The organism is Azohydromonas aeria (genome assembly GCF_009760915.1).
In the GTDB taxonomy this organism is placed as follows: Bacteria; Pseudomonadota; Gammaproteobacteria; order Burkholderiales; family Burkholderiaceae_C; genus Azohydromonas; species Azohydromonas aeria.
Map to the genome: position 1 here is coordinate 1 of NZ_VIDQ01000055.1, position 51,926 is coordinate 51,926.

Genomic DNA, 51,926 nt, shown 5'->3' on the forward strand with positions numbered 1-51,926 from the left:
CGAAGCGGCCGTGCTGCCGCCACCGCGGCGCCCGTCCGCGCCGCCGGCGCGTGCCGCCTCCGCTGCCGTGGAGGAGCCCCCGGCCTGGCACGACGAGGCGCCGCCGTGGGAGGACGACGCCGGCTGGCAGGGCAGTGCCGCGGCGCCCGAAGCGCCGGCGGAGCCGGCTGAACCGTTGAGCGCGCAGCCACCGGCGCGGGCGCGGCCCCAGCCGCAGCTGCAGCAGCAGCCGCCGGCGGAGGCTGTGGCCGAGCTCGCGCCCACCGCGCTGGGCGAGCGCTGGGTCGGGGTGGTGCAGCAGCTCAAGCTGCTCGCGCTGGTGCGCGAGCTGGCAATGCAGTCCGAGCTGGTTGCCGCCGAGGAGGCCGATGCCCCGCTGTGGCGTCTGCGCGTGGAGCGCGAGTCGCTGCGCAACCCAGCACTGTGCGAGAAGCTGCAGGCCGCGCTGCGCGAGGCCGTGCACCCGGCGCTGCGCCTGGAGGTCGAGGCCGGCCGCGCGCAGGACTCCCCCGCGCTGCGCGAGGCCGCCGAGCGCGACCGGCGCCAGCGCCAGGCCGAGCGCATCATCCACGACGACCCGCTGGTGCAGCAGCTGCTCCAGCGCTACCCCACGGCACGCATCGTGCCGGGCTCGATCAAGCCGAACTGATCCGACAAACCGAACCCAACCGAAAAGGAACTCACGATGTTGAAGGGACAACTGGCCGGCCTGATGAAGCAGGCGCAGGCGATGCAGGACAACCTCAAGAAGGCCCAGGAAGAGCTGGCCAACGTCGAGGTCGAAGGGCAGTCCGGCGCCGGGCTGGTCAAGATCACGATGACGTGCAAGCACGACGTCAAGCGCGTGACCATCGACCCGAGCCTGCTGGCCGACGACAAGGACATGCTCGAAGACCTGGTGGCCGCGGCCTTCAACGACGCCGTGCGCCGCGCCGAGACCGTGAGCCAGGAAAAGATGTCCAAGCTCACCGCCGGCATGCCGCTGCCCCCGGGCATGAAGTTCCCGTTCTGACCGCGGCGGCTACTGCTTGGACGCGCCGGCCCCGAGCCATCTCGACGCGTTGATCGACGCGTTGCGCCGCCTGCCTGGCGTGGGCGTGAAGTCGGCGCAGCGCATGGCCTACCACCTGCTGCAGCACGACCGCGCCAGCGCCCAGCGCCTGGCCGCGGCGCTGCAGGCCGCCGTCGAGCACGTGGGCCATTGCCGCCGCTGCCACGGCCTGAGCGAGAGCGAGTTCTGCGCCATCTGCGCCGACCCCGAGCGCGACGCGCGCCAGCTGTGCGTGGTCGAAGGCCCGGCCGACCTGGCCGCGCTGGAGCGCACCGGCAGCTACCGCGGCCTGTATTTCGTCCTGAGAGGGCGGCTCAGCCCGCTCGACGGCGTGGGTGCGCGCGACATCGGCGCGGCCGAGCTGCTGCAGCGTGCCGCCGACGCCCCAGTGCAGGAAGTCATCCTGGCCACCAGCTTCACCGCCGAGGGCGAAGCCACTGCCCACGTGCTGGCCCAGGCGCTCAAGGCGCGCGGCCTGCAGGTCACCCGGCTGGCCCGCGGCGTGCCCGCGGGCAGCGAGCTCGAATACGTGGACCTGTCCACCATCGCCCACGCCCTGGTCGATCGGCGCTGAAGTCCCTGCGGCGGCGGCGCCGCCACGGTTGCTTTCGCCGTCGCGTTCCCTTGCTTGGTTGGCTCCTGCGGGCTGTCCAGCGCACCTGTTTTTCACACGGTGCCGCATGTTTCTGCGTGTTTACGCCGGGTAGCAAATATGCTGGAGTTGCTACTTTGGAAGCGTGTTTGTCGGCATTCCTTACAGTTTCATCATTTCGTGAAAGTTACATGAGACTAAGTTGTTGATTTCAAACAATGTGCGGAAACAGGCACATGTCGTGCATTGAAGGCTCGTCTACAAGATTTTTCACTTTGGTTTCAATTTGAAGGATCTTGCCCGGCAGACTTTTTGACCTTCAACTCTCGGGAAACCCGCACATGAAATCCTTCCTGAAGTCGGCCTATGTGGCCGCATTCCTGGCCGCAGCAGCCAGTGGCCCCGCGTTGGCTGGCAACACGGGTAGCGATTGCACCCCTCCGTTCTGCGCCGCTCCCACGCCGGTGCCCGAGCCCGACACGCTGGCGCTCGTTGTTCTGGGTATTGCGGCCGTTGCCTTCATCAGCAAGAAGAAAAAGTAAGGCAGCCGCAACCGGCATCACGGATGGCTGGCACTTGTCGGTGCTGGCCGCGTGACGCTTCAGGCATCACGGTCTTTGCAAGATTGATCTGGGTGCCTGCCGGATGGAAATTCTGCAGCGTTTTCAACCATTCAGCTGAGCGGGTAATCGTCGGCCCGTGTCCCGCTCGCACTCTTTTACGCCATTTCCCATGTCTACACTGAATTTCAGCTATTCATCTTTTCCGGGAATCTCTGCCGGCAACAATCCCAGTTATCTTGATTTGCTGGTCACGAATAATGATACGTTCAGCCTGACCGGAAGTGGAACGTACTACGATGCGTGGTGTCTCAATGGTGCAGTAAGCATTTCTCCCGGCGACTACAGGTCGGTGACGATTTACTCGTCGTACGAGGTGGCTGCGCAGCAGTTGAGCCTGCCTGGGCTGACCTTGAGCGCGACAGCCGCCGCCAATCTGGACAATGTCAACTGGCTGATCAATTACTACAGCCAGAACGCCGCCTCGTTGCCAATTCTCACGCTTACCGATATTCAAGGGGCAGTGTGGAAGCTGATGGGCACCAGCAACGACGGGCGCCTTGTTCAGAATGCCGCGAATATCAACTATTACTACAACCTGGCGCTTGCCCATGACGGGTACGTGCCGGACGCAGGTGAAACCATTGGCGTGATCCTGACGCCGACATTCGCCAACGGTAATCCGGCGCAGCCGCTTTTCATGCAGACGCAGGCGGCGAAGCTGGGCAACCATGTCTGGCATGACCTCAACGCCAACGGTATTCAGGATGCCGGAGAACAAGGTATTGCCGGCGCGACCGTTCAACTCGTGCGTGACCGGAATGGCGACGGTCGCATCAGTGCGGACGAGGTGCTGGGCACCACGCTGACTGACGCCAGTGGTTATTACAGCTTCAAGGGGCTGACGCCGGGTCTGCAATACCAAGTGCAGTTCACGCAGCCGACCGGGTTCGATGCTGCAAGTCCGCGACAAATTGATAATAATGCCAATTCCGGCGTCAATAGCGATGGGGCGCTGTCCAGCGTCGTCGTGCTCAGGCCGGGCGAGACCAACAACAGCATCGACGCCGGCTTCTACAAGAACGCCTCCCTCGGTGACCGCGTCTGGGAGGACACCAACGGCGACGGCCGGCAGGACGCGGGCGAGGCCGGCATCACCGGCGTGACGGTGAACCTGCGCAACGCTGCGGGCACCATCGTGGCCACGACCACGACCGACGCGCAGGGCAACTACCGCTTCGACGGCCTGAAACCCGGCACCTACGACGTGCAGTTCGTGACGCCAACCGGCTTCACGGTCACGCGCCAGGACATTGGCAGCGATGCTGCCGACAGCGACATCAACGCCACCGGCATCACCGGCCAATACACGCTCGTGTCCGGCGACGCCGTCACGACCGTGGACGCGGGCTTCTACCGCACGGCTTCGCTGGGTGACCGGCTCTGGCTCGACGCCAACGCAAACGGCCAGCAGGATGACGGTGAACAGGGTATCGCCGGCCAGACCGTCACGCTTATCGGCGGCGGCGCCGACGGCGTCATCGGCACGGGCGACGACGTCACCGTCGCCACGATGGTTACGGACGCTAATGGCAACTACCGCTTCACGGGCCTGACCCCGGGCGTGCAGTACCAGGTCGTGTTCACGAAGCCTGCCGGCACGGTGTTCACCGACCGGGACATCGGCGCCGACGCGACCGACTCCGACGCCGACACTGCCACCGGCAAGAGCCAGGTCGTGACGCTGGCGTCGGGCGAAGACAACCGCACGGTGGATGCTGGCGTGTACGCGCCGGCCAGCCTGGGTGACCGCGTCTGGGAAGACAGCAACGGCGACGGCCGGCAGGACACGGGCGAGGCCGGCATCGCCGGCGTGACGGTCAGGCTGCGGGACGCCAACGGCGTCGTCGTGGCCACGACCACGACCGACGCGCAGGGCAACTATCGCTTCGACGGCCTGAAACCCGGCACCTACGACGTGCAGTTCGTGACGCCGACCGGCTTCACGGTCACGCGCCAGGACATTGGCAGCGATGCTGCCGACAGCGACATCAACGCCACCGGCATCACCGGCCAGTACACGCTCGTGTCCGGCGACGCCGTCACGACGGTGGACGCGGGCTTCTACCGCACGGCCAGCTTGGGCGACCGCCTCTGGCTCGACGCCAACGCCAACGGCCAGCAGGATGACGGCGAACAGGGTATCGCCGGCCAGACCGTCACGCTCATCGGCGGCGGCGCCGATGGCGTCATCGGCACGGGCGACGATGTCACCGTCGCCACGATGGTCACGGACGCCAACGGCAACTACCGCTTCACCGGCCTGACGCCCGGCGTGCAGTACCAGGTCGTGTTCACGAAGCCTGCCGGCACGGTGTTCACCGACCGGGACATCGGCGCGGACGCGACCGACTCCGACGCCGACACCGCCACCGGCAAGAGCCAGGTCGTGACGCTGACTTCGGGCGAGGACAACCGCACGGTGGACGCCGGCGTGTACGCGCCGGCCAGCCTGGGCGACCGCGTCTGGGAAGACAGCAACGGCGACGGCCGGCAGGACACGGGCGAGGCCGGCATTGCCGGCGTGACGGTTAGGCTGCGCGATGCCAACGGTGTCGTCGTAGCCACGACCACCACCGACGCCACCGGCGCCTACAGCTTTACGAACCTGAAGCCAGGCACCTACGACGTGCAGTTCGTGACGCCCGACGGCTTCACCGTCACGCGCCACGACGTAGGCGGCAATGACGCTGCTGACAGCGACGCCGGCAGCAACGGCATCACCGGCCAGTACACGCTCGTGTCCGGCGACGCCGTCACGACGGTGGACGCGGGCTTCTACCGTGGCGCCAGCCTGGGCGACCGCCTTTGGCTCGATGCCAACGCCAACGGCCAGCAGGACGCAGGCGAAGCCGGCATCGCCGGCCAGACCGTCACGCTCATCGGCGGCGGCGCCGATGGCGTCATCGGCACGGGCGACGACGTCACCGTGGCCACGATGGTCACGGACGCCAATGGCAACTACCGCTTCACCGGCCTGACGCCCGGCGTGCAGTACCAGGTCGTGTTCACGAAGCCTGCCGACACGGTGTTCACCGACCGGGACATCGGCGCGGACGCGACCGACTCCGACGCCGACACCGCCACCGGCAAGAGCCAGGTCGTGACGCTGACTTCGGGCGAAGACAACCGCACGGTGGACGCCGGCGTGTACACGCCGGCCAGCCTGGGCGACCGCGTCTGGGAAGACAGCAACGGCAACGGCCAGCAGGACGCGGGCGAGGCCGGCATCGCCGGCGTGACGGTGAACCTGCGCGACACGGCGGGCGCCGTCATCGCCACGACCACGACCGACGCGCAAGGCAACTACCGCTTCGACGGCCTGAAGCCCGGCACCTACGACGTGCAGTTCGTGACGCCCAACGGCTTCACCGTCACGCGCCAGGACGTGGGTGGCAATGACGCTACGGACTCCGACGCCAACACGAACGGCATCACCGGCCAGTACACGCTCGTGTCCGGCGACGCCGTCACGACGGTGGACGCCGGCTTCTACCGCACGGCCAGCCTGGGTGACCGCCTCTGGCTCGACGCCAACGCCAATGGCCAGCAGGACGTGGGCGAAGCCGGCATCGCCGGCCAAGCCGTCACCCTCATCGGCGGCGGCGCCGATGGCGTCATCGGCACGGCCGATGACACCACCGTGGCGACCATGGTCACGGATTCCAACGGCAACTACCGCTTCACCGGCCTGTCGCCTGGCGTGCAGTACCAAGTGGTTTTCACCCGACCCGCGGGCACGGTGTTCACCGGCCAGGACGTGGGCGCCGACGCCACCGACTCCGACGCCGACACTGCCACCGGCAAGAGCCAGGTCGTGACGCTGGCCTCGGGCGAAGACAACCGCACGGTGGACGCCGGCGTGTACGCGCCGGCCAGCCTGGGTGACCGCGTCTGGGAAGACACCAACGGCAACGGCCGGCAGGACGCGGGCGAGGCCGGCATCGCCGGCGTGACGGTGAACCTGCGCAACGCTGCGGGCACCATCGTGGCCACGACCACGACCGACGCGCAGGGCAATTACCGCTTCGACGGCCTGAAGCCCGGCACCTACGACGTGCAGTTCGTGACGCCCAACGGCTTCACCGTCACGCGCCAGGACATCGGCAGCGACGCCGCCGACTCCGACGCCGGCAGCAACGGCATCACCGGCCAGTACACGCTCGTGTCCGGCGACGCCGTCACGACGGTGGACGCCGGCTTCTACCGCACGGCCAGCCTGGGTGACCGCCTCTGGCTCGACGCCAACGCCAATGGCCAGCAGGACGTGGGCGAAGCCGGCATCGCCGGCCAAGCCGTCACGCTCATCGGCGGCGGCGCCGATGGCGTCATCGGCACGGGCGACGACGTCACCGTGGCCACGATGGTCACGGACGCCAACGGCAACTACCGCTTCACGGGCCTGACCCCGGGCGTGCAGTACCAGGTCGTGTTCACGAAGCCGGCCGGCACGGTGTTCACCGACCGGGACATCGGCGCCGACGCGACCGACTCCGACGCCGACACCGCCACCGGCAAGAGCCAGGTCGTGACGCTGGCGTCGGGCGAAGACAACCGCACGGTGGATGCTGGCGTGTACGCGCCGGCCAGCCTGGGTGACCGCGTCTGGGAAGACAGCAATGGCGACGGCCGGCAGGACACGGGCGAGGCCGGCATCGCCGGCGTGACGGTGAACCTGCGCAACGCTGCGGGCGCCATCGTGGCCACGACCACGACCGACGCGCAGGGCAACTATCGCTTCGACGGCCTGAAGCCCGGCACCTACGACGTGCAGTTCGTGACGCCCAACGGCTTCACCGTCACGCGCCAGGACATCGGCAGCGACGCCGCTGACTCCGATGCCAACAGCAACGGCATCACCGGCCAGTACACGCTCGTGTCCGGCGACGCCGTCACGACGGTGGACGCGGGCTTCTACCGTGGCGCCAGCCTGGGCGACCGCCTTTGGCTCGATGCCAACGCCAACGGCCAGCAGGACGCAGGCGAAGCCGGCATCGCCGGCCAGACCGTCACGCTCATCGGCGGCGGCGCCGATGGCGTCATCGGCACGGGCGACGACGTCACCGTGGCCACGATGGTCACGGACGCCAATGGCAACTACCGCTTCACGGGCCTGACCCCGGGCGTGCAGTACCAGGTCGTGTTCACGAAGCCCGCCGGCACGGTGTTCACCGAACGGGACATCGGCGCCGACGCGACCGACTCCGACGCCGACACCGCCACCGGCAAGAGCCCGGTCGTGACGCTGACTTCGGGCGAAGACAACCGCACGGTGGACGCCGGCGTGTACACGCCGGCCAGCCTGGGCGACCGCGTCTGGGAGGACACCAACGGCAACGGCCAGCAGGACGCGGGCGAGGCCGGCATTGCTGGCGTGACGGTGAACCTGCGCAACGCTGCGGGCACCATCGTGGCCACGACCACGACCGACGCGCAGGGCAACTACCGCTTCGATGGCCTCAAGCCCGGCACCTACGACGTGCAGTTCGTGACGCCCAACGGCTTCACCGTCACGCGCCAGGACATCGTCAGCGACGCCGCCGACTCCGATGCCAACAGCAACGGCATCACCGGCCAGTACACGCTCGTGTCCGGCGACGCCGTCACGACCGTGGACGCGGGCTTTTACAAGGCCGCGGCGCTGGGTGACCGGCTGTGGCTGGACGCGAACCGCAACGGCGTGCAGGACGCAGGCGAGCAGGGTGTCGCCGGCCAGGCCGTCACGCTCATCGGCGGCGGCGCCGACGGCGTCATCGGCACGGCCGACGACGTCACCGTCGCCACGATGGTCACGGACGCCAACGGCAACTACCGCTTCACCGGCCTGACGCCTGGCGTTCAGTACCAGGTGGTGTTCGGCAAGCCTGCCAACACCGTGTTCACGCCGCGCGACGCCGGCGGCGACGATGCCGCGGACTCCGACGTGGACACCGCCACCGGCAAGTCCCAGGTCGTCACGCTGGCCTCCGGAGAGGACAACCGCACGCTCGACGCCGGCGTGTGGGCGCCCACCGTGGGCATCGACATCGAGAAGCTCGTGCACGGCGAGTACACCGTGCAGACGGCCGGCGGCGGCACCGAGGGCCTGACGCCGGGCTTCTGGAAGAACCACAGCAGCTACGGTCCCTCGCCGCTGGCGGGCTGGCCCGAAACCGGCCTGTCGCCCGACGCCAGCTACGAGCAGATCTTCGGCGTGGACGTCCCCGGCGCGGCGCCCACGCTGCTGCAGGCGCTGGGCGCCGGCGGCGGCGGCGTCAATGCGCTGCTGCGCCACTCGGCTGCGGCGCTGCTCAATGCCTCCAATCCCAACATCGACTACCTCTACACCCGCGAGCAGGTCGTCTCGATGGTCAAGGCCGCCTTCGCCAGCGGCAGCTATGACGGCACCAAGGACCTGTTCGCCGTCCAGAACGAGAAGGAGGCCGACCTCACCACGCCGGCCAGCGGCGGCAGCGTGGCCGTCGTGACCGCCGACGTCGACGCCGACAGCGCCGCCGAGGCGCCCTTCATCCAGGCCGGCGGCAAGGCGGTCTACACCTACGTGGTGAAGAACACCGGTAACGCCGAGATCGCCGACGTGCGCGTGGTGGACGACCGCATCGCCACGCTCAAGTTCGTCGGCGGCGACACCGACGGCGACGGCCGCCTCGACGTGGGCGAGACCTGGACCTACACCGCCAGCGAGACCGTGGCCGCCAACGCCACCGTGGTCAACAACGCCACCGTCACCGGCCGCGACGTGCTGCTGGGACAGACCGTCACCGACAGCGACGCCGCCTGGGTCACCAGCGCCACCGCCTCGGCCACGACGCAGACGCTGGGCGACCGCGTCTGGCTCGATGCCAACGGCAACGGCCGGCAGGACGCGGGCGAGGCCGGCATCGCCGGCGTTACGGTGCAGCTCAAGAGCAGCACCGGCACCGTGCTGCAGACCACCACCACCGACGCCAGCGGCAACTACAGCTTCAGCGTCGCCGCCGGCACCTACGTGGTGAGCATCGTCGCGCCCGCGGGCTACCAGGTCACGGCCAAGGACCAGGGCGGCAACGACGCCATCGACAGCGACTTCAACGCCGCGACCCAGTCCACCGACGCCGTCACCGTCACCGCCGGCGTGCAGAAGCTCACCGTGGACGCCGGCCTGTACCAGGCCGCCAGCCTGGGCGACCGCGTTTGGCTCGACGCCAACGGCAACGGCGTGCAGGACAGCGGCGAAGCGGGCGTCTCCGGCGTCAAGGTCACCCTCGTCGGCGCCACCGGCGCGGCGCTGCAGACGGCCACCACGGATGCCAGCGGCAACTACCTCTTCACCGCGCTGACGCCGGGCACCTACAGCGTCAGGTTCGACCTCTCCACGCTGCCCGCGGGCTACGTCGCCACCGCGCGTGACGCCGGCGGCAACGACGCCCTCGACAGCGATGCCGACGCCGCCACCGGCGCCACCGCGCAGGTCACGCTGGCCTCGGGCCAGGCCGAGCGCAGCCTGGACCTCGGCATCAAGGCCGGCAGCCTGGGCATCGACGTGGAGAAGCTCGTCCGCGGCGAATACACCACGCCGGGCAACGGCGGCGGCACCGAGGGCCTGTCGCCGGGCTTCTGGAAGACGCACAGCGTCTACGGCAGCGCCGGGCTGTCGGGCTGGCCCGAGACCGGGCTGTCGGCCGATGCCAGCTACGCGGCGCTCTTCGGCGTGCCGGCCGCCGGCACCGCCACGCTGTACCAGGCGCTGAGCACGGGCGGCGGCGGCATGGCGGCGCTGATGCGCCAGTCCGCCGCGGCGCTGCTCAACGCCGCGAACCCCTACGTGGACTACCTCTACACCCGTGAGCAGATCGTCTCGATGGTGCAGAAGGCCTTCGCCACGGGCGACTACGCCACGCCGGCCAACCTGTTCCAGGCGCAGAACAGCCTGGGTGCCGACCTGAGCACGCCGGCCACGGGCGGCGCCAGCACCGTGATCACGGCCGACGTGGACGCCGACACCGCCGGCAGCGGCCCGGTCGTCCCGGTCGGCGGCAAGGCGGTCTACACCTACGTGGTGAAGAACACCGGCACGGTGGCGCTGTCCAACGTGACGCTGGGCGACGACCGCCTCAGCGGCATCACCTTCACCGGCGGCGACGCCAACGCCAACGGCCGCCTCGACGCGGGCGAGACCTGGACCTACCGGGCCAGCGAGACCGTCACCAGCGGCCTCACCTACGGCGGTACCGCCACCGTCACCGGCACCGACGCGACCTCGGGCCAGAAGGTCAGCGACAGCGACGCGGCCTGGCTGTCCACGCCCGCGGCACCGTTGCAGTCCATCGGCGACCGCGTCTGGCTCGACGCCAACGCCAACGGCCTCCAGGACGCGGGCGAGGAGGGCCTGGCCGGCGTGACGGTGCAGCTGCGCAACACCGCCGGCACGGTGCTGCAGACGGCCGTGACCGACGCCAACGGCAACTACGCCTTCAACGTCGGCACGGGCAGCTACGTGGTGGGCATCGTCACGCCCACGGGCTGGCTGCTCAGCGGCAAGGACAAGGGCACCAACGATGCCCTCGACAGCGACTTCGACCCCACCACCAAGGTCACGGCCGCCGTCACGGTGGCTTCGGGCCAGCACGTGCAGTCGGTGGACGCGGGCCTCTACCAGAGGGCCTTGCTCACCGACCGCGTCTGGTGCGACGCCAACGGCAACGGCCTGCAGGACAGCGGCGAGGCCGGCGTCAGCGGCGTCACGGTCCGGCTGCTCGACGCCACCGGCACCACGGTGCTGGCCACCACCACCACCGACACCGGCGGCAACTACAGCTTCGCCAACCTCACGCCCGGCAACTACCGCATCCAGGTCGTCAAGCCCAGCGGCTACCAGGCCTTCACCACGGCCCACGCGGGCAGCAACGAGGCGGTGGACTCCGACGTGGACGCTGCCGGCCTGGCGCAGGTGAGCCTGGCTTCGGGCAGCAACACCAACCTGGCGGACGCCGGCTTCGCGCCCAACCAGGTGTCGCTGACCTACAGCTTCGACGGCAGCTCCGCCACCAGCGGCAGCTACGGCAACAGCCGCAGCTGGACCGTGGGCGGCGTCACCGTCACGGCCACCGCCTGGAGCCGCGACGGCAACGGCACGTGGAGCAAGGCCTACCTGGGCGCCTTCAGCGGCGGCCTGGGCGTGACCGACAGCAGCGAGAGCGGTTCGGGCGTCACGCACACCATCGACAACGTCGGGCGCTACAACTTCGTCGTCTACCAGTTCTCGCAGAGCGTGGTGGTGGACAAGGCCTGGCTGGGCTACGTCTACAACGACAGCGACCTCGCGGCCTTCGTCGGCAACTCGGCCACGTCGCTGACCTCGCTGAGCGATTCGGCCCTGCTGGCCATGAGCTACGAGGCCAACGACACCACGTCCACGACCACGCGCTGGGCCGACCTGAACTCCGCGGGCGTGGCCGGCAACGTGCTCGTCATCGGCGCGAGCATCAGCGATTCCACCCCGGACGACTACTTCAAGGTCAGCCAGCTCACGGTGTCGGCGAAGTCCACCACCATCACGCCCATTGCCATCGACCTCGACGGCGACGGCGTGATCCAGACGGTGGCGCGCGCCGATGCGACCGGCAGCTTCGACCTGACGGGCGACGGCCGCGCCATCGCCTCGGGCTGGATCGCCCCGGGCGACGCGCTGCTGGCGGTGGACGCCAACGGCAACGGCCGCATCGACGACATCCATGAGCTCTTCGGCGGCACGGCGCAGGGCGACGGCTTCAACAAGCTGGCGGCCTTCGACAGCAACGGCGACGGCCAGGTCGATGCGCAGGACGCGCGCTTCGGCGAGCTGCTGGTCTGGCGCGACCTCGACGGCAACCACCAGAGCAGCGCCGACGAGCTGCAGACGCTGGCGCAGGCCGGCGTGCGCAGCCTGAACGTGTCGTACACGCTGCAACCCTTCTGGGACGCGCAGGGCAACCTGCACCTGGAAAGCAGCTCGGCCACCATGGCCGACGGCCGCCAGGCCCAGCTCACCGACGTGCACTTCGACACCGAGCTGGGCGCGGTGCCGGCGCTGTCGCAGGTGGTGGACGCCGGCGCGTCGCTGGACACGCTGCTCGGCGGCAGCGACACGGTTGCCGGCGCACCGGCGACGGCGGCGGCGGCGGCCGCCGCGCCCGCGGCCACGGCCATCGACGCCGGCTGCGCGGACGCCGCCGAGCTGCTGCGCCAGCTCGCGGCGCAGGCGCAACAGGTGGCCGCCGCAGCCTGACCGGCCGGGTGAGCGGCGGTCCGGGCGGCGTCGGCGTCCCCGCCGCCGCCTGCTGGCGAACCTTGGCCGAACCGTGAACTTACCGGCCGGCGTGCATCTCCCGCAGGCCGGCCGGTAGTCCAATTCCGCCAGCAATCCTCAACCCGCCGCCGGCCGTTCGCGCCGGCGGCTCCATTCCATGAACGAGTCCCTCGCGCAGCCGCCCGTGGCCGGCGCCCAAGACGGCGTGCCGCTGCACGAAGCCGTGGTGTTCCTGGCGCGCTTCTTCGGCACGCCGGTGGCGCTGGAGCGGCTGCGCCAGGCGCTGGTGCTTGCCGGCGGCGCGGCCGACCCGGCCGAGGCGCTGGCCACGCTGCTGCGCCAGGCCGGCCTGGCCGGCACGGCGCTGGACACGCGCCGCGCGCCGCCGCGCGCCACCGAACTGCCCGCGCTGCTGCTCGACGGCGAGCGCGCGCTGGTGGTGCTGGCGCTGCGCGAGGACGGCGGCTTCGAGGCGCACCTGCCCGGCGTCGAGGGCAGCCGCGTGATGGACGCCGCCACGCTCGCGCGCGAGTGGGGCGCGGCGCGCTGGACCGCCGTGCGCCCGCTGCTGCACTTCGACCAGCGCAGCCTGCTCTACACGCTGCCGCAGCCCGGGCGCTGGTTCTGGGACACCTTCAACCGCAACCGCTGGATGTTCGGCTGGGCGCTGCTGGGCACGCTGGCGCTGAACGTCTTCGGCGCGCTGCTGCCGTTCTATTCGATGGCGGTGTACGACCGCGTCATCCCGCACGGCGCGCTGGGCAGCCTGGGCGTGCTGACCTCCGCGGCGCTGCTGCTGGCGGGCTTCGAGTTCGTGATGAAGCTGCTGCGCAGCCACCTGCTGGAGTCGGCGGCGCGGCGCATCGACGTCGCGCTCTCCAGCCAGGTCTACGCGCAGGCGCTGCGCCTGCGCGCCGACGCGCGCCCGGCCTCCGGCGGCGTGCTGGCCAACACCGTGCGCGACTTCGAGGCGGTGCGCGACTTCTTCGCCACCGGCACGCTCACCGTGCTGGGCGACCTGCCGTTCATGCTGCTGTACCTGGGCGTGATCGCGCTGGTGGGCGGGCCGCTGGTGGCCGTGCCGCTGCTGTGCATTCCGCTGCTGCTGGGCATCGCCTGGGCCGCGCGGCGGCCGCTGGAGCGCAAGGTGGGCGAGTCGATGCAGGAGTCCAGCCAGCGCACGGCGCACCTGTTCGAGACCATGCACGCGCTGGACACCGTCAAGGCGCTGGGCGCCGAGGCCTGGGCGCGGCGCAAGTGGGAGGCGCTGACGCAGGCCATCGCCCACAACAGCCTGCAGACGCGCGAGATCACCGCGCGCGTGAACTACCTCAGTGCCACGGTGCAGTCGCTGGCCGGCGTGGCGGTGGTGGGCATCGGCGCGTGGCTGGCTTCCGAGCAGGCGATGTCCATGGGCCAGATCATCGCCGTGGGCATGCTCGCCGGCCGCGCGCTGGCGCCGGCCAGCCAGATCGCCGCGCTGGTGCTGCGCTGGGAGCAGACGCGGCTGAGCTACGCCGCGCTCAACAAGATCATGGATGCGCCCACCGACGGCGCCGGCGCCAGCCTGGAAGCGCCGCCGCTGTCCGGCGCGGTCGAGTTCCGCGAGGTCAGCTTCGCCTATCCGGGGCAGCCGCAGGTGGTGGACAAGCTCAGCCTGCGCATTCGCGCCGGGGAGCGCGTGGGCGTCATCGGCCGCCTGGGCTCGGGCAAGAGCACGCTCTTGAAACTCATCCTCAACCAGTACGCGCCGGCGTCGGGCAGCGTGCTGGTGGACGACCTGGTGGTGACGCAGCTCGACCCGCTGTCGCTGCGCCGCCAGGTCGGCTACGTGCCGCAGGACGTGACGCTGTTCCACGGCACGCTGCGCGAGAACGTGGAGCTCGGCCGCGTGCAGGGCGACGACGCGGCGCTGCTGGCGGCGCTGCGCGCCTCGGGCCTGGACGAGATCGTGGCGCAGCTGCCCGAAGGCGTGGGCACGCCCGTGGGCGAGCGCGGCGAGCGGCTCTCCGGCGGCCAGCGCCAGGCCGTGGCCGTGGCGCGCGCGCTGCTGCACCGCCCGCGGCTGCTGCTGCTCGACGAGCCCAGCTCGATGGCCGACCCGGCCTCGGAGCAGAAGCTCATCCACCGGCTGCGCGCGCTGCCCGACACCACCATCGTGCTGGTCACGCACCGCATGGCGATGCTGGCGCTGGTGGACCGCCTCGTGGTGATGGAGCGCGGCCGCGTCGTGGCCGACGGCCCGCGCGACGAGGTGCTCAAGACGCTGTCGCAGCCGCCGGTGGCGGCGGCGCGCGGCGGTGCGGGCAGGGGCGCCGACAGCCCCGCCGCCGCGCCGGCCACGGTTGCGGCTGCAACCGCCACGGAAACCGCGGGAGCGCCGGCATGAGCGCGATCGAGATGCGCAGCCTGCCGCACGACCCGGACCAGGGCGCGCGCCGCACGGTGGCGGCGATGGTGGGCGTGATGCTGCTGTTCGTGGTGGTGGCGCTGGGCTGGGCCGCGCTGGCGCAGCTCGACGTGGCGGTGCAGGCGCGCGGCAGCGTGGTGCCGCCGAGCCGGCTGCAGGAAGTCGCCAGCCTCGACGGCGGCCTGGTGCAGGAGATGCTCGTGCAGCCGGGCCAGCGCGTGCGCAAGGGCGAGCTGCTGGCGCGGCTGGACACGGCGCAGGCGCAGGCCAGCCTGGGCGAGAACCGGCAGCAGCGCCTGGCGGCCCTGGCCGGCCGGGCGCGCGCCGACGCGCTGCTGGCGGGCACGGCGCCGCGCTTCGAGGAGGCCTGGCGCCAGGAGGCGCCCGATCTGATCGACAAGGAGACCCAGCTCTGGCGCGACGCGCTGGCCGAGCAGCGCGCGGCGCTGGCCGCGGCGCGCGAGGGCATCCAGCGCCGCCGTGGCGAGCTGACCGAGGCGCAGGCGCGCATCGACGCGCTGCAGGGCACGCTGAAAGTGGCGCAGGAGGCGTTCCAGATCGAGGAGCGGCTCTGGCGCGAGGGCGCGGGCGCGCGCGCCGACTTCCTGGCGGCGCAGCAGCGCCTGCTGGCGCAGCAGGCCGAGCTCGACGGGCTGCAGCAGTCGCTGCCGCGGCTGCGCGCGCAGGTGACGGAGGCGCAGTCGCAGGCCGCCGAGGTCGAGTCGCGCACCCGCGCGCAGTGGGGCCAGCAGCGGAGCGAGTTCGAGAGCAAGGCCGCGGCGCTGGGCGCGGTGCAGGGCGGCCACGAGGACCGGCTGTCGCGGCGCGAGGTGCATGCGCCCATGGACGGCGTCGTCAACCGCGTGCTGGTGCCCACGCTGGGCGGCGTGGCCGCGCCGGGCAAGCCGATCGTGGAGATCGTGCCCGACGAGGCGCAGCTGCTGATGGCGCTGCGCGTGAAGCCGGCGGACATCGGCTTCATCCGCGAAGGCCAGGAGGCCGACGTGCGCGTGCTGGCCTATGACACCGCCACCTACGGCCAGATGAAGGCGCGCGTCGTGCGCGTGGGCGCCGACGCCGTGGTGGACGACAAGGGCGAGGCGTACTTCGAGGTGCAGCTCGGCGCCGCGCGCGACCAGATCCGGCTGCACGGCAAGCCGCTGCCGGTGTCGCCGGGCATGCCCGTGGACGCCGGCGTGCTCACCGGCCAGCGCAGCGTGCTGCAGTACCTGATGAAGCCGGTGCTGCGCGGCATCCAGGGCGCGTTGCAGGAGCGGTGAGATGGCAAGCCGTTTCCTCACACCCTCAAGCTCCGCAGAGATTCGCGTTTCCGGCATCCCGTCAGCCACGACGTTTCGCACCCCGATCCGTCATTCCGGCGAAAGCCGGAATCCACGCGCACCGTTGCGGTGGAATGGCCGGCGTTGGCACGTGCCTGCGCTGGCCGGCGAGGCATCGCGGCGTTCGTGGATTCCGGCTTTCGCCGGAATGACGGCATTTCTTCTTCGGCCAGCGTGGCTGGTCGTGCTGGCCGCCCTGGCCGCGCCGGCCTGGAGTGCCGAGTCGCGGGGCCTTGCCGTTGAGCCGGCAACCGCCGGCGAGCCGCTCCCCGCGCTGCTGGCCCGTGCCCTGCCGCGCGACCCGCAGGTGCAGACGGCCCTGGCGCAGCTGGAGATCGCGCGCGAGCGCGAGCGCCAGGCGCGCTCGCGGCTGGGCCCGTCGCTGGTGGCCAGCGCCACCCGCGGCGGGGAGCGCGCCGTCGAGCTCGGCCGGATGCTGGAGCGCCACACCGATCGCGCCGAGGCCGGGCTGCGCTGGAACCTCTACAACTACGGCGACGACGCCGCGGAGCTCGCCGGCGCCGGGCGCGACACGGCCGCCGCGGTGCAGGAGCTGCGCCGCGCGCGCGAGGAAGCGGCCGAGCGCATCGCCACCGCCGCGGCCGAGCTGCAGCGCCTGGACGGCCTGCTGCCGCGCGCGCTGCAGCGCCTGGACGACGTGCAGCGCCTGGTGCGCCAGGTGCAGCGCCAGGCCGAGCTGGGCAAGGCCTCGGACGCCGACGCGCAGCAGGCGCAGGTGTCGCTGCTGGACGCGCAGATCGCCCACGAGCAGCTGCTGCTCGACCGCGAGGGCGCGCAGCGCCGGCTCGCGGTGCTGGCGGGCGAGCCGGTCGGGCCGCTGCAGCCGCTGGCGCAGGACTTCGCGGCCGGCACCGGCGGGGCCGACGCCGCCGTGCCGCCCGACCTGGCCGCCGCGCAGCCCGGCGTGGTGTCGGCGGCGCAGCTGCGCGCGCAGGCCGCGCGCGAGCGGGTGCGGCCGGTGGCCTCGGTGCTGGCGCCGCGCGTGGACCTGGAATACCGCCAGCGCCTGAGCGACCGCACCAGCCCGGCGCTGACCACGGAGCAACAGAACGGCTGGCAGCTCGTGGCGCGCTGGGAGCTGCCGCTGGGCGGCGAGCTGCCATCGCGCCGGCGCGAGACGCAGCGCCGCGCCGAGGCCGCCGAGGCCGAGGCCGAGCGCACGCTGCGCGGCGTGCAGGCCGACCTGGTGGCGCTGGGTCCGCGCGAGGCCGCGTCGCGGCGCGCGCTGGCGCAGCTCGACGACCAGGTGCAGCGCTACGACGCGCTGCTGCGCGCCGCGGCGCTGCAGTTCGACGCCGGCCGGCGCACGCTGGCGCAATTACTGCAGTTGCACGACGCCCGCTTCAATGCGCAACAGCGCCGTGCCGACATGGCACACCAGCTGCGCACGGCGCAGTTGCACCGGCTGGCGCTGGAAGGCTCGCTGCTGCAGGCGCTGCAGCTGGCGTCACAGGAAGACTGAGCGGCTGGTGAGGACTCGACGCCGGATGCCGCTCCCGGCCCTGCTGTCAGGAGATATCGATTGAATGCCATTCCGGGGCCCGCGCTGGACCCGCTCACGCTGCTGTTCTCGCTGGGCGCGCTCGGGCTGCTGATGGCGGCACTGTTCCTGCGGCTGGCCCGCACGCTGCCTCGGCACCGCGGCGCGCTGGCGGCCTGGAGCCGTGCCATGGCGGCCGCCGGCGCCGCCTTCCTGCTGTTCTTCCTGCGCGGCCATGCGCCGCTCGTGCTGACCTTCCTGCTGGCCAACATGCTGATCTTCGGCGTGGCGTATTGGGGGCACGAGGCGCATGCCCGGCTGCTCGATGCGCCGCCGCAGCGCGGCTGGAGCCTGGCGTGGTGCGCCGTGGGCATCGGCGGCGTGCTGGCGGCGCAGGGGCTGGGACTGCCGCGCCAGGTCGCCTTCGTCACCATCTCGGTAGGCTTCTCGGCCATCCTGGGCATGACCACCTGGCTGCTGCTGCGCGCCGCGGGCGGGCGGCGCCGCTCTCCATCGATGCTGGCGGCGCTGCTGTGCTACGGGATGCTCTCGGTGGCCTTCGGCGCGCGGGCGGTGCTGGGCCTGCTCGGCAGCGAAGCGCAGCTGCATCCGGGCGCCGTTTCGCTGGCGCAGCTGTTCACGCTGGTGCCGGGCACCGTGCTGATCGTGGCCTGCTCGATCAGTTTCCTGTGCATGGTGCACGAGCACCAGTTGCGCGAGGTCGAAGACGACGCGCGCCGCGATGGCCTCACCGGCCTTCACAACCGCGCCGCATTGATGCAGCTGGCCGCGCGGATCGATGCCGAGAAGGGCGCGGCCCGGGCGCCCTATGCCGTGGTGATGATCGACATCGACCACTTCAAGGCCATCAACGACGCCTACGGCCATGGCGGCGGCGACGCGGTGCTGGTGCATGCCGGGCGGCTGATCGCCGGCAGCGCGCGCCTGGCGGACTTCGTCTGCCGCTGGGGCGGCGAGGAGTTCTGCGTGCTGCTGCACGGCTGCGACGCCGCCGAGGCGGCGGCCTTCGCGCGGCGCGTGGTCGAGGAGGGCGGTACGCAGGTGGTGCGGCTGCCCGGCGGCGAGCTGGCGACCTTCACGCTGTCGGCCGGCTATGCCACCCACCCGGGGCACGGCGCCCAGTCGGTGGCCGGCGTCATTGCCCGCGCCGATGCCGCGCTCTACGCGGCCAAGCGGGCCGGGCGCAACCAGGCGATGGGAGAGACGCAGGCGCTGGCGTCGTGAACGCGGGGCGGGGCGCGGCGCCGCCGGCGCGGCGCCTGGAAGCGGCTCAGCGCCGCGACGTGCCCTCGCGCGCTTCGGCCACGCGCAGGTTGCCGGCGCTGCGGCCGGCGGCGCCCTGCGGCGCGGCGGCGGTGCGCTGCGGCTTGGCGGGCCGTGCGGCGGCGCTGCGCGTGGTGGCCGGGCGCGCTGCGCTGCGCGAGGCCACCGCCTTGGCGCCACGCGTCTTGGCCACCGGCTCGGGCTCGGGCGCCGTCGAGGCCGCCGCCACCTGAGCGGCCTTGGCCGGCAGCCACAGCACGACGCTGGCGCCCGGCGCGAAGCGGCCGCCCGGCGACACCTTGTTCCAGGCCGCGAGCTGCGCGGTGGTGGTGCGGGTGCGGCGCGCCACGGAAGCCACGGTTTCTCCCTTGCGGGCGGCGCGCAGCACCACGCGCTGCAGCGGCGGCACGTCCGGCGCCAGCGCGATGGCGGCGTTGTGGGCGATGTGCTCGGCCACGTTGGCGCTGGCCTGCTGGCTGCGCGGCACGATCAGCGTGGAGCCGGCCTTGACCAGCATGCGCAGCGGGATGCGGTTGGCGTCGCGCAGCGTGGACTCGTCGATGTCGAGTTCCTTGGCCACGTCGGCCGGGCGCATCGTGCGCGGCGCGACCCAGGCGGTCCAGCTCGCCAGCGGGCCGCGGTGGCGCGCCAGGTTGTTCACGAAGATGCTGGCGTTGTCGTAGGGCAGCAGCACCTGCGGCGTGCCCGCGGCCAGGATCACCGGCTGGTTCATCTGCGGGTTGAGCTGCTTGAACTCCTCCAGCGTGAGGCCCGCGAGCTTGGCGGCCATGGCCACGTCGATGTCGCGCTCGATGGGCACGCCCAGGAAGTACGGGTGGTTTTCCAGTGCCGGCAGCGACAGCGCGAAGTCCTCCGGGCGCAGCACGATGTTCTTCACCGCCTGCAGCTTCGGAATGTAGTAGCGCGTCTCGTCGGGCATGCGCAGGCTCTCGTAGTCCGTGGGCAGCCCGGCCCTGGCGTTGCGCGTGATGGCGCGCTGCACGTTGCCCTCGCCCCAGTTGTAGGCCGCCAGCGCCAGGTGCCAGTCGCCGAACATGCCGTGCAGCCGCGTGAGGTAGTCCAGCGCGGCGCGGGTGGAGGCCAGCACGTCGCGGCGGTCGTCGCGGAAGATGTTCTGGCGCAGCTCGAAGTCGCGGCCGGTGGCGGGCATGAACTGCCACATGCCCGAGGCCTTGGCCGTGGACAGCGCCTGCGGGTTGAAGGCGCTCTCGACGAAGGGCAGCAGCGCCAGCTCCGTGGGCAGGCCGCGGCGCTGCACCTCCTCGACGATGTGATAGAGGTAACGCCCGCCGCGCTCGGTCATGCGCTGCACGTAGTCCGGGCGGCTCGAGTACCAGGTCTCGGCGCGGCGCACCAGGTCGTTGTCGAGGTCGGGCACGGAGAAGCCGCTGCGCACGCGCGACCACAGGTCGATGCGGGCATTGCCGGCGTTGAGGTCCACGCGCTCATCGGGGCGCAGCGGGTCCACCGGCGCGGCCACCGGCGTGGTCGCCACGGCCGGGGCGGCGGGCGTGACGACCACGTCGGGGGCCGTGCGGGGCTGGATCGGCGGGGCGGCGGCCACGTCGGCGGCCGTGACCGGGCCGGCGGACTGCGGCGCGGTGGCGCAGGCGGTGAGCGCCGCGGCGGCGGCCAGGGACAGCAGCGAACGCCAGAACGGCGGCACGAAGTGGGTCAGGGCGTTGGTCATTGGAATCCGTTCTTCCATTCACGCAGCGTCGCCAGCACCTCGACGTCGCCGTGCGCCCCGCTGCTGCGCTGCTGCGCGGCACGGACGACGTCCGGCTGCGACGTGCGCAGGAAGGGGTTGATCTGCCGCTCCAGCGCGAGGCTGGAGGGCAGGGTGATGCCGCCGTGGGCACGTTGGGTCTCGCACCACGCGCGGTGCTGCGCGATGGCGGGGTTGTGCGGCTCCACGGCGGCGGCAAAACGCAGGTTGGACAGCGTGTACTCGTGGGCGCAGCACACGCGCGTATCGTCGGGCAGGGCGGCCAGCGCCGCCAGCGAGGCCCGCATCTGCGCCGGCGTGCCCTCGAACAGCCGGCCGCAGCCGGCGGAGAACAGCGTGTCGCCGCAGAACAGGATCGGCGCGCCGTGCGCGCCCGCGGGCAGGTAATAGGCAATGTGCCCGGCGGTATGGCCGGGCACGTCGATGACCTGGAACTCCAGCCCCAGCAGCGTGGCGGTGTCGCCGCCGCCCAGCGGCCGGTACGGCTGCGGGATGCGCTCGCGCGCCGGGCCGAAGACGGGGCCGTCGGCCAGGAGCGGGCGCAGCGCGTCCACGCCCCCGACGTGATCGCCGTGATGGTGGGTCACTAGAATGCCCGCCAGTCGCAGCCCCTGCGACTGCAGCGCCTGCTCCACCGGCGCGGCTTCGCCCGGATCGACCACCAGCGCCCGAACGCCGTCGTGCAGCATCCAGATGTAGTTGTCGGTGAAGGCGGGCAATGCGGTCAGCGTCATGGCGGGCGGATTATAGGAAGGCTCCCCACGTGAAAACCCTGTGCCAGCGCAGACATGCGTCATGGACGGCCTGCCAGTGAACCCTTTGGCATCGCGCGCGCAGTCGCAGCACGAAGCCCTGCGGCGCTGGCTGGCCACGCCGCCGGGTCGCTACCTGCTGACCTGGGAGCAGCAATGCATGGACCAGGCGGTGGCCGATCTCTTCGGTTTCCATGCCCTGCAATTGGGGCTGCCCGAGCTCGACGGACTGCGCATGAACCGCATGCCGCACCGCTGGCGCGCCAGCGACGAGGACCCGGGCGAGGACGGCGAGCGCACGCGGCGCCTGGGCGTGACGCTGCACTGCGACGCCGACGCGCTGCCCTTTGCCAGCGCCAGCCTCGACCTCGTGGTGCTGCCGCACACGCTGGAGCTGGCCGCCGACCCGCACCGCGCGCTGCGCGAGGTCGAGCGCGTGCTGGTGCCGGAGGGGCGGGTGGTGGTGATCGGATTCAACCCGCTGAGCCTGTGGGGATTGCGCCAGCGCGTGGGCGGCTGGCGGCGGCGGCTGGGCTCGCGCGCGCCGCTGTTCCTGCCGGAGGCGGGCGAGATGCTGGGCTACTGGCGGCTGCGCGACTGGCTGCGGCTGCTGAGCTTCGAGGTGGAGGCCGGACGCTTCGGCTGCTTCGTGCCGCCGCTGCGGCGCTACCGCTGGCTCAGCCGCTTCGAGTGGATGGAGGACCGCGGCGACCGCTGGTGGCCCGTCTTCGGCGCGGCGTACATGGTGGTGGCCGTCAAGCGCGTGCGCGGCATGCGGCTGGTGGGGCTGGCGAAGCGGGCCCAGGTCAAGGCCGGCAAGGCGCCGGCCGTGGTGACGAACAAGGAAGGACTGGACGTTGAGTGAATCGAAGGTGGCGGCCGTGGGCCGCGAAGGCGCATCCGGCGGCGAGGCCGCGGTGGCGTCGGCGCCGGCGGCGGTGGTGATCTACACGGACGGCGCCTGCAAGGGCAACCCCGGCCCCGGCGGCTGGGGCGCGTGGCTGCGCAGCGGCGCGCACGAGAAGGAGCTGTGGGGAGGCGAGCGCCAGACCACCAACAACCGCATGGAGCTCACGGCGGTGATCGAGGCGCTCTCCATCCTGAAGAAGCGCTGCAGCGTGGACGTGCACACCGACAGCGAGTACGTGCGCAACGGCATCACCACCTGGATCCACGGCTGGAAGAAGCGCGGCTGGACCACGGCCGACAAGAAGCCGGTGAAGAACGTGGAGCTGTGGCAGCGCCTGGACGAGCTGGCGCAGCGCCACGACGTGCGCTGGCACTGGGTCAAGGGCCACGCCGGCGACCCGGGCAACGAGAAGGCTGACCAGCTCGCCAACCGCGGCACGGCGGAAGTGATGCGCTGACGGCGTCAGCCCCAAGCAATAGCCCCGTCATTCCGGCGAAAGCCGGAATCCACGAGCCCCGAGGCGCCGCGCCGGCCGGCGATGTTCAGGAGCTTTCCATGAGCCGCTTCGACGAATCCCTCGCCCCCGCGCTGCAGCAGGCCGCCGAATCGGCCTTGCGCTACCGCCGCGAGCTGCACGGCGGCCCGCAATGCGCCGCCGAGGACTACGCCGCGCAGCTCGCGCGCTGGGACACCGGCCCGCTGCCCGCGCAAGGGCTGGCGGCCCAGGACGTGATCCGCCAGCTGGAGGCCCATGCCGCCCCGGGCCTGCACGCCACGGCCGGCGGGCGCTTCTTCGGCTGGGTCACGGGCGGCTCGCACCCGGTGGGCGTGGCGGCGGACTGGCTCACCTCCGCCTGGGGCCAGAACGGCGCCAACCTGCTGGGCGCGCCGGCCGCGGCCGCGAGCGAGGCGGTGGCCGCGCGCTGGCTGCTGCAGCTGCTGGGCCTGCCCGGCGACTGCTCGGTCGGCTTCGCCAGCGGCGCGACCATGGCCAACTTCATCGGCCTGGCCGCCGCGCGCAGCGCGCTGCTGGCGCGCGTGGGCTGGGACGTGGAGGCCGACGGCCTCTTCGGCGCGCCGCCCGTCACGGTGCTGATCGGCGAGGAGGGGCACGCCACCGTCTATGCGGCGCTGCAGTTCCTGGGCCTGGGCCAGCGCCGCGTGCGGCGCGTCAGGGCACGCGCCGACGGCGGCATCGACAACGGCGACTTCGAGCGTGCCCTGGCCGAGGCCGACGGCCCGGTGCTGGCCATCCTGCAGGCCGGGCACCTGCACACCGGCGCCTTCGACGACTTCACGCGGCTGATCCCGCGCGCGCACGAGCGCGGCGCCTGGGTGCACGTGGACGGCGCCTTCGGCCTGTGGGCGCGCGCCTGCCCGTCGAAGGCCGCGCTGGCCGCGGGCGTGGAGCGGGCCGACTCCTGGGCCACCGACGGCCACAAGTGGCTGCAGCTGCCCTACGACTCGGGCTTCGCCATCGTGCGCGATGCCGAGGCGCACCGCCGCGCCATGACGGCCGCCGCGAGCTACCTGCCCGCCGCGGCGGCGCACGAGCGCGACCCGACGCACTACGTGCCCGAGCTCTCGCGCCGCGCGCGCGGCTTCGCGGCCTGGGCGCTGCTGCGCCACCTGGGCACGGACGGCGTGGCGGCGATGGTCGAGCGCCATTGCGCGCTGGCGCGGCAGCTGGCCGAACTGCTCGCGCGCGAGCGCGGCGTGACCGTGCTCAACGACGTGGTGCTGAACCAGGTGCTGGTGAGGTTCGGGGACGAGGCTGGCGCCGGCCGTGGCGGCGAAGAGGCCGACGCGCTGGCCGCCGCCGTCATCGAGCGGGTGCAGCGCGACGGCGTGTGCTTCGCCGGCGGCACGCGCTGGCAGGGGCGCTGGGTAATGCGGCTGTCGGTGATCGGCTTTTCAACCGACGCGGACGACATCCGGCGCAGCGCGGAGGCGATATCGAGTGCGTGGCGGGCGGTGCGGCCGGGCGGCTGAAACTCAGTGCCGTGCCGGGGGCGAATCGGCATCCTTCGGGCTGACGCGCATGAATCCCCGGTAATACAGCACCAGGCTGGCGACGGTCGCGCAAACCGCCAGGCTCGCCACGATGGTGTCGGGATAGACCACCTCGTGGTTTTTCATCACCAGCGGATGCGGCCCGAAAACTCCTTCGAGGTGCAGCAGCCACCAGGACACCAGGCCGATGGGCTCGACGTGCACGGGCGTGAAAACCATCAGCAACCCGGGGATGAGCAGCGCGCAGCGCAGGGCGGCCATGTGGAACGAAATCCGTCCCGCCGTGGCCCAGGCCATGCAGGCCATCGTGGCCACGGGAAAGACGAGCACGTAGAACAGCCCGAACAGCACCAGGGACAGGCCCGCGATGAGCGCCACCATGGTCAGCGCCTTTCCAGGCCGTGGCCGGCGCCAGCCGGGCCGGCGGCAACCCAGGGAATCGTCGTGTGCATGGAGCCTCCGTCCCGAGTGGCGATGGACGTCAGAGTGCCCGCGCCGCCGTGCTGCTGCACGGGAGATTTGTCACGACCGGGGTAGTCGGTTTCTGGGCCCGGCCCAGGCCCTGAAGGGGGAGGCTCCTACCGGGCGCAGGGCCCGGATCACCGCTTCCTGTAGAACTCCGCGAAGCAGCGCTTGAAATCCTCGCCGGTGCAAAGCAGGAATTTGTCCTGACCCGGATGCAGCTTGATGAAGCCGGACACCGCTTGGCCGACCTCGCCCCGGTTGCCGGAGCAGTCGGGCTGGCCGTTGGTTTTGACCACCTTTTCGGTCCACCTGTAGAAACCCTTGTCGCTGGGTGTGGGCGAGACCGTGAACTCGAATTCGTTGCGCTCCTCGCCCGACACCGAGCGCTTGGTGCCGTCGGCGCGCAATTCATACTCCTCGAAACACTTCAGGTCGGGCAGGTCGATGCGCCAGGTGCCGAGCAGCGGGTGGTCGGGCGGGAGCGGGGTGCGGGGCGAATCCTGGGCGTGGGCCAGTGGAGAAACCAGCAAACCGGCGGTCCACATTAGCGTGGAAAACAGGGTGCCCTTATTCATGTCTTCAGCCCCGGCAAATGACGGAAAAGCCATGTTAGTCCCGGCGTGGGTGGCCGGCAAGCGCATCGGCATGGCCGGCAAGGGCTGGGCGGGGCGCATGGCGCGCCGGGGCATCAGCCAAACTGCATGACTGCCCCCAGCGAATGCGCCGCCGCGTGCCTCACGAATTCCTGCAGGGCCGAGAAATGCTCGGTGATGTATTCCACGACATCGTTGTCCCGCCGTTCCCAGAACCGGTCGAGATAAGCCTGGCTCAAATCCGTCCGCTCGAATGCCGAAAGAAATTGCTGCTCCGACACGGTGCCAATGGTCAGTGCGAATGCGCCCATCGCCGCGCTCGAGTGAAATAGCGCCGGGCCGAGCCCGACTTCCAGTTTGCCGATCTCACGGCCGCTTTCGAAGAAGCTGGGTTGGTCGCGCCATAGTGTGCGCAAGGTGCGGTCCAGGCCGTCCCAGGATTTGTCGAGGTCCAGGGCCTTCAATTCGTGCCCGGTGAAATCGAGCCGCCTCGGCCGCACAGGCGGCGGCACTTTGCCCAGCAGGCGCCTGAAAATAGGTTGCCGGTTGGCTTCCTGGACGGCCTGCAGATAAGTGTCGTAATCCTCGTGCTCGACCACTTGCCAAACCAGCAGCGGGTCCTGGAGCAAGGTTTCAATGGTGCGGTCGGAGACGGCGAAGGCGGCGCAGAAAATGCCCATGCTCGTTCAAGGAAATCATGTCGAGCCGGGCATTGTAGCGATTAAACCAGGCCGCAATGCGGCCGATCCAATTTACGGCAGCCGAACGACCCGCGTCCCCGCCAGATAATCCCCCAGCCGGCGCCGGCGGCTGCCCACGATGAATACCGCGTCAAACACGCCCAGCACCATCAGTGGCAGGTTGCGCACCACCGAGCGCCAGTAACCGCAGGGCTCGCCGGTATCGACGTGGACGACGGCGCTGTGAGTCACCCGCTTGTCCAAGCTGCGTCCCCCGGGCAGGCCGTCGCAAAACAGGAGATAGGCGGCCCAGGTGACGATCAGCCATTCCTCGGCGAGGCGCAGCATTTTCACCAGCATATAAGTCACCACCGCGACGGCCATGCCGGCCAGGGCGTCGATGAACTGGACGGTGAAACGCTCGCCGATGCTGGCCAGGGGTTGGGATGGGGGCAGGGTGGAATAGGCGGCTGACATGGATCAAATTCCTTTGCGCCGGGTATTTAGGCGCCAGCTCTCATTGTGCAAGGAGGGCTTGCGGAGGGCTGACGGTGCCTGGTTCATTTTGTCTAGGGAAAATGCCAGACTGCCGGCAGCCCGTTGGCACGGGCGGTCCGCACCCCATGTCGTCATTCCCGCGAAGGCGGGAATCCAGGCGGTCCACAAGCTGCCGATAGCCGTTTCGCAGCGCCTGCCGTGCCTTAAACCTTGGTTATCCGATTGACCAGCTTCCGGCGGCCTGGGGACCGCCTGGATCCCCGCCTGTGCGGGAAGGATAAAATAGTGGGCGTGGCGTGTCAGTGATTGGCTGACACTTTTTTGTTATTTCTCATTCGCGAAGAAAAACCTCGTCATGCCCGCGTACGCGGGCATCCAGGTTTAGCCGTCCGTCAGGACGGCGGATTTTCAGAGGCGGCGTCTTCTGGTGTCGAGGTCGGCGGCAGCAGATTCCCAGCTATCTGATTTTTCAAGGGATAGTTTAGTCTACGTGCGACAAAGCCACAGCACGGCAGAAGATTCCTTCATGCTTGCGTGTGTGCACGCCTGTCTGGAAAGAAATTGAAGACACTGGCATCCCGACAGCCAAGGCGTCCCGCCCGCCGCTTCGTCATTCCGGCGAAAGCCGGAATCCACGAATGCTGCAATGCTTCTCTGGTCAGTATGTGCACGTGCCTGCGTCAGCCATGTCAGCGCAGCAGTACGCGTGGATTCCGGCTTTCGCCGGAATGACGGCTCAGGGTGCGATGCAATATGACTGGCGGGATACCGGTGTTCTATAGATTCGGTCAGTATTCTGGAGAGGGAACTCTAGGCGCCAGCACTTGCTAAATATTTTTAAATAAATCAAGATGTTTGTATGCTCGTCCGAGGGCTTCCTCTGGGCTGATGACAACTATTCCAATTTGTAAAAGGCGAATAGCATTTCCTAGTATTCCGAGCGGTTGTGTCTTGGATTTGCCGTCCATCGTTATAAGTGGCCAATGCATTCTTTCGGCGTAATAGACTGCAAGTACATCGTTGTGCTGATTTTCATTTTTAACTCCTTCGGGGCAAAGTATTCTTTCAATTGTCTGATATGTTTCTAGGTTGTGGCCTGATTCGTTAATCTCTATCCAACTGAACTGATCTGTTTTTTCTGCTCGTCTGGAGTTGCTGTGTCGGGCTTCTGTGTGTGAAGAATCGGTGTAATAAAGCTTTATTCTTTTGGATTCTCGAAGTTTTCAAGTTGATTTAATGCCTCGTTCTTTTGTCTGGCATTGCAGCAATTGGCGTCTAATAGGAAATTAAGGCAGTTGTGCATAATAGTTGCTGATTTGTTTCGTTAGCCGTCAAGGTTTCGAGTAGGTCTTGCTGTTTGTTAATGATAAGTGGGCCTGTGTTGGGTGCAAAAGTAGAAATAGAAGGCAAGAACAGTGTATAAGTCTTTCATGGAAGTTTAATTTAGGAAATAGGTGCCGATGCTGCTCTATTATTTGGTCGAAGTGTGCCGGGTGGAAAGATCTTATTGGGTCTTGATTCGCCATAGGTGCCCCATTTAATGAATAGCATGCAGTCCCCGGTAAGGTCAGAGACGTGAGATGAAGAGACAATGTAGTTTTCCATTGAAGTGACTCTTTGTTTCTTAAAGCGTATGGCTATAAACTCATCAATTTTTTCTCCTGTTCTGCAATAATGCCATTCTTCGAATTCGGTGGTAATCTCTTTCTTTGCTGGGCGACCCATTATTTTTTCTACTTCGGTCTGATTCATATTGAATTTTATATCGAAAGCTTTTTCAAGGGGTTGCTCAGTTCTTATGTTCTTTTTAACGGATTCGGTGGTATTTGGGCCGGAAGGTGTCCAGGTTATCGCCGCAAGGATGCCGGTGGCAACGAAAATTATAGCCGCAATTAGTGAATATTTGAATTTTGCCTTTGGTGATGAATAGGTTGAGGTGTTGCTGTTATTTGTTGCTGAGGATTTAAAAAACTTTCTGTTGGCTTTTCTATGGCGCATGTATTTGTTGAGTTGATTTGGTTCAGGGGCGGCGATTGTTCCATGGTTGGGTCTTGCTTTGTGCTGCTAGAGGTTCACGTTGCGTCAGGTGTGAGGGGTTCTGTAGTCAATCAGCTCTTCTAGCAGCAGTCTCAATCGCGAGCCAAGGTCTGCTTGATGCGATCGGGCTGCGGTGAATATTGGTGATGTTCAGCGCTTTTAGATGGCCTTTTAAATTTTCCTGGGAGATAAAGTGAAGTTGCCGCTGTAGATAAGCAGCGCCATCGCCCCGCTTGTGTCGTTGTAGATGCATGTTATTACGCCTGCTCTGACGGTAATTCAAAGTGTGTGTGAAATATGTCACGCCATAGCAGTTAAGTAGATCGTTTTGAACAGGCAAAAAAAAGCCGCCCTCAGGCGGCTTCATTAGGTCAGCGGTGTAGTAAGTAAGGGGAAAGGCTTTAAACCAACCCCTCAAACGGCACCACATCCACCAGTTCCCCAGCAGCGACATTCCCCTGCTCATGCCCCAGCACGATGAGCCCATTCGCCTCGCTCATCGACCGCAAAACGCCCGAGCCCTGGCTCCCTGTGATCCGCACCGACCAGTTCCCATCGGCCCCGCGCTCCACGATCCCGCGCTGGTATTCGGTCCGCCCCGCCTTCTTGCGGATCGCCGTCGCGCTGGCGGCGCGGATCAAGGGCAGGGGAGCCGCATCCGCCCCCGACATCGCCAGCAGCGCCTCGCGCACGAAGGCGTAAAAGGTGACCATCACCGCCACTGGATTCCCCGGCAGCCCGAAAAGAACCGCCTGCCGCCCCGGCTCGCCGATGCGCCCGATCGCCATCGGCCGCCCCGGGCGCATCGCGATCTTCCAGAACAGCACTTCGCCCAGCGAGCGCATCACCGCCTTGGTGTGGTCCGCCTCGCCCACGCTCACACCGCCGGAGGTGATCACGGCGTCGGCGCAGGCCGCCGCCTCGCGGAAGGCGGTTTCCAGCGCGGCGGGGTCGTCGCGCACCACGCCCATGTCGATCGCCTCCACGCCCAGGCGCTGCAACATGCCCCAGATCGTGTAGCGGTTGCTGTCGTACACGCAGCCGGCGTCCAGCGGCTCGCCGATGGAACGCAGTTCATCCCCGGTCGAGAAGAAGGCCACGCGCAGGCGCCGGCGCACCGGCACCTCGGCCTGGCCCAGCGAGGCCAGCAGGCCCAGGTCGGCCGGGCGCAAGACGCGGCCGGCGCGCAGGGCGGGGGCGCCCTTGGACAGGTCTTCGCCCGCCAGGCGGCGGTTGTCGCCGGCGCGCACCACGCCGGCGGGGACGACCACCTTGCCGTCAACGGACTTGGTGAACTCTTGCGGCACCACCGTGTCGAGCCCGGCCGGCATCACGGCGCCGGTCATGATGCGCACGCACTGGCCGGCAGGCACTTCGCCCTCGAACTGCTGCCCGGCGTAGCCGGTGCCGGCAATGGCGAGCACGGTGTCGGTGTCACTGGACAGGTCGGCGCTGCGGAAGGCGAAGCCGTCCATGGCCGAGTTGTCGTGCGCCGGCACGTCGATGGGAGAGATCACGTCGCGCGCCAGCACCCGGCCCAGGGCACTGCGGATCGCCAGGCTTTCCACCGCCTGCACCCGCGGCACCATGCGGCGGATGAATTCCTGCGCCTGCGCCACCGGCAGGGCGTTGGGGTCGTAGCCGCTGAGGCAGGAGGCGATCTGGTCGAGGGTGGTGTCGGTCATGTCAGTGCTTCGGTCTTTATGCCGGTGAGCTGGTCAGCTTCGGCTTGCCGCTCGGCTGGGGCCGTTCATCCTTCGATACCTCAGGACGAACGGGAAAGGCTGCCGCTCGACCGAGGCCTTTCATCCTTCGATACCTCAGGACGAACGGGAAAGGGACTCCGGTCGAACGGAAAGAGACTCAGGGTTCGAGCCGCCGCAGGTCTTCCAGGGTGTTGGCGTTGAAGAAGGCGGCGGCGTCGTCGAAGGGCACGTCCACGCGCCGGTGCTGGTCGGCCCAGCGGTCGATCTTGCGGCCGCCCTCGCTGGTGTAGCGCACCAGGCTCTCCAGCAGGCTGGAGCGCATCAGGCAGAACACCGGCTGCACCTGCGGGCGGCCGTCTTCCTCGGTCACGGGCATGGCGATGTCGGCACCGGCGGCGTCGGCCGCGTCGGCCAGGCGGCGCACCAGGTCGGCCGGGAAGTTGGGCGTGTCGCAGGGCACCGTGATCAGCCAGCCGGTCTCGCAGTGCTCCAGCCCGGCGAGGAAGCCGCCCAGCGGGCCGGGGAAGTCGGGCAGGCCGTCGGGCCACACCGGCACGCCGAAGGATTCATAGGCCGCGAGGTTGCGGTTGGCGTTGATCAGCGTGGCGCCCACCTGCGGCTGCAGCCGCAGCAGCGCGTGCAGCGCCATCGGCATGCCATTGAGGTTCTGCAAGCCCTTGTCGACGCCGCCCATGCGGCTGCCGCGGCCGCCGGCAAGGATCAGTCCGGTGATGTCTTCAGTGTCGATCATGGTGCGCGCGGGTCCTCGGGCGGCATGGGGTAGTCGTCGGCCCGGCGCGCGGGGCCCTGCATCACGCCGCGCATCCAGCAGCCCAGGCCCACGGTGAGCATCATGGTCAGGCCGAAGACGAGGGCGCCGATGACGATGTAGTCGATCAGCAGCGACTGACGCATCGGGTCGTCGGACAGCCCGGGTTGGAAGAATTGCTTGGCGAACTCGCCCGCGATGACGGGCAGCACCAGCGTGACCAGGCCCGTGAGCGCCAGCAGGCGCCGGCACGAGCCAGTGAACGGGATCAGGGCCATGGGCGGCTCAGCCTCCGATGTAGTGCATCTCGACGCGGCGCCGCCCGCTGCCCTCGTCGGCCTTCATCGCGCCGCGCAGCTCGGAGTAGCGGTCGTCGCGCTCCTGCCAGATCAGGCCGACGGCGCCGGCGATCTGCTCGTCCGTGGCGCCGCCGCGCAGCAGCGCGCGCAGGTCCTGCCCCTGCGAGGCAAACAGGCACAGGTAGAGCCGCCCCTCGGTGGACAGCCGCGCGCGGTTGCAGTCGCCGCAGAAGGCCTGCGTCACGCTGGAGATCAGGCCGATCTCGCCGGCGCCGTCGCGGTAGCGCCAGCGCTCGGCCGTCTCGCCGGTGGCGTTGGGCTCCAGCGGCTCCAGCGGGAACGCCGCATCGATGCGCCGGCGCACCTCGGCCGAGGGCAGCACGTCGTCCATGCGCCAGCCGTTGGAGGCACCCACGTCCATGAACTCGATGAAGCGCAGGATCACCTGGCCGTCGTAGTGCTCCCGGAACCAGCGCGCCATGGGCACGATTTCCTGGTCGTTGGTGCCGCGCTTGACGACCATGTTGACCTTGATCGGGCCCAGGCCCACGCGGCGCGCCTCCTCGATGCCGGCCAGCACGTCCGCAACCGGGAAATCGACGTCGTTCATGCGGCGGAACACGGCGTCGTCGAGCGCGTCCAGGCTGACGGTGACGCGCTTCAGGCCCGCGTCCTTGAGCGCCTGCGCCTTGCGCGCCAGCAGCGTGGCGTTGGTGGTCAGGGTGAGGTCCAGCGGCTGCCCGTCCGGGGTGCGCAGCCCGGAGAGCATCTCGATGAGCTTCTCGAGGTTCTTGCGCAGCAGCGGCTCGCCGCCCGTGAGGCGCAGCTTGTGCACGCCGTGCGCCACGAAGATGCGCGCCAGCCGCGTGATCTCCTCGAAGCTCAACAGCGACGACTGCGGCAGGAAGCCGTAGTCGTTGGTGAAGATCTCCTTGGGCATGCAGTAGCTGCAGCGGAAGTTGCAGCGGTCCGTGACGGAGATGCGCAAGTCATGCAGCGGGCGGCCGAGTCGGTCGGACAGCAGCCCGCTCGGCGGCGTGAGCTGCTCGGGGATGCGCGGCGTCGCCGCGGCATAGCGCAGGTCGGCAATGGGAATCGCTCTTTCGGCCATCCCCCGATTGTGCCGTCCCCCCTAAGGCCGGCCTTGAAGCAGGTTGCCTTTTGTACTGCCGGAAAGCGGCTGCCGCGGCCTTACTGCGCGGCGTTCGCGTTCACGCCCGAGGCGCGCAGCAGTTACGTGCCGTCGCCGGTGCCGGGCACGCGGCGCGCGCCGGTGAAGCGGCGCGCCCAGTAGCTGTCCTGCATGCTCTCCACGCGCACGACCTGGCCGGTGCGCGGGGCGTGGATGAACTTGCCGTCGCCCACGTAGATGCCCACGTGCGAGAAGGTGCGGCGCAGGGTGTTGAAGAACACCAGGTCGCCCGGCTTCAGCTCGTCGCGCGCCACCTTCTGCAGCCCGTCGGCCTTGGCCTGCTCGTCGGCGCGGCGCGGCAGCACCAGGCCCAGGCTGTTCTCGAATACGTGGCGCGTGAAGCCGCTGCAATCAAAACCTTCTTCCTCGGAATTGCCGCCGCGGCGGTAGGGCACGCCCAGGAAGTTCATCGCCGACAGCACCAGGTCCGAGGCCCTGTCGCGCATGTTCTGCACGAGAGGCGCCGCACCGGCGGGCAGCAGGCCGCGTTCGATGAGCAGTTGCGTCACCCCGTCACTCATCGGCGCCGAGGCGGCCGAGGACGGCGTCGGCGGCGCGGCCTGCGCACCGACTGTGGTGAGAAGACAACAGGACAGCAGCAGGGACGGGAGTAGGGACTTCACGGGCGCGGAGCCTACCACGTAAAGAGGGCTTGACTTTTTGATTCATGACAGCGCGTTCCGTCATGTGGTGCAGCGTCAGCCAGCAGTCAGGGCATCGGCTTGCAATCCGCTGTCACGACAGAGCGGCCGCATCCAGCAGGCCGCCAGTACCCACCCGGCCACCCCGGCACCCGGAGACAAATCCTCGATGTTCAAGGCCCTGTACCTGCGAAAGGACGACGGCGCTTTCGAAGCCGGCCTGCGCGAGTTGCCGCCGCTGCAGCCGGCCGACGGGCAGGTGCTCATCGGCGTGGAGTGGTCCACGCTCAATTTCAAGGACGGGCTGGCCATCACCAACCGGGCGCCCGTGGTGCGCAGCTTCCCGATGGTGCCGGGCATCGACGGCGCGGGCACCGTGCTGCAAAGCCGCCATCCCGACTTCCAGCCCGGCGACCGCGTGCTCACCACCGGCGCCGACGTGGGCGAGCTGACCTGGGGCTGCCTCGCGCAGCAGGCCGCCGTGCCGGCCGCGGGCGTGGTGAAGCTGCCCGAAGGATTCACGGCCCGGCAGGCCATGGCCGTGGGCACGGCCGGCTTCACCGCGGCGCTGGCGGTGCTGGCGCTGGAGCGCCACGGGCTGCAGCCCGGCGGCGAGGTGCTGGTCACGGGTGCCACCGGCGGCGTGGGCAGCATCGCCATCGCGCTGCTGGCGCGTGCCGGCCATCGCGTGGTGGCCGCCACCGGCAAGCCGGACGAGTCGGGTTACCTGCGCGAGCTGGGCGCCTCGGAAATCATCGACCGCGCCACGCTGGCGGCCCCGGGGAAGCCGCTGCAGCGCGAGCGCTGGGACGGCGTGGTGGACGCGCTGGGCAGCCACACGCTGGTCAATGCGCTGGCTCAAACGAAACGCGACGGCGTGGTGGCAGCCTGTGGACTGGCGCAGGGCGGCGACCTGCCCGGCACGGTGATGCCCTTCATCCTGCGCAACGTGACGCTGGCGGGCATCAACAGCGTGTGGCCGGCGCGGCCGCTGCGCGAGGCAGCCTGGCAGCGCGTGTTCACGGCCCTGGACACCGCGCTGCTGGACCGCCTCACCGAGGAGTTGCCGCTGTCGCGCGCCGAGGAAGGGGCGCGTGCGCTGATGGACGGGAAGGTGCGCGGCCGCATCGTGGTGCGCATCGACGATTGAGGAAAACAGTCGCCAGGAACTGACCGGGAAGACAGCCCCAAGCAAGACTTCCCAGGTCCAATTTTGAATTATTAATTCGACGAATCTCTGAACCCCAAGCAGGAGGCATGGCATGAGCTACGCGGACTTTCACAAGCGCTCGATCGAGCAGCGCGAGGACTTCTGGGCCGAGCAGGCGAAGCTGATCGAGTGGAACAAGCCCTTCGAGCAGGTCTGCGACTACAGCCGCGCGCCCTTCGTGCGCTGGTTCCCGGGTGGCGAGACCAACCTGTGCCACAACGCGGTGGACCGCCACGTGGCCGAGCGCGGTGACCAGAACGCGCTGGTGTGGGTCTCCACCGAGGTGGACAAGGAGCAGGCCTACACCTTCCGCGAGCTGCAGTCCGAGGTGCAGCGCATGGCCGCGGTGCTGCAGGAGCTGGGCGTCAAGAAGGGCGACCGGGTGCTGCTGTACATGCCGATGATTCCCGAGGCGGTGTTCGCGATGCTGGCCGCGGTACGGCTGGGCGCGATCCACTCGGTGGTGTTCGGCGGCTTCGCCAGCCACAGCCTGGCCAGCCGGATCGAGGACTCCAGCCCGACGGTGGTGGTCAGCGCCGATGGCGGCTCGCGCGGCGGCAAGGTCATCCCCTACAAGCCGCTGCTCGACGAGGCGCTGCGCCTGTCCAGCCACAAGCCGGCCAAGGTGCTGCTGGTGGACCGGGGCCTGGCGCCCATGGAGCGCACCGAGGGGCGCGACGTGGACTACGCCACGCTGCGCGAGCAGTTCATCGACGCGCAGGTGCCCGTGACCTGGGTCGATGCCACGCACCCGAGCTACACGCTCTACACCAGCGGCACCACCGGCAAGCCCAAGGGCGTGCAGCGCGACACCGGCGGCTACACCGTGGCGCTGGCGGCGAGCATTCCGCACATCTTCATGGGCAAGCCGGGCGAGACCTTCCTGTGCACCAGCGACATCGGCTGGGTGGTGGGCCACAGCTACATCGTCTATGGCCCGCTGATCGGCGGCATGACGACGATCCTGTACGAAGGCCTGCCGACCACGCCGGACGCGGGCGTGTGGTGGAGCCTGGTCGAGAAGTACAAGGCCACCGTCATGTTCAGCGCCCCGACGGCGATCCGCGTGCTCAAGAAGCATGACCCGGCGCTGCTGAAGAAGTACGACCTGTCCTCGCTGCGCGCGCTGTTCCTGGCCGGCGAGCCGCTGGACGAGCCCACCGCGCGCTGGATCAGCGACGGCCTGGGTTGCCCGATCATCGACAACTACTGGCAGACCGAGACCGGCTGGCCGATCCTGTCCATCGCCAACGGCGTGGAGAAGCAGGACAGCCGCTTCGGCAGCCCCGGCTTCGCGACCTACGGCTACGACGTCAAGCTCATCGACCAGCAGACCGGCGAGGAGCTGCAGGGCGGCGACCAGAAGGGCGTGGTGGTGGTGGAAGGCCCGCTGCCCCCGGGCTGCCTGCAGACGGTGTGGGGCGACGACGACCGCTTCGTCAAGACCTACTGGCAGAAGGTGCCGGCGCTCGACGGCAAGCCCGAGCGCTGGCTCTACAGCACCTTCGACTGGGGCATCCGCGACAAGGACGGCTACTACTTCATCCTGGGCCGCACCGACGACGTGATCAACGTCGCCGGCCACCGCCTGGGCACGCGCGAGATCGAGGAGAGCATCTGCAGCCACCCGGCCGTGGCCGAGGTGGCGGTGGTGGGCGTGGCCGACCAGCTCAAGGGCCAGGTCGCCATGGCTTTCGCGGTGCTGCGCGACGGCTCGGCGCTGGGCGACGAGGAGCGGCTGAAGCAGCTCGAAGGCGAGATCCTGAAGACGGTGGACGCGCAGCTCGGCGCCGTGGCGCGCCCGGCCCGCGTGCGCTTCGTCAGCGTGCTGCCCAAGACCCGCTCCGGCAAGCTGCTGCGCCGCGCCATCCAGGCCGTGTGCGAGCAGCGCGACCCGGGCGACCTGACCACGATGGACGACCCGGCCGCGCTCAAGCAGATCAGCGACCTGGTGACCATCAAGTAAGTCACAGGCGAATCCCAAGGCACGACAAGAAGCGCCGGGAGGAGGGGGAAGGGCCGCGTGAGCGGCCCTTTTTCTCTGTGGCGCATGCCACTCCATCTTCAATTTGCTTGTGACATCACCCGTTCGCCCTGAGGTATCGAAGGGCGAGGCCGTCAGGCTGGTATGGAGGCCAGGAACTGGAGGCTCCATGAACCGTTCGGACTGAGGTATCGAAGGCCGAATCCGACAGGCTCGAATGCCCGCACACCGTGCGGGCCGTTCACCCTTCGATACCTCAGGGCGAACGGAGCACTTCAATGGCAAGCGCAGGTTGGGCTCAACAACACTTCCCCGCCCGCCCCCCGTACCGCGCCTGCTGGCGCTCGCGGAAGAAGGCCTCGTAGCTCATCGGCTCCTGGTCGGGGTGGGTGCGCTGCATGTGTTCCAGGTAGCCGCCGTAGTCGGGCAGGCCCACCATCAGGCGCAGCCCCTGGGCGAAGTAGCGCCCGGCCTGGCCCAGGCGGGCCAGGGCGGAGTCCGTCGCGCCCGCAACGGACCCCGCGGCGACATCAGCCGGCTCAGGCATGCGCCGCCGCCTTGGCATCGGGGCTCAGGCGCTCGTACTGCGCCTCGCGCGCCGTGGGCTGGCGGCTGGCGCGCGCGGCCAGCACGCTGCGCACGGCATAGACCAGGATGCTCACCACCACGAACATGAACAGAGCGCACAGCGCCGCATCCAGCCGGTCGTTGAAGATCACGCGCTCCATCTCCGCCAGCGTCTTGGCCGGCGCCAGCACCTGGCCCTGCGCCACCGCGTCGGCGTACCGGCGGGCATGCGCCAGGAAGCCCACGCGCACGTCGTCCGAGAAGATCTTCTGCCAGCCCGCGGTCAGCGTGCACACCAGCAGCCATGCGGCTGGCACGATCGTGACCCAGGCGTAGCGGTCGCGCTTCATCTTGAACAGCACCACCGTGCCCAGCATCAGCGCCACGGCGGCCAGCATCTGGTTGGCGATGCCGAAGAGCGGCCACAGCGTGTTGATGCCGCCCAGCGGATCGACCACGCCCTGGTACAGGAAGTAGCCCCAGGCCGCCACGCACAGCCCCGTGGCCAGCAGGTTGGCCGGCAGCGACTCGGTGCGCTTGAGCGCGGGCACGAAGCTGCCCATCAGGTCCTGCAGCATGAAGCGCCCGGCGCGCGTGCCGGCGTCCACCGCGGTGAGGATGAAGAGGGCCTCGAACAGGATGGCGAAGTGGTACCAGAAGGCCATCATCGCCTTGCCGCCCACCACCTGGTGAAGGATGTGCGCCATGCCCACGGCCAGCGTGGGCGCGCCGCCGGCGCGCGCCAGGATGGTGTTCTCGCCCACGTCCTTCGCGGTCTGCACCAGCACCTCCGGCGTGATGACGAAGCCCCAGGTGGACAGCGTCGCGGCCACGGCCTCGGGCGTCCTGCCCACCATCGCGGCCGGGCTGTTCATGGCGAAGTAGATGCCGGGCTCGATGCACGAGGCCGCCACCAGCGCCATCACCGCCACGAAGCTCTCGGCCAGCATGCCGCCGTAGCCGATGTAGCGCGCGTGCGTCTCGTTCTCCAGCATCTTGGGCGTGGTGCCCGAGGAGATCAGCGCGTGGAAGCCGGAGACGGCCCCGCAGGCGATGGTGATGAACAGGAACGGGAACAGGTTGCCCGCCCACACCGGGCCGTTGCCGGCGGCGAACTGCGTGAACCTGGGCATCTGCAGCGTGGGCGCCACGATCAGGATGCCGACGGCCAGCGCCACGATGGTGCCGATCTTCAGGAAAGTGCTCAGGTAGTCGCGCGGCGCCAGCAGCAGCCACACCGGAATCGACGCGGCCACGAAGCCGTAGCCGATGAGCATCCACGTCAGCGCCTTGCCGTCGAAGGTGAACAGCGGCGCCAGCACCGGGTTCTCGTGCACCATCTGCCCGCCCAGGATCGCGGCCATCAGCAGCACGAAGCCGATGATCGACACCTCGCCGATGCGCCCCGGCCGGATGAACCGCAGGTAGATGCCCATGAAGAGGGCCACGGGAATCGTCGCGGCAACAGTAAAAGTGCCCCAGGGCGACTCGGCCAGCGCCTTCACCACGATCAGCGCCAGCACGGCCAGGATGATGATCATGATCATGAAGGCGCCGAAGAGCGCGATCAGGCCCGGCACCGTGCCCATCTCCTGCTTGACCAGGTCGCCCAGCGAGCGGCCGTCGCGGCGCGTGGAGATGAAGAGCACGATGAAGTCCTGCACCGCGCCGGCGAAGACCACGCCGGCCAGGATCCACAGCAGGCCGGGTAGGTAGCCCATCTGCGCGGCCAGCACCGGCCCGACCAGCGGGCCCGCGCCGGCGATCGCGGCGAAGTGGTGGCCGTAGAGCACGTGCTTGTTGGTGGGCACGAAGTCCAGGCCGTCGTTGTGCTTCCAGGCCGGGGTCTGGCGCGTGGCGTCCAGGCCCAGAACCCGTTGCGCGAGGAACAGGCTGTAGTAGCGGTAGCCGATGAGGTAGACGCACACGGCGGCGACGACGACCCACAGCGCGCTGACGGCCTCGCCGCGCGACAGCGCGACGATGGCCAGCGCGCCGGCGCCGAGCAGGGCCACGCCCGCCCAGGCGAGGTGGCGACGGAGGAAGGACATGGACGGGTCTCCTGCAGCGCGCGGCGCCGGGCACGGCCAGGGTGCGGGGGCCACGCGCAGTGGTGGATTGAGGAAGGGCGCCATGTTCCGCGCCGCCCTCCCGCGCCGCATCCGTCCCGCCCACGGGGCCGGCTGCGTGGCGCCACCTAAGGATTAACCCTGGGTTCAGGGATTGCGCGCGTGCTCCAGCGCGTAGCGCATGAGGTCGGCCGGCGTATCCAGCGCCAGCTTGCGCTTGATGTTCTGGCGGTGGCTCTCGACGGTGCGCACCGACAGGTCCAGGTCGCGCGCGATCTGCTTGCTGCTCTCGCCGCGGGCCAGCGCGCTGAGGATTTCACTCTCGCGCGGGGTCAGGATCGGCTTCGGGGCCTGGGCGCGGAACAGCCGGCCGGCCACGCCGGGGCTCAGGAAGGTGCCGCCGGCGCGCACCGCCTCAATGGCGGCCAGCAGCTCGTCGCCCGACGCGTCCTTGAGCACGTAGCCGCGCGCGCCGGCCTGCAGCGCGCGCTGCACGTACTCAGGGTTGTCGTACATGCTGAACATCAGCACGTGCAGGCCCGGGCGGCGCTGCAGCATCTGCGCGGCGAGGTCGATGCCGCTGGCGCCCTTGAGGCCCACGTCCATCAGCACCAGGTCGGGGTCGTCGCGCTGCAGCGCCTGCAGCGCCGACTCCGGTGCGCCGGCCTCGGCGGTGACGGCGTAATGCCCTTCCGCCTGCAGCCGCGCGCGCAGCCCGTCGCGCACCAGCGGGTGGTCGTCGACGAGGAGGATGCGCAGCGGCGGCAGCGAGGCGGGCGGGGTCATGACGCGGGATTGTCGCGTGCGAGCTGGGCCAGTTGCGCCGCGTCGATGACGGCCTCGACCTGCGTGCCGTGTCCCGGGCGGCTCTGCAGCTCCAGCCGCCCGCCGATGGACACCAGCCGCTCGCGCATGTTGCGCAGGCCGATGCCGGCATCGGCGTCGTCCTCGGCCTCGGGTTGCAGCGCGGCCTGCAGGTCGAAGCCGCGGCCGTCGTCGAGCACGCGCAGCGCCACGCCGCCGTCGGGCTGGAATTCCAGCGCCAGTGCCACGTGCCGCGCGCCGGCGTGCTTGGCGACGTTGGTCAGCGCCTCCTGCGCCACGCGGAACAGCACGGTGTTGACGACTTCGGGCAGCGGCCGCGGCTCGCCCTCGACGGACGCGCCGGCCTGCACCGCGCCGCTGTCGTCGAACTCCTGCGCCAGGTGCGCCAGCGCCGCGGGCAGGCCCAGCGTGTCGAGCAGGGCCGGGCGCAGCCGGTGCGAGATGCGCCGCACCTCGTGCAGGCCTTCGCCCAGGCGCTGCGCGGCCTGGCGCAGCAGCGCGGCGTCGGCGCCCTCGCGCTGGGCGGACTCGACCAGCAGCTTGATGGCCACCAGCCGCTGGCTGAGCCCGTCGTGCAGCTCGCGCGCCAGGTGCGCGCGCTCCTGCTCCTGCGAGCGCACCACCTGGTGCGCCAGCGCGCGCAGCTGCCGCTCCGCGGCGCGCTGGCCGCTGAGGTTCAGTGCCAGGCCGCTGGCGCTGATGAGCAGCAGGGCAGTCAGGGCGATGCCGCCGATGAGCCAGAGCGTGCGCTCGACATTGGCGCGCGCCTCGCGCTCCAGCTGTGCCAGCGTCGCCTGGATGCTGTCGAGGTACAGCCCGGTGCCCAGCATCCAGTTCCACTGCGGCAGCGCCACGACGTAGCCGAGCTTCGGCGCGACGCGGTCGCTGGAGGGCTGGCGCCAGAGGTACTCGACGTAGCCGCCGCCGGCGCGGGCCCGCGCGATGAGCTGCTGCAGCGTCAGCTCGCCGTTGGGGTCGCGCAGCAGCCACAGGTCGCGGCCCACGAGTTCGGGCTGGCGCGAGTGCATGAGGGCGCGGCCCTGCAGGTCGTAGACGAAGAAGTAGCCGTCGGTGCCGTAGTCGAGTTGCGAGATCAACCGCAGCGCCTCGGCCATGGCGGCCTGGCGCGCGGCGGCGTCGCCGGCCTCGGCGCGCTCGATGAGCGGGCGCACGTTGCTCAGCGCCAGCTCGACGTAGTGGCGCAGCTCGTCGCGCCGCGCCTCCATGTAGGCGCGCTGCACCGCCTCGCGCTCGCGCGCCAGCAGCTCGCGCTCCTGGTGCACCACCGCCCAGGCCACCAGGCACAGCGCCGCCACCAGCGGCAGGATCGCCAGCAGCAGGATCTTTAAACGCAGCTTCATGGGGGGCGCAATGTAAGGGGTGGGGCAGCGGCTGCCACAGCCGACCTGTCCCGCCCACTACTTCGTCATTCCCGCGCAGGCGGGAATCCAGGCGGTCCCCAAGCCGGCCGAAGCTGCGATGTCGGCGTACCAAAACGAAAAGGGCTGCTCGCGCAGCCCTTCGATGCAGTCAGCGGCGCAGCCGCCGGCCGCTTAGAGCACTTCCGACGCGAAGTCCGCCAGCCGAGAGCGCTCGCCGCGCGCGAGCATGACGTGGCCGGAATGCGGCCAGCCCTTGAAGCGGTCCACGGCGTAGGTCAGGCCCGAGCTGCCCTCGGTGAGGTAGGGCGTGTCGATCTGCGCGAGGTTGCCCAGGCAGACGATCTTGGTGCCCGGGCCGGCGCGCGTGATCAGCGTCTTCATCTGCTTCGGCGTGAGGTTCTGGGCCTCGTCGATGATGACGAACTTGTTGAGGAAGGTGCGCCCGCGCATGAAGTTCAGGCTCTTGATGCGGATCTTGCTGCGCACGAGCTCGTTGGTGGCGGCGCGGCCCCACTCGCCGGCGCTGGAGTCGCTGCGCGCGAGCACTTCCAGGTTGTCGTCGAGCGCGCCCATCCACGGGCCCATCTTCTCCTCCTCGGTGCCGGGCAGGAAGCCGATGTCCTCGCCCACGGGCACCGTTACGCGCGTGACGATGATCTCGCTGTAGCGGCGCTCGTCGAGCACCTGCGACAGGCCCGCGGCCAGCGTCATCAGCGTCTTGCCGGTGCCCGCCGTGCCGGTGAGGGTGAGGAAGTCGCACTCCGGGTCCATGAGCAGGTTCAGGGCGAAGTTCTGCTCGCGGTTGCGCGCCGTGACGCCCCAGACGGCGTTCTTCTGGTGGGTGTACTCCTTGAGCGTCTTGAGCACGGCGCTCTTGCCGGTGATCTCGGTGACGCGCGCATACAGCGGCGAGGCGCCGGGCGTTTCCAGGTACACGAACTGGTTCACCAGCAGGGCCGGGACCAGCGGGCCGCTGATGCGGTAGTAAGTGTGGCCGCCCTGCTGCCAGCTCTCCATCGTCTTGCCGTGGCGGTCCCAGAAGTCCGCGGGCAGCTGCAGCACGCCGGTGTAGAGCAGGTCGACATCGTCGAGCGTCTTGTCGTTGAAGTAGTCCTCGGCGGCCAGGCCCAGCGCGCGGGCCTTGATGCGCATGTTGATGTCCTTGGACACCAGCACCACCTCGCGCTGAGGCTGTTGCTCGCGCAACGACTGGACCACGCCCAGGATCTGGTTGTCGGCCTTGCCCTGGGGCAGGCCCTGGGGCAGCTTCGTCTCCAGCAGCTGGGTCTGGAAGAAGAGCTTCCCGAGCGCCTCCTTGTGGCCGGTCTTGGCCAGCGGGATGCCGGCGCTGGGGTCGAGCTTGGCGGCATCGGGGCCGCCGGCCAGGGCATCGAGGTCGCGGCTGACCTGGCGCACGTTGCGCGAGACCTCGCTCATGCCCTTCTTGTGGCCGTCGAGCTCCTCGAGCGTGATCATCGGCAGGTAGATGTCGTGCTCGTCGAAGCGGAACAGGCTCATCGGGTCGTGCATGAGCACGTTGGTGTCGAGCACGAAGAGCTTGGCCGGTCCGGTGCTGCGCGGCTTGCGCGGGCGCGGTGCGGCCTTGGTGTTGGGCGAGGCGGGCTGCGCGCTGGGCGCGGCCGCGGCGGGCGGGGTGAAGTCGAGAGGCGGCGCCGCGGCCTCGGCGGCGTCATTGCGCAAGTCCAGCACGGCCGGCTCGGCCTCGGCCGCGGCACCGCGTTTCAAGCCGCGTTTGCCGCCCTTGGGAGCGGCTTGCGACTCGAAATCGACCGGGGCGAGCTGGGCGGCTTTGCGGGCAGGCGGCTTGGGAAGGGGCATGAAGATCCTCTGAGAGATGCGATTGCGAAGGCCACAAAGCACGAAGCCGCACGGCCCGGAGGGACGGTGCGGCTTCGCGGACAGGCGTGCCGGGGACTGCGAGCCATGCGGCGGTGCCGGCCCGCTGATCGGGGGCGGCTGCTGCAACGGCTGAACCTGGACGCCATGTGCCATTTCTAGCATCTTGCATGCCCGACGACGGCATACCCGAGCATGAAACGGACATAAAAAAACTGACACAAAGCGCCGTGGAAGACGCGCAAAAGCCCGAACGGCGACCGGCCAGACGTAGAAAAGCCGGCTCGCAGGCCGGCTTCGGAGCACCTGGCGCACAACGCCGGTGCATGCTGCGGTGCAGCGTCGTCAGCGGGGCGTCAGGACATGCCCCGCGACGGGGATCAGGCGGTGGTCTTGAGGCCCTTGACGGCCTTGAGTACCTCGTCGACGTGGCCGGCGACCTTGATGCCGCGCCACTCAGCGCGCAGCACGCCGCCCTGGTCGATCAGGAAGGTGCTGCGCTCGATGCCCTTGACCTTCTTGCCGTACATGATCTTGTTCTTGACCACGCCGAACATGTGGCAGAGCTTCTCTTCGGTGTCGGCGATCAGGTCGAAGGGCAGCTCCAGCGCCTGGCGGAACTTGTCGTGCGAAACCATGTTGTCGCGCGACACGCCGAAGACGACTGCGCCGGACTTCACGAATTCCTTGTGCTGATCGCGGAACTGCAGCGCCTCGGTGGTACAACCCGGGGTATTGTCTTTGGGGTAGAAATACAGCACCACGATCTGCCCCGCGAAGGCGGCGGGCGTGAATTTGATGCCGCTGGTGGCGAGCGCTTCGAATTCCGGAAGGGGCTTGTTCAGGGCAGGCGTCATGGAGGAGGGTTTCTCTTCTCGCTATGGGGCCGGGCAGCGCCGGAGCAACTGTTTATTATAGATCGGACCGGGTTACGTCTGCTGGCGCCGGGAAATAGCCCTGCGTAAATGCGGCAGCGCAGCAACGCGCGCTGCCGGCATGGCCTCAAGTCGCTTCGAGCAACAGCGCCGCCGTGACGACGCGGCCCTCGCTGGCCAGCACGTTGTAGGTGCGGCAAGCCGCAGGCGTGTCCATGGTCTCCACGCCGATGCCGGCCTGGATCAGCGGGCGCAGCAGCGCCGGCTTGGCGAAGCGCAATCGTGGCCCGGAACCGAAGATCACCAGCTCCGGCTTGAGCGCCAGCAACTGCCTGAAGTGCTCCTCGGCGAGGTCTTCAAAGCGCGTGACGGGCCACGACTGCGGCTCGCCGCGCACGGGCACCAGAACACTGTGCCTCCATTCGGTGGCATTGACCCACAAGCGCTGGGGCTCGTGGCGCGAGATGGCGTTGACGCCTTCGAGATGATCAGGCTGGAACTTCACGTGGATAATTCTAGTTTTCGCGCGCGGCAGCGGGCTGCGCGTTTCGCCGGAGACCCTTCTTGAAGCCGATTTCCAAGTCCAGCAAGCTTGCCGACGTCTGTTACGACATCCGTGGCCCGGTGCTGGAAAAGGCCCGCCAGATGGAGGAGGAGGGCCAGAAGATCATCAAGCTCAACATCGGCAACCTCGCCGTGTTCGGCTTCGACCCGCCCGACGAGATCGTGCAGGACATGATCCGCAACCTCCCCGCCACTGCAGGCTACACCGACAGCAAGGGCCTCTTTGCGCCGCGCAAGGCGGTCGTGCACTACACGCAGGAGAAGTCGATCGCCGGCGTGACGGTGGACGACGTGTACCTGGGCAACGGCGCCTCGGAGCTGATCGTGATGGCGCTCAACGCGCTGCTCGATACCGGCGACGAGATCCTGGTGCCCGCGCCCGACTACCCGCTGTGGACGGCGGCCGTGTCGCTCTCGGGCGGGCGCCCGGTGCATTACGTCTGCGACGAGCAGTCGGGCTGGCTGCCCGACCTGGACGACATCCGCAGGAAGATCACGCCCAACACGCGCGGCATCGTCGTCATCAACCCCAACAACCCGACCGGCGCGCTGTACCCGCCCGAGCTGCTGCGCGAGATCATCGAGATCGCGCGCCAGCACCAGCTCATCGTCTTTGCCGACGAGATCTACGACAAGACGCTCTACGACGGCGCCACCCACACCTCGATCGCCTCGCTGGCCGACGACGTGCTGTGCGTGACCTTCAACGGCCTCTCGAAGAACTACCGCTCCTGCGGCTACCGCGCCGGCTGGATGGTGGTGTCGGGCCCCAAGAAGCACGCCCGAGACTACATCGAGGGCCTGAACATGCTGGCCTCGATGCGGCTGTGCGCCAACACGCCGGGCCAGCTCGCGATCCAGACCGCGCTGGGCGGCTACCAGAGCATCAAGGACCTGGTCTGCCCCGGCGGGCGCCTGGCGCGCCAGCGCGACCTGGCCACCGAGATGCTCGGCCAGATCCCGGGCGTGAGCGTCGTCAAGCCCAAGGCGGCGCTGTACATGTTCCCGCGCCTGGACCCGAAGCTCTACCCCATCGCCGACGACCAGCAGTTCGCCTACGAGCTGCTGGCCGAGGAGAAGGTGCTCATCGTGCAGGGCACCGGCTTCAACTGGGTGCAGCCGGACCACTTCCGGCTCGTGTTCCTGCCCAACTCGGACGACCTCGCCGACGCCATCGGGCGCATCGCGCGCTTCCTCGACAACTACCGCAAACGTCACTCGTTCTGACTGCGTCCTGACTGAAGACTGAAGAGATCACCATGAAACCCATCCAGGTCGGCCTGCTTGGCATCGGTACCGTCGGCGGCGGCACGTTCAACGTGCTCACGCGCAACCAGGAGGAGATCCGCCGCCGCGCGGGTCGCGGCATCGAGATCGCCATGGTGGCCGACCTCGACGTGGAGCGCGCCCGCGCCCTCGTCGGCGACAGCGCCCAGGTCGTGGGCGACGCGCGCGAAGTCATCGCCAACCCCGACATCGACATCGTCGTCGAGCTCATCGGCGGCTACGGCGTGGCCAAGGCGCTGGTGATGGAAGCCATCGCCGCGGGCAAGCACGTGGTCACGGCCAACAAGGCGCTGCTGGCGGTGCACGGCACCGAGATCTTCGAAGCCGCCCGCGCCCGTGGCGTGATGGTCGCCTTCGAAGCGGCGGTGGCCGGCGGCATCCCGATCATCAAGGCGCTGCGCGAGGGCCTGACCGCCAACCGCATCGAGTGGATCGCCGGGATCATCAACGGCACCACCAACTTCATCCTCTCGGAGATGCGCTCCAAGGGCCTGGACTTCGAGGTGGTGCTCAAGGAGGCGCAGCGCCTGGGCTACGCCGAGGCCGACCCGACCTTCGACATCGAGGGCGTGGACGCCGCGCACAAGGCCACCATCATGGCCGCCATCGCCTTCGGCGTGCCCGTCCAGTTCGACAAGGCGCACGTCGAAGGCATCACGAAGCTGCAGGCGGCCGACATCCGCTACGCCGAGCAGCTGGGCTACCGCATCAAGCTGCTGGGCATCGCGCGGCGCCAGGAGGGCGGCATCGAGTTGCGCGTGCACCCGACGCTGATCCCGGCCAAGCGCCTGATCGCCAACGTCGAGGGCGCCATGAACGCCGTGGTGGTGCAGGGCGACGCCGTGGGCACCACGCTCTACTACGGCAAGGGCGCGGGCGCCGAGCCCACGGCCAGCGCCGTGATCGCCGACCTGGTGGACGTGACCCGTCTGCACACCGCCGACCCGAACAACCGCGTGCCGCACCTGGCGTTCCAGCCCGAGGCGCTCTCCGACATGCCGATCCTGCCCATCGAGCAGGTGCGCACCGCGTTCTACCTGCGGCTGCAGGTGGCCGACGAGGCCGGCGTGCTCTCGCGCGTCACGGGCATCCTGGCCGAGCACAACATCTCGATCGACGCGCTGCTGCAGCGCGAGTCGGCTGAAGGCGAGAAGGCCACCGACGTGATCATCCTCACGCACGACACCATCGAGGGCCCGATGCGCAAGGCCATCGCGCAGATGCAGGCGCTGCCGACCGTGCTGGCGCCGATCGTGAGCCTGCGCAAGGAAGAGCTGGCCTGACCGGCTCGTCCCGATCGCCCGCCGAGCCCGCGCCAGAGTCCGCGTCCGAGTCCGAATCCGAGTCCCGTATGAAGTACATCAGCACCCGCGGCGACGCCACGCCGCGCGGCTTTTCCGAGATCCTGCTCGAAGGCCTGGCGCCCGACGGCGGGCTGTACCTGCCCACGCACTACCCACAGGTGGACGACGCCACACTCACGCGCTGGCGCGGCCTGCCGTACGCGGACCTCGCCTTCGAGATCCTGGCGCTCTACATCGACGACATCCCCGTCGGCGACCTGCGCGAGCTCGCGCGCAAGACCTACACGGCCGAGGTCTTCGGCACGCACGAGATCGTGCCGCTCAAGGCCCTGGAGCCGGGCCTGGCGCTGGAAGCCCTGTCCAACGGCCCGACGCTGGCCTTCAAGGACATGGCCATGCAGCTGCTCGGGAACCTGTTCGAGTACGAGCTCGCGCGCCGCGGCCAGGAGCTCAACATCCTGGGCGCCACGTCGGGCGATACCGGCAGCGCCGCCGAGCACGCCATGCGCGGCAAGAAGGGCGTGCGCGTGTTCATGCTCAGCCCGCACGGGCGCATGAGCCCGTTCCAGCAGGCGCAGATGTTCAGCCTGCAGGACGAGAACATCCACAACATCGCCATCGAGGGCGTGTTCGACGACTGCCAGGACATCGTCAAGGCCGTCAGCAACGACCTGGAGTTCAAGCGCCACTGGCGCATCGGCACCGTCAACTCCATCAACTGGGCGCGGCTGCTGGCGCAGGTGGTGTACTACTTCGCCGGCTACATCCAGGCCACGAAGTCCAACGACGAGGTCGTCAGCTTCACGGTGCCCTCGGGCAATTTCGGCAACATCTGCGCCGGCCACGTGGCGCGCATGATGGGCCTGCCCATCGAGCAGCTGGTGTGCGCCACCAACGAGAACGACGTGCTCGACGAGTTCTTCCGCACCGGCACCTACCGCGTGCGCAAGGGCGCCGAGACGCACGAGACGTCGAGCCCGTCGATGGACATCTCCAAGGCGTCCAACTTCGAACGTTTCATCTTCGACCTGCTGGGTCGGAATGCCGATCGGACCCGGCAGCTGTTCAAGGACGAGATCGACGCCCACGGCAGTTTCACGCTGTCGGACGAGGAGTTCCGCCGCATCGCCGAGTTCGGCTTCGTCTCCGGGCGCAGCACGCACGCCGACCGCGTCGCCACCATCCGCGACACCTTCGAGCGCAGCGGCGTCGTGATCGACACCCATACCGCCGACGGCGTCAAGGTCGCGCGCGAGCACCTGAAGCCCGGCACGCCGATGATCGTGCTGGAGACGGCGCTGCCGGTGAAGTTCGCCGCCACCATCGTCGAGGCCCTGGGGCGCGAGCCCGAGCGCCCGGCGGCGCACGTGGGCATCGAGGCGCTGCCCAAGCGCTTCGTGGTGCTGCCGGTGGACGTGGCGCGGGTCAAGGCGCTGATCGAGCTCGAGTGCGCGGTCGATTGACGCGGCGGTTGCGGTAGTCGTGATGAAGGTCGTGGGTTTCTGCGGCCCCTCCGGCGTGGGCAAGACCACGCTGCTGGAGGGCGTCATCGCCGCGCTGCGCGCGGCCGGGGTGAGCGTGTCGGTGATCAAGCACACCCATAAACGCTTCGACATCGACCAGCCGGGCAAGGACAGCTGGCGGCACCGCCAGGCCGGCGCCGGCGAGGTGCTGCTGGCCTCCAGCCAGCGCCTGGCGCTGCTGCGCGAGCACCCGGTGGACCACGAGCCCGGCATCCACGAGCTGGTGGCCGAGCTGCGCCCGGCCGACTGGGTGCTGGTCGAGGGCTTCAAGCACGCGGCGCTGCCCAAGGTCGAGGTCTGGCGCGCCGCGCTGGGGCAGCCGCCGCAGTTCCCCGGCGACCCGCACGTCGTGGCCGTGGCTACCGACGACCCGGCCGCGCTGCCTCAGCTCCCGGGCGGGCTGCCCGTGCTGCCGCTCAACGACGCCGCCGCGGTGGCCGCGCAGCTGCTCGCCTGGGGCGAGCGTTTCAACTACGCAGGAGGAGACATCCATGGCTGACAGGCCCCCGCTGCTGAGCCTGGACGAGGCGCAGTCGCGCCTGGTGCAAGGCGCGCAGCCGTTGGCGATCCGGGAGACGCAGGAGCTCTCCACCTTCGACGCGCTGGGCCGCGTGCTGGCGCAGGACGTGTTCTCGCCGCTGGACGTGCCCCCGGCCGACAACAGCTCCATGGACGGATACGCCGTCCGCGCCGCTGACGTGCAGCCGGGCGTGGCGATGCCCGTGTCGCAGCGCATCCCGGCCGGCCACGTCGGCCAGGCACTGCAGCCGGGCACGGCGGCGCGCATCTTCACCGGCGCGCAGCTGCCCGCCGGCGCCGACGCGGTGGTGATGCAGGAAGACGCCACGGCCGGCGAGGGCACGGTCAGCTTTGCGGCCACGCCGGCCGCTGGCCAGTGGGTGCGCCCGCGCGGCGAGGACGTGCGCGTGGGCGCCGTGGTGCTGCCGCGCGGCAGCCGCCTCACGCCGCAGGCGCTGGGCCTGGCCGCCACGGTCGGCGCCGCGCGCCTGACGGTGCTGCGCCGCCCGCGCGTGGCGCTGCTGTCCACCGGCGACGAGCTGGTCATGCCCGGCGAGGTCGCGCCGCAGGACCTGCCGCCCGGCGCCATCTACAACTCCAACCGCTTCACCTTGCGTGGCCTGCTGCAGGCGGCGGGCTGCGACGTCACGGACTTCGGCATCGTGCCGGACAAGCTCGACGCCACGCGCGAGACCATCCGCCACGCCGCCGCGGGCCACGACCTGATCCTCACCACCGGCGGCGTGTCGGTGGGGGAAGAAGACCACGTCAAGCCGGCAGTGCAGGCGCTGGGCCGGCTCGACATGTGGTCCATCGCCACCAAGCCCGGGAAACCGCTGGCCTTCGGCGCCGTGCGGCGTGAGGGCGACGGCGCCGGCGAGGCGCTGTTCCTGGGCCTGCCGGGCAACCCGGTGTCCACCTACATCACCTTCTTCCTGGCCGTGCGCTCGGTGCTGTGCGCGCTGCAGGGGCTGCCCACGGCCTTCCCGCGCGGCATCGAGCTGACGGCGGATTTCGACCTGCCCAAGCCGGACCGCAACCGCCGCGAGTTCCTGCGCGCGCGCGTCGGCGAGGATGGATTGGTAAAGCTCTTTCCCAATCAAAGCTCGGGCGTGCTGACTTCCGCCGTGTGGGCCGACGGCCTGGTGGACAACCCGCCGGGCACTGTGATCCGACCTGGCGACCGGGTGCGCTACCTGCCGCTGTCCGGGCTGCTTGCTTCCTGCTGAAACGAATGAACGTCCAGATCCGCTATTTCGCCTCGCTGCGCGAGGCCCTGGGCCCGGGCGAGTCCGTGGCCGGCCTGCCCGAAGGCAGCACCCTGGCGTCGCTGCGCGATGCGCTGATCGCCCGCGGCGGGGCGCATGCCACGGCGCTGGCGCGCGGCCGCAGCGTGCGCTGCGCGCTCGACCAGAAGATGAGCGACGAAGGCGCCGTGCTGCGCGACGGCGCCGAGGTCGCCTTCTTCCCGCCCGTCACGGGCGGGTAGTTCTCGCCGGACACCCACCCGTCCGGGGCAGTCGCCCCCGCGGCGACACCCTTTGCAACACCGCCGCGGCCGGCGGCGGGTCAAAACCTCGGGCATGAAGTTGCCCGACGCCTGCGCGCCTTTTCCTGACGCTTCTCCTGATGCCTCCACGGCCGACACCCGCGCGGTCGGCTCCAGCGTGGACGGCTGCACCATCGAGGCCGTGTTGCACGCCGGCCCGGTGTGCACGCTCTACCGCGTCGCCTGCGACGCGCTGGGCGCCGGGCCGTTCGTGCTCAAGGAGTACTGCCCGCCGTCGCTGTGCGGCCGCGCCGCGGACGGCTCGCCGCAGCTGCGCCGCCTCGACAGCGAGGCGGATCGCGCCGCCTTCGCCGCCGGACGCGCGGCCTTCCTGGACGAGGCGCAGCTGCTGGCGCGTTGGCACCTGCCCGGGCTGGTGCCGGTGCTGCGCGTCATCGATGCCGATGCCGGCCCGGCGCTGCTGATGCCGCTGCTGCCCGGCGCGACGCTGGACGATCTGCCTGCGCCGCACGACGACGTGGCGCTGCACGCGCAATTGAAGGCACTGCTGGAGCCGCTGGCGCAGCTGCACGCCGCCGGTCTGGTGCATGGCCACCTGCACGCGCGGCAGCTGCTGTGGGCGCCCGGCCAGGCGCCGGTGCTGCTGGGCTTCGGGCTGGCGGCGCGGGCGCTGGGCCTGGCCGAGGTGCCGCAAGGGCTGCCGCCCGAGCTGCGGCCCGCGGTTCCTGCCGAATCGGAGGCGGCAGCGGCCGCGCCGCGCCCTGGCGCCTGGACCGACGTGCACGCGCTGGCCGCGATGCTGCTGCACCGGCTCTCGGGCCAGCCCTGGGTGGCCGCGCCCGGCGCCGAGGCGGACACGGTGTCGGCGCGCCTGGCGCAAGCCCTCGGGCCGGCACGCGTGGCCGAGCAGCGGCGCATGCTGGTGCAGGCCCTGGCGGCCAGCCTGGCGGCGTCCGTGGCGCAGCGGCCGACGCACGCGGGCATGTTGCACGTACTGCTGGGCGGCGGGCCGTCGGGGCCGCGCCTGGGGCAGCGCATGGCGCCAGGCGCGGACGCCGCGGCCGATGCCCCGGCCGGACA

42 protein-coding genes are annotated in these 51,926 nt (G+C 69.6%); 21 read left to right on the forward strand and 21 right to left on the reverse strand.

Features of this window, described 5'->3' with window-relative positions; all coding sequences use genetic code 11:
- From FJ694_RS25090 to FJ694_RS25105, 4 genes are all read left to right on the forward strand, one after another.
- On the forward strand, positions 1 to 649 hold a 649-nt coding region (locus tag FJ694_RS25090; protein WP_310735066.1), incomplete at its 5' end, for a DNA polymerase III subunit gamma/tau C-terminal domain-containing protein.
- Positions 650 to 685: 36 nt separating this feature from the next.
- Entirely contained in the window at positions 686 to 1,012 is a 327-nt protein-coding gene (locus FJ694_RS25095) for a YbaB/EbfC family nucleoid-associated protein (protein WP_157270059.1), read from the forward strand.
- A 16-nt stretch (positions 1,013 to 1,028) separates the two neighbouring features.
- A complete protein-coding gene (recR, locus tag FJ694_RS25100; protein WP_157270060.1) occupies positions 1,029 to 1,625 on the forward strand; it encodes a recombination mediator RecR in 597 nt (198 codons plus the stop codon).
- A 359-nt stretch (positions 1,626 to 1,984) separates the two neighbouring features.
- Positions 1,985 to 2,185 carry a PEP-CTERM sorting domain-containing protein gene (locus tag FJ694_RS25105; RefSeq protein ID WP_157270061.1) on the forward strand — a complete coding sequence of 67 codons (201 nt, stop codon included), beginning with the start codon at positions 1,985 to 1,987 and terminating at the stop codon, positions 2,183 to 2,185.
- A gap of 214 nt (positions 2,186 to 2,399) precedes the next feature.
- Here FJ694_RS25105 and FJ694_RS36790 read toward each other — a convergent pair whose 3' ends face one another.
- Entirely contained in the window at positions 2,400 to 2,984 is a 585-nt protein-coding gene (locus FJ694_RS36790; RefSeq protein WP_198320986.1) for a hypothetical protein, read from the reverse strand.
- Between FJ694_RS36790 and FJ694_RS25110 the strand changes: the two genes are divergently transcribed.
- The 5 genes from FJ694_RS25110 (at position 2,904) to FJ694_RS25130 (ending at position 19,026) form a co-directional block, all read left to right on the forward strand.
- On the forward strand, positions 2,904 to 12,509 hold the full coding sequence (locus tag FJ694_RS25110) for an SdrD B-like domain-containing protein (protein ID WP_198320983.1): 9,606 nt from the start codon (positions 2,904 to 2,906) through the stop codon (positions 12,507 to 12,509). The genes FJ694_RS36790 and FJ694_RS25110 overlap by 81 nt on opposite strands.
- A 178-nt stretch (positions 12,510 to 12,687) precedes the next feature.
- Positions 12,688 to 14,919: a type I secretion system permease/ATPase gene (locus FJ694_RS25115; RefSeq protein ID WP_157270063.1), complete on the forward strand. Its 2,232-nt coding sequence runs from the start codon at positions 12,688 to 12,690 to the stop codon at positions 14,917 to 14,919.
- Positions 14,916 to 16,220, forward strand: coding sequence for an HlyD family type I secretion periplasmic adaptor subunit (locus tag FJ694_RS25120; RefSeq protein WP_157270064.1), 1,305 nt, complete (start codon positions 14,916 to 14,918; stop codon positions 16,218 to 16,220). The genes FJ694_RS25115 and FJ694_RS25120 overlap by 4 nt, the downstream gene beginning before the upstream one ends.
- Positions 16,221 to 16,428: 208 nt before the next feature.
- On the forward strand, positions 16,429 to 17,763 hold the full coding sequence (locus tag FJ694_RS25125; RefSeq protein WP_198320984.1) for a TolC family protein: 1,335 nt from the start codon (positions 16,429 to 16,431) through the stop codon (positions 17,761 to 17,763).
- A 60-nt stretch (positions 17,764 to 17,823) separates the two neighbouring features.
- On the forward strand, positions 17,824 to 19,026 hold the full coding sequence (locus FJ694_RS25130) for a GGDEF domain-containing protein (protein ID WP_157270066.1): 1,203 nt from the start codon (positions 17,824 to 17,826) through the stop codon (positions 19,024 to 19,026).
- A 46-nt stretch (positions 19,027 to 19,072) separates the two neighbouring features.
- On the opposite strand, the gene FJ694_RS25135 is transcribed toward FJ694_RS25130, so the two are convergent.
- Together FJ694_RS25135 and gloB are read right to left on the reverse strand one after the other, a co-directional pair.
- Positions 19,073 to 20,776, reverse strand: coding sequence for a transglycosylase SLT domain-containing protein (locus tag FJ694_RS25135; RefSeq protein ID WP_157270067.1), 1,704 nt, complete (start codon positions 20,774 to 20,776; stop codon positions 19,073 to 19,075).
- Positions 20,773 to 21,549 (reverse strand): hydroxyacylglutathione hydrolase, encoded by a 777-nt coding sequence (gene gloB / locus FJ694_RS25140; protein WP_157270068.1) that lies wholly within the window; start codon positions 21,547 to 21,549, stop codon positions 20,773 to 20,775. The genes FJ694_RS25135 and gloB overlap by 4 nt, the downstream gene beginning before the upstream one ends.
- 61 nt (positions 21,550 to 21,610) lie before the next feature.
- Between gloB and FJ694_RS25145 the strand changes: the two genes are divergently transcribed.
- From FJ694_RS25145 to FJ694_RS25155, 3 genes are all read left to right on the forward strand, one after another.
- Positions 21,611 to 22,432 carry a class I SAM-dependent methyltransferase gene (locus FJ694_RS25145; protein ID WP_375140253.1) on the forward strand — a complete coding sequence of 274 codons (822 nt, stop codon included), beginning with the start codon at positions 21,611 to 21,613 and terminating at the stop codon, positions 22,430 to 22,432.
- Between the two features lie 73 nt (positions 22,433 to 22,505).
- The gene (gene rnhA, locus FJ694_RS25150) at positions 22,506 to 22,934 is read left to right on the forward strand and encodes a ribonuclease HI (RefSeq protein WP_198320985.1); all 429 of its coding nucleotides are present in this window, start codon (positions 22,506 to 22,508) and stop codon (positions 22,932 to 22,934) included.
- 98 nt (positions 22,935 to 23,032) lie between these two features.
- Positions 23,033 to 24,469, forward strand: a complete 1,437-nt coding sequence (locus FJ694_RS25155; RefSeq protein ID WP_157270069.1) for a pyridoxal phosphate-dependent decarboxylase family protein — start codon at positions 23,033 to 23,035, stop codon at positions 24,467 to 24,469.
- Positions 24,470 to 24,472: 3 nt separating this feature from the next.
- Here the strand turns inward: FJ694_RS25155 and FJ694_RS25160 are convergent, their stop codons facing one another.
- The 11 genes from FJ694_RS25160 to FJ694_RS25210 form a co-directional block, all read right to left on the reverse strand.
- A complete protein-coding gene (locus FJ694_RS25160) occupies positions 24,473 to 24,871 on the reverse strand; it encodes a hypothetical protein (protein ID WP_157270070.1) in 399 nt (132 codons plus the stop codon).
- Between the two features lie 218 nt (positions 24,872 to 25,089).
- Positions 25,090 to 25,644 carry a hypothetical protein gene (locus tag FJ694_RS25165; protein WP_157270071.1) on the reverse strand — a complete coding sequence of 185 codons (555 nt, stop codon included), beginning with the start codon at positions 25,642 to 25,644 and terminating at the stop codon, positions 25,090 to 25,092.
- Positions 25,644 to 26,228, reverse strand: coding sequence for a DUF1877 family protein (locus FJ694_RS25170; RefSeq protein WP_157270072.1), 585 nt, complete (start codon positions 26,226 to 26,228; stop codon positions 25,644 to 25,646). The genes FJ694_RS25165 and FJ694_RS25170 overlap by 1 nt, the downstream gene beginning before the upstream one ends.
- 72 nt (positions 26,229 to 26,300) lie before the next feature.
- On the reverse strand, positions 26,301 to 26,705 hold the full coding sequence (locus FJ694_RS25175; RefSeq protein ID WP_157270073.1) for an RDD family protein: 405 nt from the start codon (positions 26,703 to 26,705) through the stop codon (positions 26,301 to 26,303).
- A gap of 1,464 nt (positions 26,706 to 28,169) precedes the next feature.
- On the reverse strand, positions 28,170 to 28,724 hold the full coding sequence (locus FJ694_RS25180; protein WP_157270074.1) for a hypothetical protein: 555 nt from the start codon (positions 28,722 to 28,724) through the stop codon (positions 28,170 to 28,172).
- Positions 28,725 to 28,830: 106 nt separating this feature from the next.
- Complete coding sequence (locus tag FJ694_RS25185; protein WP_157270075.1) at positions 28,831 to 29,217, reverse strand: hypothetical protein; 387 nt, start codon at positions 29,215 to 29,217, stop codon at positions 28,831 to 28,833.
- A complete protein-coding gene (gene moeA, locus FJ694_RS25190; RefSeq protein WP_157270076.1) occupies positions 29,165 to 30,448 on the reverse strand; it encodes a molybdopterin molybdotransferase MoeA in 1,284 nt (427 codons plus the stop codon). The genes FJ694_RS25185 and moeA overlap by 53 nt, the downstream gene beginning before the upstream one ends.
- 178 nt (positions 30,449 to 30,626) lie before the next feature.
- A complete protein-coding gene (gene mobA, locus FJ694_RS25195; RefSeq protein WP_157270077.1) occupies positions 30,627 to 31,220 on the reverse strand; it encodes a molybdenum cofactor guanylyltransferase MobA in 594 nt (197 codons plus the stop codon).
- Complete coding sequence (locus FJ694_RS25200; RefSeq protein WP_157270078.1) at positions 31,217 to 31,516, reverse strand: hypothetical protein; 300 nt, start codon at positions 31,514 to 31,516, stop codon at positions 31,217 to 31,219. The genes mobA and FJ694_RS25200 overlap by 4 nt, the downstream gene beginning before the upstream one ends.
- A 7-nt stretch (positions 31,517 to 31,523) precedes the next feature.
- Positions 31,524 to 32,648 (reverse strand): GTP 3',8-cyclase MoaA, encoded by a 1,125-nt coding sequence (moaA, locus tag FJ694_RS25205; protein ID WP_157270079.1) that lies wholly within the window; start codon positions 32,646 to 32,648, stop codon positions 31,524 to 31,526.
- 122 nt (positions 32,649 to 32,770) lie between these two features.
- The gene (locus FJ694_RS25210; RefSeq protein ID WP_375140254.1) at positions 32,771 to 33,352 is read right to left on the reverse strand and encodes a C40 family peptidase; all 582 of its coding nucleotides are present in this window, start codon (positions 33,350 to 33,352) and stop codon (positions 32,771 to 32,773) included.
- 187 nt (positions 33,353 to 33,539) lie between these two features.
- On the opposite strand from FJ694_RS25210, the gene FJ694_RS25215 reads away from it, so the two are divergent.
- Complete coding sequence (locus FJ694_RS25215; protein ID WP_157270080.1) at positions 33,540 to 34,520, forward strand: MDR family oxidoreductase; 981 nt, start codon at positions 33,540 to 33,542, stop codon at positions 34,518 to 34,520.
- A gap of 112 nt (positions 34,521 to 34,632) precedes the next feature.
- Positions 34,633 to 36,546, forward strand: a complete 1,914-nt coding sequence (locus FJ694_RS25220) for a propionate--CoA ligase (protein ID WP_157270081.1) — start codon at positions 34,633 to 34,635, stop codon at positions 36,544 to 36,546.
- 316 nt (positions 36,547 to 36,862) lie between these two features.
- Here FJ694_RS25220 and FJ694_RS37655 read toward each other — a convergent pair whose 3' ends face one another.
- From FJ694_RS37655 to FJ694_RS25255, 7 genes are all read right to left on the reverse strand, one after another.
- Positions 36,863 to 37,054: a YbdD/YjiX family protein gene (locus FJ694_RS37655; RefSeq protein ID WP_375140255.1), complete on the reverse strand. Its 192-nt coding sequence runs from the start codon at positions 37,052 to 37,054 to the stop codon at positions 36,863 to 36,865.
- Positions 37,055 to 37,103: 49 nt separating this feature from the next.
- The gene (locus FJ694_RS25230; RefSeq protein WP_157270083.1) at positions 37,104 to 39,182 is read right to left on the reverse strand and encodes a carbon starvation CstA family protein; all 2,079 of its coding nucleotides are present in this window, start codon (positions 39,180 to 39,182) and stop codon (positions 37,104 to 37,106) included.
- Positions 39,183 to 39,347: 165 nt separating this feature from the next.
- A complete protein-coding gene (locus tag FJ694_RS25235) occupies positions 39,348 to 39,986 on the reverse strand; it encodes a response regulator (protein WP_157270084.1) in 639 nt (212 codons plus the stop codon).
- Entirely contained in the window at positions 39,983 to 41,386 is a 1,404-nt protein-coding gene (locus FJ694_RS25240; RefSeq protein WP_157270085.1) for a cache domain-containing protein, read from the reverse strand. The genes FJ694_RS25235 and FJ694_RS25240 overlap by 4 nt, the downstream gene beginning before the upstream one ends.
- A gap of 192 nt (positions 41,387 to 41,578) precedes the next feature.
- Positions 41,579 to 43,246: a PhoH family protein gene (locus FJ694_RS25245; protein WP_157270086.1), complete on the reverse strand. Its 1,668-nt coding sequence runs from the start codon at positions 43,244 to 43,246 to the stop codon at positions 41,579 to 41,581.
- Between the two features lie 398 nt (positions 43,247 to 43,644).
- The gene (locus tag FJ694_RS25250) at positions 43,645 to 44,121 is read right to left on the reverse strand and encodes a peroxiredoxin (protein WP_157270087.1); all 477 of its coding nucleotides are present in this window, start codon (positions 44,119 to 44,121) and stop codon (positions 43,645 to 43,647) included.
- A 145-nt stretch (positions 44,122 to 44,266) separates the two neighbouring features.
- Entirely contained in the window at positions 44,267 to 44,644 is a 378-nt protein-coding gene (locus tag FJ694_RS25255) for an Mth938-like domain-containing protein (protein WP_157270088.1), read from the reverse strand.
- A gap of 59 nt (positions 44,645 to 44,703) precedes the next feature.
- Between FJ694_RS25255 and FJ694_RS25260 the strand changes: the two genes are divergently transcribed.
- From FJ694_RS25260 to FJ694_RS25290, 7 genes are all read left to right on the forward strand, one after another.
- Positions 44,704 to 45,930 (forward strand): pyridoxal phosphate-dependent aminotransferase, encoded by a 1,227-nt coding sequence (locus tag FJ694_RS25260; RefSeq protein WP_157270089.1) that lies wholly within the window; start codon positions 44,704 to 44,706, stop codon positions 45,928 to 45,930.
- Between the two features lie 32 nt (positions 45,931 to 45,962).
- Entirely contained in the window at positions 45,963 to 47,273 is a 1,311-nt protein-coding gene (locus FJ694_RS25265) for a homoserine dehydrogenase (RefSeq protein WP_157270090.1), read from the forward strand.
- 68 nt (positions 47,274 to 47,341) lie between these two features.
- Positions 47,342 to 48,757, forward strand: coding sequence for a threonine synthase (gene thrC / locus FJ694_RS25270; protein ID WP_157270091.1), 1,416 nt, complete (start codon positions 47,342 to 47,344; stop codon positions 48,755 to 48,757).
- A gap of 22 nt (positions 48,758 to 48,779) precedes the next feature.
- Positions 48,780 to 49,316, forward strand: coding sequence for a molybdopterin-guanine dinucleotide biosynthesis protein B (mobB, locus tag FJ694_RS25275; protein ID WP_157270092.1), 537 nt, complete (start codon positions 48,780 to 48,782; stop codon positions 49,314 to 49,316).
- Positions 49,309 to 50,565: a molybdopterin molybdotransferase MoeA gene (locus tag FJ694_RS25280; protein ID WP_157270093.1), complete on the forward strand. Its 1,257-nt coding sequence runs from the start codon at positions 49,309 to 49,311 to the stop codon at positions 50,563 to 50,565. Before mobB ends, FJ694_RS25280 begins: the two co-directional genes overlap by 8 nt.
- Positions 50,566 to 50,570: 5 nt before the next feature.
- The gene (locus FJ694_RS25285) at positions 50,571 to 50,825 is read left to right on the forward strand and encodes a MoaD/ThiS family protein (protein WP_157270094.1); all 255 of its coding nucleotides are present in this window, start codon (positions 50,571 to 50,573) and stop codon (positions 50,823 to 50,825) included.
- 94 nt (positions 50,826 to 50,919) lie between these two features.
- On the forward strand, positions 50,920 to 51,926 hold a 1,007-nt coding region (locus FJ694_RS25290; RefSeq protein WP_510513688.1), incomplete at its 3' end, for a BUD32 family EKC/KEOPS complex subunit.

Excerpts from the sequence above, each read along its gene's own strand:
- gloB (WP_157270068.1), bottom strand. The coding sequence starts at position 21,549 with ATGACGCTGACCGCATTGCCCGCCTTCACCGACAACTACATCTGGATG.
- FJ694_RS25180 (WP_157270074.1), bottom strand. The coding sequence starts at position 28,724 with ATGCGCCATAGAAAAGCCAACAGAAAGTTTTTTAAATCCTCAGCAACA.
- FJ694_RS25125 (WP_198320984.1), top strand. The coding sequence starts at position 16,429 with ATGACGGCATTTCTTCTTCGGCCAGCGTGGCTGGTCGTGCTGGCCGCC.
- FJ694_RS25230 (WP_157270083.1), bottom strand. The coding sequence starts at position 39,182 with ATGTCCTTCCTCCGTCGCCACCTCGCCTGGGCGGGCGTGGCCCTGCTC.
- mobA (WP_157270077.1), bottom strand. The coding sequence starts at position 31,220 with ATGATCGACACTGAAGACATCACCGGACTGATCCTTGCCGGCGGCCGC.
- FJ694_RS25160 (WP_157270070.1), bottom strand. The coding sequence starts at position 24,871 with ATGGTGGCGCTCATCGCGGGCCTGTCCCTGGTGCTGTTCGGGCTGTTC.
- FJ694_RS25095 (WP_157270059.1), top strand. The coding sequence starts at position 686 with ATGTTGAAGGGACAACTGGCCGGCCTGATGAAGCAGGCGCAGGCGATG.
- FJ694_RS25250 (WP_157270087.1), bottom strand. The coding sequence starts at position 44,121 with ATGACGCCTGCCCTGAACAAGCCCCTTCCGGAATTCGAAGCGCTCGCC.
- thrC (WP_157270091.1), top strand. The coding sequence starts at position 47,342 with ATGAAGTACATCAGCACCCGCGGCGACGCCACGCCGCGCGGCTTTTCC.
- FJ694_RS25240 (WP_157270085.1), bottom strand. The coding sequence starts at position 41,386 with ATGAAGCTGCGTTTAAAGATCCTGCTGCTGGCGATCCTGCCGCTGGTG.
- FJ694_RS25155 (WP_157270069.1), top strand. The coding sequence starts at position 23,033 with ATGAGCCGCTTCGACGAATCCCTCGCCCCCGCGCTGCAGCAGGCCGCC.
- FJ694_RS25105 (WP_157270061.1), top strand. The coding sequence starts at position 1,985 with ATGAAATCCTTCCTGAAGTCGGCCTATGTGGCCGCATTCCTGGCCGCA.
- FJ694_RS25110 (WP_198320983.1), top strand. The coding sequence starts at position 2,904 with ATGCAGACGCAGGCGGCGAAGCTGGGCAACCATGTCTGGCATGACCTC.
- FJ694_RS25115 (WP_157270063.1), top strand. The coding sequence starts at position 12,688 with ATGAACGAGTCCCTCGCGCAGCCGCCCGTGGCCGGCGCCCAAGACGGC.
- FJ694_RS25165 (WP_157270071.1), bottom strand. The coding sequence starts at position 25,644 with ATGCCCCGGCGCGCCATGCGCCCCGCCCAGCCCTTGCCGGCCATGCCG.
- FJ694_RS25135 (WP_157270067.1), bottom strand. The coding sequence starts at position 20,776 with ATGACCAACGCCCTGACCCACTTCGTGCCGCCGTTCTGGCGTTCGCTG.
- FJ694_RS25145 (WP_375140253.1), top strand. The coding sequence starts at position 21,611 with ATGGACGGCCTGCCAGTGAACCCTTTGGCATCGCGCGCGCAGTCGCAG.
- FJ694_RS25215 (WP_157270080.1), top strand. The coding sequence starts at position 33,540 with ATGTTCAAGGCCCTGTACCTGCGAAAGGACGACGGCGCTTTCGAAGCC.
- FJ694_RS25280 (WP_157270093.1), top strand. The coding sequence starts at position 49,309 with ATGGCTGACAGGCCCCCGCTGCTGAGCCTGGACGAGGCGCAGTCGCGC.
- FJ694_RS25175 (WP_157270073.1), bottom strand. The coding sequence starts at position 26,705 with ATGTCAGCCGCCTATTCCACCCTGCCCCCATCCCAACCCCTGGCCAGC.
- FJ694_RS25235 (WP_157270084.1), bottom strand. The coding sequence starts at position 39,986 with ATGACCCCGCCCGCCTCGCTGCCGCCGCTGCGCATCCTCCTCGTCGAC.
- FJ694_RS25220 (WP_157270081.1), top strand. The coding sequence starts at position 34,633 with ATGAGCTACGCGGACTTTCACAAGCGCTCGATCGAGCAGCGCGAGGAC.
- moeA (WP_157270076.1), bottom strand. The coding sequence starts at position 30,448 with ATGACCGACACCACCCTCGACCAGATCGCCTCCTGCCTCAGCGGCTAC.
- FJ694_RS25120 (WP_157270064.1), top strand. The coding sequence starts at position 14,916 with ATGAGCGCGATCGAGATGCGCAGCCTGCCGCACGACCCGGACCAGGGC.
- FJ694_RS25285 (WP_157270094.1), top strand. The coding sequence starts at position 50,571 with ATGAACGTCCAGATCCGCTATTTCGCCTCGCTGCGCGAGGCCCTGGGC.
- FJ694_RS25265 (WP_157270090.1), top strand. The coding sequence starts at position 45,963 with ATGAAACCCATCCAGGTCGGCCTGCTTGGCATCGGTACCGTCGGCGGC.
- FJ694_RS25200 (WP_157270078.1), bottom strand. The coding sequence starts at position 31,516 with ATGGCCCTGATCCCGTTCACTGGCTCGTGCCGGCGCCTGCTGGCGCTC.
- FJ694_RS25245 (WP_157270086.1), bottom strand. The coding sequence starts at position 43,246 with ATGCCCCTTCCCAAGCCGCCTGCCCGCAAAGCCGCCCAGCTCGCCCCG.
- FJ694_RS25185 (WP_157270075.1), bottom strand. The coding sequence starts at position 29,217 with ATGTCGCTGCTGGGGAACTGGTGGATGTGGTGCCGTTTGAGGGGTTGG.
- mobB (WP_157270092.1), top strand. The coding sequence starts at position 48,780 with ATGAAGGTCGTGGGTTTCTGCGGCCCCTCCGGCGTGGGCAAGACCACG.
- moaA (WP_157270079.1), bottom strand. The coding sequence starts at position 32,648 with ATGGCCGAAAGAGCGATTCCCATTGCCGACCTGCGCTATGCCGCGGCG.
- FJ694_RS25170 (WP_157270072.1), bottom strand. The coding sequence starts at position 26,228 with ATGGGCATTTTCTGCGCCGCCTTCGCCGTCTCCGACCGCACCATTGAA.